Source organism: Gordonia crocea (assembly GCF_009932435.1).
GTDB lineage: Bacteria > Actinomycetota > Actinomycetes > Mycobacteriales > Mycobacteriaceae > Gordonia > Gordonia crocea.
This window is the reverse complement of the sequence record NZ_BJOU01000019.1, coordinates 1-55,947: the sequence shown is the minus strand read 5'-3', so window position 1 is coordinate 55,947 and position 55,947 is coordinate 1. Positions and strand designations below refer to the sequence as shown.

Sequence of the window (55,947 nt, the reverse complement as noted above, 5' to 3'; positions counted from 1 at the left end):
ATCCTGTCCCTGATCCTGCTCGTGCCCGGGGTCTTACACTTCCTGACGCCCAAGCCGTTCGACTCGATCGTGCCCGAGGAACTGCCCGGCGAACCGCGCCACTACACCTATGCGTCGGGCATCGCCGAGGTCGGACTCGGCGCCGCACTGCTGGTGCCGTCACTGCGACGACGGGCCGCCGGCCTTGCCGCCCTGCTCTTCGCCGCGGTCTTCCCGGCGAACGTGAACATGGTGCGGCTCTGGCAGGACAAGGGCCCGGTGTTGAAGACCATCGCGCTGGCCCGCCCGCCGCTGCAGATCCCGCTGATCGCACTGGCGCTCAGGGTCTGGCGCAACGCCTGATCCCACTCGATCAGTTGGCGGTTGTGATCGGAAAGCGAGGACAATCGCTAACGGATCCCCGCCGAACTGAACTCAGCTGCGCTGATCGCGCCAGCGGCACAGCGCCTCGACGCGGTCCAGGTTGTATCGCGGCCCACCGGCGTCGGCGGTGATCAGTCCGACGCCCAGTTCGGCCATCTCGTCGGCTTGGCGCAGCACGTCGTCGACCGTCTTGCCCTTCCCGCCGACGGCCACCGACCGCTCGATCTGCGCCGGGTCCCGCCCGACGTCGGCGCAGTGCCGGGCCAGCACCTCCGACTTGTGGCGGTAGGCCTCGGCGTCGGCGAACGAATGCCAGATGTCGCCGTACTCGGCGACGATGCGCAGCGTCTTGCGCTCGCCTCCGCCGCCGATCAGCACCGGGATCTTGCGCGTCGGCGGCGGATTGAGCTTGCCCCACCGGTCGACGATCCGCGGCATGGCCGCACCCAGGTCGTCGAGGCGCGATCCGGCGGTGCCGAACTCGTAGCCGTACTCGTCATAGTCGCGCTCGAACCATCCCGACCCGATCCCGAGGATCACCCGGCCGCCGCTGATGTGGTCGACGGTGCGCGCCATATCGGCCAGCAGCTCCGGGTTCCGGTAGGAGTTGCAGGTGACCAGCGCGCCGAACTCCACCCGCGAGGTCTGTTCGGCCCACGCGCCCAACATGGTCCAGCACTCGAAGTGCGGCCCGTCGGCGTCGCCGTAGAGCGGGAAGAAGTGGTCCCAGTTGAAGACCACGTCGACGCCGAGATCCTCGGCGCGCAGCACCGCGTCGCGGATCAGCTGGTAGTCGGGTGCCTGTTGCGGCTGGATCTGGACGCCGATGCGAATGGCCATGGCGCTGATCGTACGGGCCCAACCGACGGGATTGAGGGCCCACTCGATGAAATCTTGGGCCCAGTCGGCGGAAATGAGGGCCCAGTCGGCGATTAGCGCAGGGAGCGGTAATGCGCACGCTGCTCGGGCGGCAGGTGCTCGACGGCGTAACTCAGGGCGGTCCGCCCCAACTCGGGTGCGCGCTCGTCAAGATAGGCGGTCAGCGACTCCCGCGACACCCGCTTGCCCATCTCGCGCAGCATCCAGCCCAGGGCCTTCTGGATCAGGTCGCGGCGGTCGTCGATGACGAGCGGGGCGACCGCCAGCGTCGCCGACGCCTCCCCCACCCACAGATACGCGTGCGTGCCGATGATCCCGACCCGCCTGTCCCACAACGATTCCCGGCGCGCGTAGTCGAGCAGCTCCGCGTCGTCGCCGCGTGCCAGGCACCATGCGCCGAGGATCTGCCGGGCCGAGGAATCCACCAGGTCCCAGTTGTTCACGCGCCCGGCGGCGATGCCGTCCCGGTAGCACTGCACCCACTCGGCGCGCCCGTCGGCCGACGCGCGGTCGAATTCGCCGACCATCAGGATCAACGCGATGAGCCGGACCTCGTGCACCTCGTCGGCGAGCAGTTCGGTCACCACCGAGGGCGACACCCCCCGAAACCCGCGCGCCAGGCGGCGCAACGCCGGCACCGTCACCCCGGCGAAGACGTCGCTCTCGCCGTATTCACCGGGCCCGGTCTTGAAGAACCAGGCCGACGACTCGGCGCGCTCGGAATCGCCAGCGGCCAGGACCGTCCCGCGGATCTGCGGTGCCGCGAGCGCCGGCGCCATCAGTCCGGCAGGACGTCGGCGATCGGCGTCGGGGTGAGCAGCTTGGGCCGGGTCTTCATGACCGCGCCGACCTTGCCCGCCCCGGCAACGGCGGTGAGCATTCCGTCGCGGCTGAAGTAGGCGAGCCACTTGTTGCCGTCGTCGGAGACGACGTGGACCTCGTCGTCGGCCTTCGGCCAGCCCAGCACCTGAATCTTCAGGTCGTACTGGTCGCTCCAGAAGTACGGCACGGCGGGCACGACGGCGTGGTCGGTGCCCAGCAGCGCCGCGGCGACGATCGCCGCCTGCTCCACGGTGTGGTTCCAGTGCTCGGCGCGCACCTGCGTGCCGCCGTGGTCGCGCCAATTCGCCACGTCGCCGACGGCGAACACGCCCTCGGCGCTGGCGCGGCCGACCTCGTTGCAGGCGATACCGCCGCCGACTTCGCGGCTGGCCAACTCGATGCCCGAGCCGTCGAGGAAGCCGACCACCGGCGTGGACCCGATCCCGACGACCACGAGGTCGGCGGGCACGGTCTGCCCGTCGGAGAGCCGGACCCCGGTGACCGAGGCGCCGTCGGTGACGATCTCGTCCACGCCGATCCCCGACCGCACCGTCACCCCCTTGTCGGTGTGCTGGCGCGTGACCAACCCGCCGATCTCGGTGCCGACGGCCTGGGCCAGCGGCGTCGGGGCGGGTTCGACGAGGGTGACGCTCATTCCCAGGGTGTGCAGGCTCGCGGCGGTCTCACAGCCGATGAACCCGGCGCCGATCACCACGGCCGCGCCGTCGGGGTGCTCCCCGATCGCGCCGCGCAGCTTCTCCGCGTCGTCGATGGTCCGCAGGGTGTACACGCCGTCGACGCCCTCGGCGCCGGGAAACTCCCGCGGCAACAGCCCGGTCGCGAGGACGAGCGCGTCGTAGGGCTGCTCATACGTCGAGCCGTCGGCCCGCGACACGGTGACCGTTTTGGCCGCCGCGTCGACGGCGTCGACATGCTCGCCGGTGCGCAGCTCGATCGACGAATCCGTGTAGAACTCATCGGGTTTCAGGTCGGGGCGGCCGGCCGGTTCGGTGAGGACCTTCTTCGACAGCGGCGGCCGGTCGTAGGGCGGGTGCGTCTCGGCACCGATCATCACGACGGGCCCCTGGTGCCCTCCGGTGCGCAGGTTCTCGGCCACGCGGACTCCGCCGAGACCGGCCCCCACGATCACCACCGTCGCTCCGGCGTCAAGCTTCTCCGACATGCCACCCCTCTCCTCAGGACACCGCTCCGCCCACCGGGGTGAGCCCCGCGAGCAGCCACGTCCCGTCGACATTACGCATCGCCGCCCAGCGGACCAAGGCTACCCTCTCCGGTTGACCCGCAGCGGCCTTCGGCGCCGCCCACAGATCGACGAAAAGCAGCACCCGGGCGCGGGATCCGTGCAGGTCGGCGACCCCGGTTCCGACCACCCGCGCGGTCAGGCTCATCTGCTGGCCGAGGGCCCCCGGGAGCACCACGTCGGCCCCCTGGCTGGCGTATTCGTCGGCCAGGCGACCGGTCAGCACGGCCGCGACGTCGCCGCGCACCGCGGGGTCGCCGGGGCGCTGCGTCATCAGTGTGGTGGTGGCCTGCGCGGCGGCGGCCATGACCGCGGATCGGGCCGCTGCCTTCCCGTCGGGCCGGTCGATCGCGTGCCACCACGCGAGCGCGGCGACCACCGCCAGCACCGCGGCGAATGCGGTCGTCACGACCGCCCGCCGGGTCACGCCTGCCTCGCCTTCGCCACGAGCCAATGCCCGTCGACCCGGCTCATCGTCACCACGACCGGAATCCGCTTGGCGGTGGTGTCGGCCCCGATGAGTTGCGGGTTGGTGGCTTCGGCGACGACGAGGACGGTGACGTCCCCGTCGGTGCGCGGCTCGTCGACGAGGGTCACCGAGAGCACCTGCCCGGTCGACGGCCCGGTCTGCCGGGCGATCTCGCCGACGAGTTCGGCGCGGCCCGCCTCGATCCGCCGGCGTTGCTCGCCGGTGGTCACCGCCAGCACCGCGTCGGCGTAGGCCTGGGCCTTGGCCGGGTCGGCGGTGAGCATGGTGGTCAGCGCGGAGCGGGCGGCGGCCTGCGCTTGTTCCCCGCGCTCGGTCGCGGCGGTGTCGCGGTGGGAGACGAAGGCCATGACGATGACGGCGACCACGGCCAGGGTCGCCACGACGACCGCGGCGCGCAGCCCGACGAGCAACCGCGCGCGGCGCTGCTGCGCCCGTCGCCGCAGCGCGGGGCCGGCCGCGATGCGCGCCGACCGCCAGCGGCGCAGCGCGGCGTCGCGTTCCCTGGTGCGGACCGGTCCGCCCGGCGCGGTCACCGGATGCGCTCCACCGAGTCGAGCAGCCAACGCCCGTCGCGAGACACGAACCGCACCGCGACGATCCGGTCGTCGGTGAAGGCCGGGTTCCGCGGATCGGTGACCGTGACGACGGCGACGGCGTCGACCCAGTCCCGGCCGGACTCGCCGACCCCGACCGACCGCGTGCGCCACCGGGCCGCACCGATCCGGTCGCCGCTCAGGGCAGCCGCGTTGGCCGCGGCGAACTCGTCACTGACCAGTGTGCGGGCGCGTCGGCTGTCCGCGGCAACGGTGGTCGGGGTGTGGTCGAAGACGCCGGCGATGATCGACGGCGCGGCCGCGCGCACGGCGTTGCGCTGGGCCCGCTCGTCGGCGGCGGCGCGCACCCCGGCCACCTGCCCGACGAGGACGGCCAGGGCGGCGAGGGCGACCACGGCTGCCGCCGCCACGAAGACCAGCCGGCGGCGGTCCACGACGGCCGCGGCGGCATCGGCGGCGGCGCCGGCCCGGGTCACGGGAGGTACTGCACTTTCGCGAGTTTGAACGCCCCGCCCTCGTCGACGACCACCACGCGCAACCGGAAGTCGGTGCTGCGCGCCGGAGCGGTCCTGGAGGCGGCGAGGTCCACCGATGCCGCGACGAGCACCTCGGCGCTGTTGTCGCGACGGGCGGTGAGCCCGGTACCGGTGACGCGTCCGTCCGACACGGTGCCGGCCGACCGGACGAACCGCGTATAGGCGTCGGCGGACTGCGCGAACTCGTCGTGGAACTCGCCGGTCGCCCCGGCGAGGATGCGCTTGGCTCGGTCGGGGTGGCCGGGGTCGACGGTGAGCAGCGCACCGACCCGCTGGGCCGCGGCGCGCTGGAAGTCGTCGTCGCTGGGGCCGCGACCGGCGATCACCGCCGCGACCAGCCCGGTGACGGCGGCGAGCGCCGCGAGTACGAGGAGTAGGCGGGGCCACCGGCTTTCCGTCCCGCCCGCCAGGGCGAGATAACTCTGCCGCTCCCGCCGCTCGGCGGCCACCAACTCGCGGTCGCGCGACGCGGGCGTCTGCACCCCCTCCGTCACTGGCCGATGCGCTTGTTGTACTCGGCCCGCGACGAGCTGTCGTAGTTGAGGAAGATGTGGTCCAGGCCGGTCATCTTGCGCGTCCGGCGCTTGAGCGCCTGCGGCATGATCGTGTTGGCGTGCACCCAGCCCATCGACCGGGGTGCGGCCGTGCGCACCTGCGGCTTGATCACCGTCGCGACGACCTGCGCGGCCACCACCTCGGGTTCGACGATGCGGATGTAGCGGTTGGTCTCCAACCCGCTGATCAGTCCGGTGTTGGTGAACGACGGCAGGATCGACGACACCGCGACGCCCGAGTCGGCGAGCTCGGCGGCCAGCGCCTCGGAGAACTCGATGACCCCGGCCTTGGCCGCGTTGTACACGGTGAGCCCGGGCATCGGCAGCCGCCCGGCGACCGACGCGACGTTGACGATATGTCCGTGCCCGCGGGCGACCATCCGTTTCGCGGCCGCCTGCGACCCCCAGATGACCCCCAGCAGATCGATCTCGATGGTGCGCCGGATCAGCGCCGCGTCGTAGTTGAGGAACGGGCCCACCGGCATGATCCCCGCGTTGTTGATGAGCACGTCGACCGGGCCGACGCGCTTCTCCGCCTCGTCGAGGAATGCCTCGATCGACTCCGGCGAGGTGACGTCGAGTTCGATCCCCTCGATCCCGAGGTCGGCGGCGGCCTTGCCGACGGCGTCGCCGTCGATGTCGCCGATCACCACGCGGGCCTTCGCGGCGAAGAGCTGCGTCGCGGTCTCGAAACCGATGCCGCGGGCACCGCCGGTCACCGCGACGACCTTGTCACGCAGGGCGTCCGCGGTCGGGGCGGGTTTGGATCCAAACTTCACTGAAGGTTCTCCTGGGTCTGTGGTCGCTCAGTAGATCATCGGGGCGAGGAACTCCGCGGCCATGCCGCGCGCGTACTCGGTCGTGCTCCTCGTCGGGTCCGATACCGGGTTCTCCAGGTAGGAGATGACCAGGCGCACATGCAGTTCGACGGCTTGGAGGAGTTTGTCTTCAGGCATGGTCGCTCCGGTGGCGCGCAGGGTCTGCGCGACGCGATCGGTGACCATCTGGATGAAGATGGTGTTCATCGACGAGGTCACGTTGCGGACCTCGTAGTCCTCGAGCACCATACGGCTGAGCAGCGGATCGGTGCTCACCATCTCCGCACCGGTGGCGAAGGCCTCGACGACCGCCTCGCGCGGGCCCAGCCCGATCACCGCCGCCTCGAGTCGGACCATGCCCTTCTCATAGGTGTCGGCGGCGACGGCCAGCAGCAGGCTGTCCTTGTTCGGGAAGCGTCGATACAGGGTGGACCGGCTGACCCCGGCGGCGACCGCGACCTCGTCCATGTTGGCGCGGCGGATCCCGACCGCGGCGAACTCGCTGGCCGCCGCGGCGATGATCGCCGACTCCTGGTCCTCGACGGTGGCCGTGGAGCGCGCCTTGCGCCCGGTCATGCGCGTCGCGACAACGTGACGGGCAGGTGGTCCTTGGGCACCGGCAGCGCGCTCCAGTCCATCGGAATCACGTAGTCGGACGGGACCGACCACTCGAAATCGCGCAGCAGGTTGTGCATGATCGTTTTGATCTCCATCTGGCCAAAATACAGGCCGATGCACTTGTGCACACCGCCTCCGAACGGGGTCCACGCGAATCGGTGCGCCTTGTCCTCCGCACGCTCCGCGGTGTAGCGATCTGGGTCGAAGACCTCGGGGTGCGGGAAGAACTGCTCGTCGCGGTGGTTGGTCATCTGCGGAACCACCACCAGCGTCCCCTCCGGGATGAAGTAGCCCTGCACCTGGGTGTCCTTGACCGCCGTCCGGGGCTGGGCCGGCACCGGCGGGCACAGCCGCAGCGATTCGCGCATGATGCGGTCGACGATGTCGAACTCGCCCAGGTCGTCGTATTCCAAGACGGCGGGCAGTGCCAGGGACTGCTCGCGCGCCCGCTCCTGCCACGCCGGGTTCTTGGCCATGTTGTAGGCCATCTGGGTCATGGTGATGGTCGAGGTGTCGTGGGCCGCCATGAGCACGAAGATCATGTGGTTGACGATGTCCTCGTCGGTGAAGGTGTGCCCCTCGTCGCTCTCCGCGTGGCACAGCACCGAGAACAGGTCGGGGGTTTGCTTCGCCCGCTTGGCCGGGATGTGCTCGTAGAAGAACTCCTCGAGGATCTTGCGGGAGCGCACGCCCTTCCACCACCGCCCCGGCGGGATCGGCTTGCGCACCAGGGCGACGCCGGCACGGACCGTCTCGATGAAGGCCTTGTTGAGCTTGTCGGCCTCGGCCTTGGGCAGTTCGACGCCGAGGAAGACCTCCAACGCGACATCGAGGGTCAGCTCCTTGAACTGGTCGAGCATCGTGACCCGGCCGGTCGGGAGGTTGGCGACGCGGTCGATGATGACCGGCTGCATCTCATCGAAGTAGCCCTTGAGCACCTTCGGGGTGAAGGCCTGCTGCAGGATGTGGCGGTGGTGGCGGTGCTCGTCGAAGTCGAGCAGCATCACGCCGCGGTTGAAGAAGGGGCCGATGAAGTAGCTCCACGCCGGGCCGTTGGCGAAGGCCTTGTCCTTGTTCATCAGGATTTCCTGGGCGGCGTCCGCGCCGGCGCAGGTCACCATCTTGATCCCGAAGGCGCTCATCGCCGAGACGTCGCCGAACTCCTCGCGCCGGGTCTCGGCGAAGGTGAACGGGTCGTGGCGCATCCGCAGGATCTCCAGCACACCGTTGCGCGGGTTGCCGGGGATGTCTCGCAGGTCGCTCCCCGCGGGGGCCTGGGCGAATACCGTAGTCATGAGCGGATCTCCGTTCGATTGACGCACCCGGAGTCCGGGCGCGCGACAGACCGGCTGTGGCCTATCTCTCACTGTACCCGCTATTGGAACAAATGGAACGCTTTGTTTCAAACTGGGGTGTTGCCCGCGTCTGCGACCAGCGCATAACACCGGCGCAGGCGGTCGAGCCACCACCGTTGCCGTGCCGGATCGGCCCGCGGGGGGTCCGACACCTCCACCCGCCGCGGGGACAGCATCGCGTCCGTCGGGACAAACGGATCGGCCGTCACATCGTCGACGAAGAGCGCGCCGGTCCCCAGCCCGCATGCATGGTCGAGCCGCGGCAGGGCGGCCGCGGTCGCCACGCCGGCACCGATCCCGACGGCGGTGTCTAGCGCGCTGGACACGACGATCGGTAGCGGGATCTGTTCGGCCAGCGCCAGCACGCGCCGCATCCCGCCCAGGGGCGCGACCTTGACCACCGCGATGTCGGCGGCGTCGGCGGCGACGACGCGCAGCGGGTCGTCGGCCTTGCGGATCGATTCGTCGGCGGCGATGGGCGTCGCGACCGCGCGGCGCACCCGGGCGAGCTCGTCGATGGTCCGACACGGCTGTTCGACGTATTCCAGGTCGCCGAGCGCCCCGATGGCGGTGACCGCCTCGTCGACGGTCCACCCACCGTTGGCGTCGACGCGCACCTTCTCGACCAACTCTCGCACGGCGGCCACGCGCGCCACGTCGTCCTCGAGGCGTTGCCCCTTCTCGGCCACCTTGACCTTGGCCGTGCGCGCGCCGGGGAAGCGGGCCAGGATCTGCGCGACCTCCTCGGCCGGCACCGCGGGGACCGTCGCATTGACCTCGACCGCCGCGCGCACCGGGGTCGGCGGGCCCAACCAAGCCGCCTCGATCCCGGCGGCCAGCCACGCCGACGCCTCCTCGTCGTCGTATTCGACGAACGGCGAGAACTCACCCCACCCGGCCGGACCGCGGAAGAGGACGGCCTCCCGCACGGTGATGCCGCGGAACCGGACCCGCATGGGCAGGGACACGACGACCGCGGTGGCGAGGAGGTTCTCGAGGGGCGCGATCACAACGGTGGCGGCCCGGCCGGGGCGCGACGGTCGAGGGCGACGCCCAGCCACGCGAATCCGACGACCAGCGCAACCACCACGATGACGTTCGCCACGGTTAAGGAGGCGGACCGGACCGCCAGTTCGGTCCGGAACTCCATGTCGGAGTTACCGGCGTAGTTGATATGCCAGTGTCCGAGCAGTCGGCCGGTCCCCCACGTTGCGAGCGCCACCATCAATCCGGCAACGGGGGCGAGAACCACGGGCACGGGGCTGCGGCGGCGCCCCAGGTACCAGGCGGCCATCACCAGGGCGATCGCCACCCCGAAATCGACCGTGAGGCCCCACGTGTACACCCAGGTCATGTCGTACCCGCCGAAGAGCCCGTAGTCGAACAGTGACTTCGCCAGGAACAACCACACGGGAATCCGCACCACCACGGCGACGGCGAGGATGATCGCCACCGCCGCCCGCCGGCGTAGGGCCGCGACGAGCACCAGCCCGATCACGGCGACCTCGGCAAGGACCATCACCGCGGTATCGGCGGAGAAGAGGATATCGTTGCCGCCGCCGCTGAGGAAGCCGATGACCGTCGTGAGGGCGTGGGCGAGGGCGCCGAGGACGTACACACCGATGACCGCCGCCCCGAGGAGCCCCGACTCCCGGCCGCTCGGCTTCGGTGTTGGCCCGCCCGCCACCGGCACCGACGGCCGCGGCGGGGGTGGGGCTGGATATCCCAGCTGGGCAGAGGGTCGGATGTTGGGCACGGGACTCGACATGGGAGAAACCCTAGCCGCGCGAACGACCATTACCCCGCCGCATCGCCGATTGCCGCATCGGTCGTCTGCGGGTCGACCCGGGCACCCAAATGCGCGAATCCGCCGATCGTCCCCAGCCACGTCAGCGGGAGACCGAGAACGACGGCGATGGAGACGAAGTACCAATGGGACTGCCACTGCTGACCGATGAGCCAGTAGAAGACCTGCGCTTCCACCAACAGAACGCATCCGGCCACCGGCGCCAGGGCGAGGACCGGCAGACGGCGCCGCCCGACGAACCACGCCGCCAGACCTCCGCCCAACGCAAGGCCGGATACGCCCACCGGCGAGGAATCGGCGAGTACCACCACGAGCGCCGCCACCACGAGCGTCACCGCCGTCCATCCCCGGGGTCGTACGGCCGGGTCGGCGGCGAGCATGATCGCCCCGCAGGCCGCGACGCCGGCACCGGCCACCATCACGACCATCGCGGTCGGCAGGGCAGAGCCCACAAGCCAGAACAACACCACGGCACCCACCGCGATGCCGCCAAGAGACATGGCCGTCGCCCCGAGGATGAAGACCCGCGTCTCGTCACTGTCTCGGCCCGAGTGGACGTCGGACTTGTCGCCGATGCGGCGATCGATCCACACGCCGAACCACACCGCCGCCACGGCGAGCGCCAAGACCACCGCGTACAGGCCGAAAGTGAACCAGAAGACCGCTGCCCCCGGGCTCAGGGCACCGGCTCCGGCGACCGCCGGCCCGGGGTCCGCGGGCCCGGTGAACGAGTATTGGAGGTACCCGACCATCCCCACCGCCGACCCGCCGACGAGCGCGGCGAGCAATGCCGCGCGGTGCCGCCGATGTCCCAATGACCACCCGGCGATGGCCAGCCCAGACGCCAAGGCGGCGATCACCGAATCCCCGGGCGCTTCGACGAAGAGGTACAGCAGATCCAACCCGGCAGCGGGAACCACCGCCATCGCCACCGTCGGGCGCCGCGACGATGGCGCGCTGACGATGATCATGGCCGCGACGAGCACCGTCGCAGCGGCGGCGGCGGTCGCAGCGTTGACCAACGACAGCGTCGAGTCCGTCGCCGTCACCGAATCGACGGCAATCCACACCGAAACCGCCCACAGCCCCAAGGCTGCGGCCACAATCAATGTCCCCCATCTCAAACCGTACATTCGAGATAGTGTAGCCAGTCGCAGCACTCTTGCCGGGCGCACCTTTGGAACAAATATTGTCACTTGTTCCAAACTCGGGGTATCGTGCGTCACATGACAGTCCAAAATTTCGACACCGGGGTCCGCGAGGCCGAGCCCAGCATTCTCGGCGCCCCGACGTTCGACGACGACATCGACTCGCTGGAGCTGCGGCTCGGCGCGGACTCGCTGGTCTGGAAGTTCTACGGCGACGTCCGTGGCGTCTTGGGCTTCCAACGACTCGCCGGCACCGAGAACTGCATCGAGCAGTTGGCGAAGGGCGTTGAGGACCACTCGATCATCTTCAACGACTTCCTCGGCCGCGCCCAACGATCCGGCCCGCCGATCATGCGCACCGTCTACTCCGACGACCCCTACCTCTGGGGTCACCGGGTGCGCGACTTCCACCGCGACATCAAGGGAACGATCAGCGACGGTTCGCGCTACCACGCCCTGAACCCGGAGCTGTTCTACTGGGCGCACGCGACCTTCGTCGACCAGGTCCTCTTCATCACCGACACCTTCATCCGACGGCTCAGCGAGGCGGAGAAGGAGCAGATCTTCGAGGAGTCGAAGGTCTGGTACCAGCTCTACGGCGTGAGTGCGCGCAGCCAGCCGCAGACCTACGCGGAGTTCTGCGAGTACTGGGACTCGATGCTGGAGCGCTTCGTCCCCACCAAGACGATCGTCTACGCCACCGGCTACCTGCGCCAGGGGATCCCCGGGCCGTCGTTCATCCCCAAGCCGGTGTGGCGCGTCGTGTCGGTACCGTTGAACGCCTTCATGCGCACCGTCATCGTCGGGACCCTGCCCCAGCAGATGCGCGACGTCTGCGAACTGGAATGGAACCCGCGCATGCAGAAGCGGTTCGACCGCTTCGCCGCCTTCATGCGGGCCATGAACCCGGTGTTCAACCGCCTGCCGATGAAGATGCTTTACCTCCAGTGGGCCAACGAGGGCTGGGAGCGCACCGGCGTCGACCCGCGCAAGATCCACAACGGCTGACCCGAGCCCGCTGCAGCCGTCACTCAAACGGGCAATGGACGTCGGCCTTGATGTCGGTCGCGGCGCGAATGTGGGTCACCTTGCCGTCGTTGATCACGAATAACGCGATCCGTCCGGTGGCCTTCTCGGTGAAGAACAGGCCATAGATCTTCGGGGGATATAGCGAGCACTGAGCCGACGGGGTGTCCTTGTAGGCGGATCGGACCTGCGCTTCGGTCTGGCCGATCTTGACGCCTCGATCAGTCTCGTCCCACTCGAACTGCTGGATCTCGCCGCGGGGACCGACGCGGATGACGCGGTCGCTCTGATAGGCGTTCTCCGGCTTGGCGAAGTGGTAGAACTCAGTTCCGGCCTCGAACACGCCCATCCCCGCCGCCTGCTTCGACACGTAAGTCCTGGGGATCTTCGACGCGTTGTCCCCAACGTACACACCACCGGCACCACCGAAGGTGAGCTTGCTCTTCGGACTGAGCGTTATCGGCGTTGACTTCGACGGTTCGCTGCGGTCACCGTTGCAGATGTCACGCTTGTCCTCGCCCGAGAATCGATCTCGCGACGACGAACGCTCCAACTCGCGGTAGGCCCACACGCCATCACACCACCCCAGGTCCGATGCCCGAACCCAGAGGACGGTCTTCGGGTTGCCCGCTCCGTTTTGCTGACTGGTCCCCCGACCCAGGGCCTCGCTCCCGCCCCAGGACTCCCAGACGATCTCGCCCACCGAACTCGCCGCCGTCGATGCGATGGAGAAGCCGTCCGGGCGGGCGGTACCGAAGCCATAGGCCGAGTTCTCCCACTTGTCCCGGCCGAGGACCGGTGTGGGTTTGGCCGCGGTTGCCTCGGGAAGACAGCGGCACAACACGACGGATGTCACCGTGCCCGACTCGACACGCGCCCCGCGGTAGCCGATCCGATAGCCGGTTCCCGCCTTCTTGTCGGCCTCGAAAACCGCTGACCCCGCCGATTCGGCGACAGGTTTGCCGTACAGCTCGACGGCCCGCGCGCCAGGCGTCCCGGCAGCCACCCCGTCAATCGTGACCCCCGCCGAGCCGGGTGGGTCGCCTGGCGCGATCTCAATCAGCTTGCCCTTGTCGTCGAAGACGTAGGAGCAGTCCTGCCACACGATGATGAGGTGGTCGCCGTCGCGGCGACCCCGGCGCGGGAAGCCCTGGATCGAGCCGGCGACCTCGTCGAGGGAGTCACCGATCTTCGCGTTACCCAGCTTGACCGGGTTCAGCCTTGTCCGCGCCGCCGGCGCGTTCTGCGCAGCCCGCAACCGTGCGCTCAACTGGGCCGCATTGTCGGCGGTCAGGAAGATGCCGCCCCCTTTGCCCGCCACACATTGCAGCGACTGGGCGTCAGTGCGCAGGCCGACGGCGCTGATCGTCACTTTCGGATTCTTCGCACGGATCTCCGCGGTGGCCGCACAGGGATCGGGCTCGCAGGTCGACTCTCCGTCGGACACCAGGACCACCGATGCCGGGGAGTCGGGCAGCATCGCCGCCGCCGCTTGCAGCGCCGTCCCGATCGGGGTGAACCCCTGCGGCGCCAATCCGGTCAGGGCCGCGGTCACCCCTGCCGGATCGTGCTTGCCCAGGGGTAGGACGGTCTTGACGTCCGCGCAGGCCCGGTGGGGTGGCGTGCGTTTGGCCGGCATCTGCGCACCGAACACGACCACGCCGGTCTTCGTACCTGCGGGCAGGCCGTGGACCAGGGTGTCGACTGCCTTCGTCGCCGCATCCCACCTGCGCCCCGGCGCATCGGCAGTCTGCATGGACTCCGAGGCGTCGAGCACGATGATCGTCGGGACGGCGGCCGCTTCGACGCTGTGGTCGGCTTCCGACGCCCCGGCCGTCGTCGGTGACGCGTCGCCGCCGACCGAGCACCCGGCCAGGGCCAGCGTGGCGGCCAGCGGAACAACCATCCATCGAATCGGGTGCGCAATCACCACCGCAGTATGGAACGACGACACCCATCACCTCGGCATCTGCGGGCAGATACGCCAGAATTGGACCAAACAGGTGAATCGCCTCGTCAGCGGTCGCGGAACCAGCCGTCGCGCTGGGCCCGCCAGACTGCCTCTTGCCAGTAGCCCCAGGCGTGGGTGCCCACCGGCTGGTAGTCGGTGCTCAGGCGCAGCCCGTTGGCCATCGCCTGCGCCTCGAACGCCTTGGTCTGCGCCACCGAGGCGGTCTCCAGCGGCGCCCCCTTGACCATGTTCACCGCGTTGACGTCATACCGTCCGGGTATCCCGGTGGCCGCCGCGATCCGGACCTTCATCCCCCGCATTTTGGGCGCCAGGTTGAACGGATCGTTGTCCATCCAGCGTTTGCTCCATGGCGGGCCCCACATGTCGTCGGCGTTGTAGGGACCCCGGCCAGCCTCGTTGCCGGCGTCGATCAGCGCGACCTTGACGCTCTCGCGCATGCTCGGCGCCGACAGGTTCAGGTACCCCGACATCGAGAAGGCGTGCGAGATGCGGTTGCGGTGGTAGGCGGCATAGGTGAGGGCGGAGTTGCCGCCCATCGAGATGCCCATGATCGCGTATTTGCCCCAGCGGCCCGCGGCCATCCCGCGGGCGTCGAGCTCGCGGACGATCTGGTTGAGGCGACACGTCCAGCGGTAGCGGAACTGTTGCTTGTTTCCCGGCTTGCGATCCCAGTCGGTGTAGAAGCTGGCCAGCCCACCGATCGGCTCGACGACGTTGACGCCGCGCTCGGCGAGGCGGCCGATGTTCGTCTCGTGGCGCCAGCCGCTCATGTCGTTGGTGGCGCGCAGGCCGTCGAGGGCGATCACCGTCTTGTAGTTGCTGGAGCGCTTCCACACGTCCACCGGCGAGGTCGGCATCCCGCACCCCGAGGTGTAGAACCGCGACCGCCCGACGGCATCGGCCGGCGCGGCCACCGCTCCCGTGGCGACCACGGCGCCGACGACGACGGCGGCGACGAGGGCCCGACGGGCAGACGGAATCGACGACGTAAATATGTGCACGTCAGAACCGTATTTTCGGCGACCCCACGCCCACAAGGGATGTGTCCCAATGCGAACTGCATCGAGACCTGGCGTTAATACTGTGAAAATTGAGGTTTGTGATGTTTACCCGGGCAGATCCACGTCCAAGTGCGCCAACACCGCGTCGAGGAATTCGCGCGGCCGATCGCGATGAACGCTGTGGCCAGCGCTGATCGTCGTAAAACCACCGTCGGGCAGGGTCTCGGCGACGGTCTGCAAATGGTGCGGCGGCAGGAAGCTGCGGTCGCCGCCGGAGATCACCAGGGTGGGCGCCGCCAGCCCGGCCAGGCCGTCCCACCACGACGGCTCGGCCTGCTTGAACTCGGCTCCGACCTCGGCGGGGATCCGCCGGTCGAAGCGGAGGAACGGCCGCGGGTCCGCGGCCAGGGCCAGCAGTCCCCGGACCCGGTCGACGGCGCTGGCGGTGGGCTCGATGTCTTCGGCCAAGTCGGCATCGTCGCGGGGCATCGGCGGCAGCTCTTCGAGCACCATCCGTCCCACACGGTCGGGTTCGGCCATCGCCCAGCGCACGGCCGCCTGCGCACCGAGGGAGTGTGCGATGACGTCGACGCGGCCGCTGCCGAGATCGTCGACGACGAACCGCAGGTCGTCGCGGAAGTCGTCGAGCCGGTAACTGGCCGCACGCCCGCTGCGGCCGTGCCCGCGCAGGTCGACGGCTGCCACCCGCCGACCGGCCGTCCGCAGCGCCCGCGCAACGGCCCGCCAGGTCGTGTGGTCGCCGCCCATACCGTGGACCAGCAACACCGGGACCGCCGTCGGCGGGCCCGACGTCCGGACCGCCAGCTCCAATGATCCCCTCGTCACAACCTGCACGTCGACCAGCCTAGGCCGACTTGGTCGCGGCCCAACCCGGAGGCCCGCGCGGCCTCATCCGAGCACTCGACCGACCGGCCCGACCGACGCCGTCGCGGTCTATCCTGGCGCTACGACGTCGACCTGCCGTCGCACCGCATCGCTTTCACCGGCAACGGCCGCGAGCCGATCACCGGGCACTGCGACGTCATCGCATCGGTGGCCGCCCGGCCGGCGACGCTGCTGTGGGGGTGGTCGCCGCAGGTTGCCGAGTTCGTCGGCCCCGATCCGCTGGCCGCGCAACTGCGGGCCTTCGGCGAGCAGAACGGCCTCCAGCAGTTCGTCGCCGAGGAGGTGCCGTACGTGCTGCGGGTCGCCGGCCTCTCGGTGCCGCTGCCGCCGGTCACAGTCACCGAGGTGGGGATCCGACTCCCCCGTTTCGTCGGCTTGCTCGACGACCTCGCCTGGAGCCTGGACGGGCTGACCCGCCTCAACCCGGCCTGGACGCTCACCGTCACCGACGACCGGCGGACCTTCACCCTCGCCGACCCGGCCGCGCAGCAGCACTTCACCGCCACCGCCGACTACGACGACCTCAACCGGCTGTCCGGCCTGAAGATGCGCCTCGGCGGCTGACGGACCCGACAAGGGAAACGGCGCCCACCCCCGAAGGGATGGGCGCCGTTTCAGCGCAGTGGCTACCGAAGATCGGTCACTTGACGATCTTGGTGACGCGGCCGGCACCAACGGTGCGGCCACCCTCGCGGATCGCGAAGCGCAGGCCCTCGTCCATGGCGACCGGCTGGATGAGCTTGACGCTCATCTCGGTGTTGTCGCCCGGCATGACCATCTCGGTGCCCTCGGGGAGGGTCACGACGCCGGTCACGTCCGTGGTGCGGAAGTAGAACTGCGGACGGTAGTTGTTGAAGAACGGCGTGTGACGGCCGCCCTCGTCCTTGCTCAGGATGTAAGCCTGGCCCTCGAACTCCGTGTGCGGAGTGGTGGTGCCGGGCTTCACGATGACCTGACCGCGCTCGACGTCCTCACGCTTGAGGCCACGCAGGAGCAGACCGGCGTTGTCGCCAGCCTGAGCCTCGTCGAGCAGCTTGTGGAACATCTCGATACCGGTGACGGTGGTCTTCTGCGACTCCTCGCGGATGCCGACGATCTCGACCTCCTCGTTGACCGTGATCTGACCGCGCTCCACACGACCGGTGACGACGGTGCCACGACCGGTGATGGTGAAGACGTCCTCGACGGGCATCAGGAACGGCTTGTCGGTCTCGCGGACCGGGTCCGGGATCGAGTCGTCGACGGCCTGCATGAGGTCCTCGATGGACTTGACCCACTTCTCGTCGCCCTCGAGCGCCTTCAGCGCCGAGATCGGGATGACCGGGGCGTCCTCGTCGAACTCCTGGGCGCCCAGCAGCTCGCGGACCTCCATCTCGACGAGCTCCATGATCTCCTCGTCGTCGACCATGTCGGCCTTGTTCAGTGCGACGAGGATGTAAGGAACACCCACCTGACGCGCGAGCAGCACGTGCTCACGGGTCTGCGGCATCGGGCCGTCGGTGGCGGCCACGACCAGGATCGCACCGTCCATCTGGGCGGCACCGGTGATCATGTTCTTGATGTAGTCGGCGTGACCCGGGGCGTCGACGTGCGCGTAGTGGCGCTTGTCGGTCTGGTACTCGACGTGGGAGATGTTGATCGTGATACCACGAGCCTTCTCCTCAGGAGCCTTGTCGATCTGGTCGAACGCGAAGCTCTCGTTGAGATCCGGGTACTTGTCGGCCAGCACCTTGGTGATGGCGGCCGTGGTGGTGGTCTTGCCGTGGTCGACGTGACCGATGGTGCCGATGTTCACGTGCGGCTTGGTCCGCTCGAACTTCGCCTTGCCCACTTGTGTCCTCCTGGACTGTTGTCGCTGTCGGGTGGTTCCCGACAGTGGTTGGTTTTACTTTCGTTGTTTCGCGCCGAGGCGCGGCCCGCAGGCTAGGGCAGTTATTCGCCCGTCGCCTTTGCGATGATCTCCTTCGACACGTTCGCCGGAACCTCGGCGTACGAGTCGAAGACCATGGAGTAGTTAGCCCGGCCCTGGGTCTTCGACCGAAGGTCTCCGATGTAGCCGAACATCTCCGACAGCGGAACCTGTGCCTTGACGACACGGGCACCACTGCGCTCCTCCATGGCCTGGATCTGGCCACGGCGGGAGTTCAGGTCGCCGATCACGTCACCCATGTACTCCTCGGGCGTCGTGACCTCAACGGCCATGATCGGTTCGAGGATGACTGGGCCCGCCATCTTCGCAGCCTCCTTGAGAGCCTGCGAACCGGCGATCTTGAAGGCCATTTCCGACGAGTCGACGTCGTGGTACTGACCGTCGAGCAGGGTGACCTTCAAGTTGACCAGCGGGTAGCCGGCGAGAACGCCGTACTGCATCGCGTCCTGCGCACCGGCATCCACCGAAGGGATGTACTCGCGCGGGACACGACCACCGGTGACGGCATTGGCGAATTCGTAGGTCGCACCATCCTCGGCGTCCACGAGGGGCTCGAGCTTGATGATGACCTTGGCGAACTGGCCGGAGCCACCGGTCTGCTTCTTGTGGGTGTACTCGTGCTTCTCCACCGTCTTGCGAATGGTCTCGCGGTAGGCGACCTGGGGCTTGCCCACGTTCGCCTCAACCTTGAATTCGCGCTTCATGCGGTCGACGAGGATGTCGAGGTGCAGCTCGCCCATACCGCCGATGACGGTCTGGCCGGCTTCCTCGTCGAGCTCGACCGAGAAGGTCGGGTCCTCTTCGGCCAGCTTCTGGATGGCGGTGCCGAGCTTCTCCTGGTCGGACTTGGTCTTGGGCTCGATCGAGACCTTGATGACCGGGTCCGGGAAGCTCATCGACTCGAGGACGATCGGCTTCTGCTGGTCGCACAGGGTGTCGCCGGTCGTGGTGTCCTTGAGGCCGATCATCGCGTAGATGTGGCCGGCCACCGCGTCGTCAACCGGGTTCTCCTTGTTGGCGTGCATCTGGAACAGCTTGCCGATGCGCTCTTTCTTGCCCTTGGCCGAGTTGAGCACCTGCGCGCCCGGCTCGACCTTGCCCGAGTAGACGCGAACGAAGGTCAGCTTGCCGAAGAACGGGTGAGCGGCGATCTTGAACGCCAGCGCCGAGAACGGCTCGTCCATGCTCGGCTTGCGGGTGATGACCTCGTCCTCGTCACCGGGGACGTGACCCTCGATCTCGCCGATGTCCAGCGGGTTCGGGAGGTAGTCGATGACCGCGTCGAGCATGGGCTGCACGCCCTTGTTCTTGAACGCCGAGCCACACAGCACCGGGTAGAGCTCCGAGTTGACCGTGAGCTTGCGGATCGCGCCCTTGATCTCCTCGACGGAGAGCTCCTCGCCGGCGAAGTACTTCTCCATGAGGGCTTCGTCGGACTCGGCAACCGTCTCGAGCAGCTTCTCGCGGTACTCGGCGGCCTTGTCGGCCAGATCCGCGGGGATCTCCTCGATCTGCGGCTCGGCACCGATCTCGACGGTGCCGCGCCAGGTGATGGCCTTCATCTCGACCAGGTCGACGACGCCGTCGAAGGCATCCTCGGCACCGATCGGGAGCTGCAGGACCAGCGGCTTGGCGCCGAGGCGGTCGATGATCGTCTGCACGGTGAAGTAGAAGTCCGCGCCCATCTTGTCCATCTTGTTGACGAAACAGATGCGCGGGACGTCGTACTTGGTGGCCTGGCGCCAGACCTGCTCGGACTGGGGCTCCACACCCTCCTTGCCGTCGAAGACGGCAACGGCGCCGTCGAGCACGCGCAGCGCGCGCTCGACCTCGACGGTGAAGTCGACGTGGCCCGGGGTGTCGATGACGTTGATCTGGTTGTTGTTCCAGAAACAGGTCACGGCCGCGGAGGTGATGGTGATCCCCCGCTCCTTCTCCTGCTCCATCCAGTCCGTCGTCGATGCACCGTCGTGGGTCTCACCGATCTTGTAGTTGACGCCCGTGTAGAACAGGATCCGCTCGGTCGTCGTCGTCTTGCCGGCATCGATGTGGGCCATGATGCCGATGTTGCGGACCTTGGTGAGGTCGTTGAGCACTTCCTGTGCCATTACATTCCCTTCGGGAATCGATTGGTGGACTGTTGAGGAGCCGCGGTCACCAGCGGTAGTGCGCGAACGCCCGGTTGGCCTCGGCCATCTTGTGGGTGTCCTCGCGACGCTTGACCGACGCACCGAGGCCGTTGGAGGCGTCGAGCAGTTCGTTGGCCAGGCGCTCCACCATGGTCTTCTCGCGACGCTGACGGCTGAACGTCACCAGCCAGCGCAGGGCGAGGGTGTTGGCGCGGTTCGGCTTGACCTCGATGGGGACCTGGTAGGTCGCACCGCCGACGCGGCGGCTCTTGACCTCGAGGGTCGGCTTGACGTTGTCGAGGGCGCGCTTGAGGGTGATGACCGGGTCGGTGCCGGTCTTCTCGCGGGCCTGCTCGAGGGCGCCGTAGACGATCCGCTCGGCGGTCGACTTCTTGCCGTCGAGGAGGATCTTGTTCACCAGCTGGGTGACCAGCGGCGAACCGTAGACGGGGTCGTTGATGAGGGGGCGCTTGGGCGCGGGTCCTTTACGTGGCATGACTAGCCGCCCTTCTTCGCGCCGTAACGGCTGCGAGCCTGCTTGCGGTCCTTGACACCCTGGGTGTCGAGCGAGCCGCGGATGATCCGGTAACGCACACCCGGGAGGTCCTTCACACGACCACCGCGGACGAGCACCATCGAGTGCTCCTGGAGGTTGTGGCCCTCACCGGGGATGTAGGCGGTGACCTCGACGCCGCTGGTCAGGCGCACACGCGCGACCTTACGGAGAGCCGAGTTCGGCTTCTTGGGGGTGGTGGTGTACACACGCGTGCACACGCCGCGCCGCTGCGGGCTGCCCTTCAAGGCCGCGGTCTTCTTGATAGAAGCCTTGTCCTTGCGGCCCTTGCGGACCAGCTGGTTAATAGTTGGCACTGAATTCCTTCATTCGATTGGTTCCACGGTGAACCGACTCGTCGTCGTTCCGCCGTGAGTTGCGGTTGGTGCTCCGGGCAGGTTGATCACTGTCGCCATCGGCGACCGTGATTCACCTCCACAACTCGCCCCACCAGCACTTTTGTGCTGGTCAGTACATTGATCGCTACCCCGCGGTCGGGCGTGTCAAACACCCGATCGCGGACTCGCTCAGTCAGTCTGGTCCGGACCCGGGCGAGACCCGGGTTGAACCCGGTCCGACTCGATCCCTTGACAGGCATGCAGACTGGCCCAGCTCTCGCCGGGCACCGCCCAAGTACTTTACCGACCGCACATGGCCGGGTCAAAATCAATCCCCCGCCCCGGCCTGGCCCAACCGCCGAGTGGGCCCTATTTCCCGCCGACTGGGCCCTCATCCCCGCCGACTGGGCCCTACTTCTCGCCGACTGGGCCCTCATCCCCGCCGACTGGGCCCCGCCGAACCGACTCGGCGTCACTCGACGGCGAACACCGGGATCAGGTGGGCCACCCCGGCAAGCTCCTCGACGCTGGAATCCGGCGTCACCCCGGCGGGCAGGAAGCGTCCGACCTCCCACCCCCACTTGTCGAGATACGTGGCGATGATCCGCGCGCGGTCGTCCACGGCGACTTCGGTCAGCCCGACATCACGACGGCGCCGGCCCCGGCGGAGTTCGACGCGTCGCGCCGCCCGCGCGTTGCGGACCCAGTCGGTCTCGCCGCGGACGGCGACGAGGTACTGCGAACCGTCGAGCGTCAGCAGGTTGACCGGGATCGTCTGCGGCCGGCCGCTGACCCGGCCGGCGACGGTGAGCGCTTGCGAACCGGCGAGGTTGACGCCCCGCTCGGTAAGCCAGCGGACGACACCGTTGAAGGCGCGGTCGACGGCGCCGGGGGCGATGTAGTGGGTGTGCTGCGACATGGTTTCCACCTTTCACATGTAACGAGATCAGTGCTCTCGGTTTGAGCGTGCACCACGCCACGGAAGAAATCAAGAGCACCGCTCTCACTTTGTGTCATGATCGATGGATGGCAGGAACCAAACGGGCCGAGAACCGCGCCGCGATGACCGCCGACATCAAGCGGCTGGGCCGCGAGCACCTCTCCACCCACGGGGCGGCCGGACTGTCGTTGCGGGCCATCGCCCGGGACATGGGCGTCGTCTCCTCGGCCGTGTACCGCTACGTCCCCAGCCGCGACGACCTGCTCACCCTGCTGCTGGTCGACGCCTATAACGATCTCGCCGACACCGTCGACGACGCGATGTCGGCGGCCGACTCCCCACGCCGCCGAATCGAGATCGCCGCGACGACGACCCGCACCTGGGCGGTCGCCGACCCGGCACGGTGGGCACTGCTCTACGGCAGCCCGGTCCCCGGCTACGCCGCGCCGGCCGAGCAAACCGGCGGACCGGGAACCCGCGTCGTCGCCGCATTGTTACGCGCGATGAGCGACGCGGAGCGCGACGGCTCCGTGCGCGACGACCTGCCCGAACCGACCGGCCCCCTGCGCGAGGACCTGACGGCGATCACCGCCGAGTTCGGCCTGGCGTTGTCACCCGCCGCCACCCAGGCCGGCACGGTGTTGTGGGCGACGATCATCGGCGCGATCAACCTCGAGGTGTTCGGCCAGTACGGGCCGGACTCGATCAGCACCCCAGAGTCGTTGTTCGCCAACCAGATCGCCCTCACCCTCTCGGCAATACTTGGCTGACGCGGCGATCTCGACGAGACGACGAGACCACGAGACGACAACATTCGGGTCGGATCGCCCTCCGGGGGGGATCCGACCCGATCAACCTTATGCCTTACGGACAGAATGTCGTCGAAAGCGTCAGTCACAGCGAACCGGGCCGGGTCCAGTTGGACCCGGCCCGGAGCGGCAGAATAGCTATCCAGTTGTGGATCTGCCGGTGCTATTTACCCCACCAGATCTGGAATGCACGCAGAGTCTCTCCGGCATACCGCCCGTTGAAGTAACCGCTACCACACTGCGCAACACCGACCGCAGCGCCGATGGCCGCGCCAATGATCCAGCCGACGATGAAGAAAAACCCAATGAGGGCACCAACCAGTGCTGCACCACCGATGCACGCGGCGTTACGTTGGAAGACGTAGTTCATCTGTGCGTTGGCTTGGTCCTTGTTGATCTTGGTCTTCAGCGGCTGGTACTTCAGCCCCTTCTTCTTGGCCACAGCCTGCGGCTTGAGCACCACGGACTTGCCGTTGGCCGCCACTTTGGCTTCGAGCGGAACGCTGGTGCCGTTCTGCGGGTTCTTCACCGCCAACGGGACGCGGTTCTTGACCTTGCCCTGGGCGTTCGAGAACAGCAGCTGGTCGCCGACCTGCTGCACCTTACCGGAGGTCATGTCGACCTTCACACCGTCGTCGGTGTAAGCAAAGGTCATCGGCCCGACGTTAACACCTTGACGGGCGGCACCAGCGGTGGCTGGCTGGACCACCAGCAGGGCCGCGACAACCGCAGCGATCATTCCCAGGATGGACGTAAAGCGCTTCATGACTTACCCCTCTCAATTTGTACCCACAGACGGTTCTGCAGTATCACTATCGAATCACAGGGTGTTCACAGATTCGCGTCGAACGAGCCGTTCACTCGAGGATTACCCCAAAGTGAGCAAGGCACAGCGGTCGGGGAGGGACCAAAGCCCCTCGTCGACAACCGAGTTCAATTCCGCTCCCCCTGCGGAAGCCGTGCCGATGAATTGCGTTTCGCCGGGTTCGACGGGGGTGGGACGACGGGGCCGATGTCGCCGTCGGGGGCGTCGTCCAGGTCGACGATCACCGGGGCGTGATCACTGGGTTTGGTCCCCTTGCGCGCCTGCCGGTCGACGAAGGCGGCCTGCACCCGCGGCGCCACGTCGGCACCGGCGAGGACCAGGTCGATGCGCATCCCCAGATCCTTGTGGAACATCCCGGCGCGGTAATCCCAGTAGCTGAACACCCGCTCCTGCGGCCAGCGCGCGCGGATCACATCGGTCAGCCCGGTGTCGACGACGGCGGCCAGCGCCGCGCGCTCGGATTCGGTGACGTGGGTGTGTCCGGCGAAGGCGGCCGGGTCGAAGACGTCTTCGTCGGCGGGGGCGATGTTGATGTCGCCGCACACCATCGCCGACGACGGGCCGGCCGCGGCGACCGCCGCGCGCAGCGCGTCGAGCCACACCAGTTTGTAGCGGTAGTGGTCGGAGTCGACCTCACGCCCGTTGGGGACGTAGAGCGAGTACACCCGGACCCCGCCGCACACCGCCGACACCGCCCGCGCCTCGACCGCGCCGTCGGGTTCGGGATAGCCCGGGGTGGCGGGAAAGGCCTTCTCCACCTCGTCGAGCCCGACCCGCGACAACAGCGCCACGCCGTTCCACTGCCCCTGCCCGTGATGGGCCCACGCATAGCCCAGCCCGGTCAGCTCGGCGCCGAGCAGCGATTCGAATCCCTCGTCGTCGAGCTTGGTCTCCTGCAGGCAGACCACGTCGGGTTGGCGCTGTTGCAGCCACGGCAACAGCCGGGGGACCCGGGCGCCGACGGAGTTGACGTTCCACGTCGCGACACGCATGCCACCAAGCTAGCCGTCGCCCGCGCGCACGCAGTCGAGGACCTCCTGCGCCGCCCGGGCGGCCCGGTCGGCGTCGCCGGCGACCACCGCCCGGACGAGGTCGGTGTGCTGCCGCTCGTAGGAGGCATCGACGCCGACGGTCCCCTCGGCGATCGTCTGGCGCAGGACGGGCAGCAGCAGGTCGTAGAACTCCAGGTACAGCTCGTTGTGGCTGGCGGCGACGACGGCCCGGTGCAGTTCGGTGTCGGCGTCGACGGCCGCGTCGCGCTCGCTCTCGCTCCCCGCCTCGGTACGGCCCCACAGTGCGTTGCGCCGGGCCAGTGTCTCGTTCAGCACGGCGATGTCGGCGTCGTCGCGGCGCCGCGCCGCGAGCATTGCCGCCGTCACGTCCAGCGCCTCGCGCAACTCGAGGAGGTCGCGGCGGCGCGCCGATGAGAAGTAGCCGCCGATCGCCACCTCCCGCTCGTCGACGGCGAGCACGTAGGTACCCGACCCCTGGCGGCGCTCCACCACCCCGGCGTGCACGAGCGCCCCCACCGCTTCGCGCAGCGTGTTGCGGGAGGTGTCGAGCAGGTCGGCGAGTTCGGGCTCGGTGGGGATCCGCTCGCCCACCGCCCACTCGCCGGCCGCGATCCGACCGCGCAGGTCCTCGGTGACTTGCTCGATGCGGGTGGCCCGTCTGTCGGGTTGACCACCATCGAAGGTATTTCGGTTGAGCACTGCCATGCATTCATCCTATGATTTAGCGGTCCGTAATTCATCCTATGAATTGGTTGCCGCCGATGCTCGTCAACGACCCCGACCTGGCCCTGCCCCACAGCGGCCCCGCCCGGCGCACGCCGCGATTCATGCTGTCGGGCCGGCTCGTCGTGGTCGTGGCGATCCTCGTCTTCGCCGCCTCGCTGCGCACAGCGGTCACCTCGATCGCCCCGCTGCTCACCCGGATCGGCGACGAGATGGGCTTCGGCGCGACGACGATCGGCCTCATCGGGATGATGCCCACCGCGATGTTCGGCATCGCCGGTTTCCTGGCCCCGGCACTGAGCCGCCGCATCGGCCTGGAGAACCTGACGCTGGCCGCGGTGGTCGCGACCGGCGCGGGTATCGCGTTGCGCGCGACCTCGTCGTCGGCGGGCGTTCTCCTGCTATGGTCGGGCCTGGCGCTGCTCGGCATGGGAATCGGCAACATCGTCATCCCGCCACTGGTCAAGCGCTACTTCAGCGACCGCATCGCCCTGATGTCGACGGCCTACATCACCTTCGTCCAACTCGGCACCGCCGTGCCCGCCGCGCTGGCCGTGCCGGTCGCCGATGCGCACGGCTGGCGCATCTCACTGGCGATGTGGGCGCTCGTCCCGGCCATGGCCCTCCTGCCGTGGATCGGGATCGCCGCCGCCCGGCGCCGCCGCCGCGACGACGACGCCGCCACCGAACGCGTCACCGGCCTGTGGCGGACCCCGCTCGCCTGGGGGATGACCTTCATGTTCGGCATGACCTCGCTGGTCACGTACTCCCTGTTCACCTGGCTGCCGACGATGATCTCCGACGCCGGGGGCAGCGACCAGCTCGGGGGCGCCGTCGTCGCAGTCTTCTCCGCACTCGGATTCATCGGCACCCTCGTCGCACCCGCCGTGTGCGCCCGGTTCCGCAACCCGTTCGGCTTCGCCGCCTTCTTCACGATCTGCCTAGCCGTCGGCCTCGCCGGCATCACCTGGGCACCGATGAGCGGCACATGGGTCTGGGTCGCCTTGCTCGGCGTCGGTCCGACGACCTTCCCCATGGCGCTGACGCTGATCAACCTGCGCACCCGCAGCGACGCGGAGTCGGCGGCGCTGTCCGGGTTCGCTCAGGGCGTCGGCTACCTGCTCGCCTGCACCGGCCCACTGTTCGTCGGCGTGCTGCACGAGGCCACCCGCGGGTGGACGCTGCCGACGGCGTTCCTCTTCATCGCGGTCGCCGCCATCGCCGCCGGCGCCGCGGTGGCCTGCCGTCCGCTACCGATAGTCGTCGAGGACGTGCCATTGCCTCAGAACGGGCCCGACGACCTAGCCGGCCAGCCCTAACATTCCGTCGATCTGCGCAGCGAACGCCCGCCGCACGTCGAAGCCGTCGACGATGCGCCGCCACTTCGGCAGAATCGCCGAGACGTGCGGGTAACCTGCGACGATGGCGGGATCGATGGTGTCGAACCAGCCTTGCTTACCGCTTTCGCGGTGGCGGGCCAGCTCGGCCCACCGGATATCGCTGACGGTCAACGACCAGATCATGCGCCAGAGGTCCAATGCCGTTTGATCGTCGGCGCCCAGTTCGTAGGCGGCATCGAGGAACCGGTCGGCAATGGCCAACGCCGGAGTACCCACGATTGTGCCTTCCTCGAGAATCGACACGATCCATGGAATGGCGCCGAGTCGGTCGCGCATGTCGACCGCGATCGCGATCAGCCGCTCCCGCGGTGGACCGGTCGGCTCGACCCAATCGATACGGGCCGCCACCTCCGATAGGGCTAGTGCGAGTAACGCCGTCTTGTTCGGCACGTAGTGGTAAAGAGTCATCGGCTTCGATCCGAGGTCATCGGCAAGACGGCGCATAGTCAGCCCTTCGGCCCCTTCGCGCTCGAGAATGGCTAGCGCGGCATCGACGATCGTCGATCTGTCCAGCGAAGCGGAGGGCGGCATCCTCCTATTCTGCCCCACCCCTTTTCCTTCGGCAGCCGAGCGGGTACATTCTCGTACAGGTACGAATCCGTACATGTACGACTCCGAAAGGCTGCCATGTCCGCCGAGGCCACCATCGACGACCACTCACCCGCACCATCCGCGCCGCGGCGCCTTGGGCTCCTGATCGCCACGGTGTTCGGGCTGCAGTTCCTCGTCGGCCTGGACACCTCGCTGGTGAACATCGCCCTGTCCGATATCAAGGTCGACCTGGCCTTCAGCGACGCCGGACTGCAGTGGATTGTCACCGCCTACCTGCTCTGCTTCGCCGGTTTCCTACTGGTCGGCGGCCGACTCGGCGACATCTGGGGCCGTCGTCGGACCGTGGTCTCGGGTCTGGCCGTCTTTGCCCTCGCGAGTGCGGTTGGCGGCCTCGCGCAGTCGCCCGGAGTTCTCGTCGGCGCGCGGGCGGTTCAGGGCATCGCCGGCGCACTGCTCGCCCCAGCCGCCCTCGCCCTGGTGGCGACCATCACCGACGCGCGGGCGCGCCGCACCGCGATGGCCGTCTGGGGTGGCGCGAGTGCGGCGGGTGGCGCCGTGGGGGTCGTCGCCAGCGGCCTGCTCACCGAAGCCTTCGGCTGGCAGGCCGTCATGTTCGCCAACCTTCCAATAGTGGGACTGGTACTAGCCGGAGCGCTGGCATGCGTGCCACGCGGCGAACAGGCCGCAGCCCAAATGGATCTACTCGGCGGCGTTTTAGTCACAGCCGGCCTCGGCGCGCTGGTTTACGCCGTCACGGCAACCGGCGAGCACGGCTGGTCATCGAGTCGGGCGGTAGTCGGATTCCTGATTGCGATTGTCCTCCTGGTCGGCTTCGTGACTGTCGAGCGGGCCAGCGACCATCCCATGATGCCGATCCGGGTCCTGGCCACGCGGAGCATCGTCGGGGCCAACGTGTTCGGTTTCATGCTCGCTGCCGGCCAACTCGCCGCGTTCTACTTCTGCTCGCTTTACCTACAGCAAGTGTGGGATCTGACTCCCCGTGCGGCCGGGGTGTTGTTCCTGCCGTTCTGTCTCTTTGTCGTCGTCGGTATCGCGTTGGCCACAAAGCTGGCCACGCGGTTCGGAGCGCGGCCGGTCATCGTCGGATTTGGGCTGATCGGCGCTGCGGGGTTGGCGATGTTCGCCCGCCTTCCGGGCACCTACGACTTCTGGCTCGGCATGTTCGCACCGTCGGTAGTCACCGCCATCGGCATCGGCGGATCGATGATGCTCATCGGCGTGGCCGGCACAGCCGGGGTCCCCGCTGCCGATGCCGGGATTGCGTCCGGGGTGTTGAACAGTTCCCGCCAACTCGGCGGCACCATCGGACTGGCCGCCCTCGTCACCCTCGCGGCGCAGTATCCCGTCGCGGCCGACGGTTTTCGCGCGGGCCTCGCCATCGCCGCCGGATTACTCGTCGTCGCCAGCCTCGCCGCGGGCGCGATCTTGCCCCGAAGCCGCGGCTGACGCTCTCGTCAGACTCCGATGCACCCCGCTGAACTGGGAGTTAGAGAGAATTTCGCAATATCTGGACTCTGTCCAGAAAATTGGGCCATACTGGTGGTGTGCCAACGACCGATGAACTCACCGCAGTACTCCGCGCTGCGGACCTGCGCGTCACGCAACCCCGCGTGGCGGTCCTCAATGCGGTCTATCACAATCCGCACGCCGATACCGACCATCTGCTCAACCAGGTCCGCGACGAGCTTCCGTCGGTATCCCGCCAGGCCGTCTACGACGTCCTCGCCGCCCTCACCCACGCCGGTCTGATCCGGCGCATCCAGCCCGCCGGAACCTATGCCCGCTACGAGGCGCGCGTCGGCGACAACCACCACCACGCCGTGTGCCGGGTATGCGGCTCCATCACCGATATCGACTGCGTGATCGGCGAGGCGCCCTGCCTCTCCGGTTCCCTCCCGGACGCATTCACCGTCGACGAGGCCGAGGTCATCTACTGGGGCGTCTGCGCCCAGTGCTCGGTCCGCATCGACGCCGGACTTCCCGATGAAGACCCCGTTTTTCAGCCCCATCGAAAGGAATGAGCTAATGACTGACGCCGCCGAAATCGACGATGTCAACGACTCGTCAGCAGGGTGCCCGGTGGCACACCTGGTCCGCCCCACGGAGGGTTCGGCCAACCAGGAATGGTGGCCCAAGCGCCTGAACCTCCGCATCCTCGCGTCCCACCAGCCCGTCTCCAACCCGATGGCTACCGAGGATGACTTCGACTACGCCAAGGAGTTCGAGTCCCTCGACCTCGACGCGGTCAAGGAAGACCTCAAGAAGGTCATGACCGACTCCAAGGAGTGGTGGCCGGCCGACTACGGCAACTACGTCGGCTCCATGGTTCGCATGGCCTGGCACGCCGCCGGCACCTACCGCGTCGGCGACGGCCGCGGCGGCGCCGGACACGGGCAGCAGCGGTTCGCCCCGCTCAACAGCTGGCCCGACAACGTCGGCCTGGACAAGCCGCGCCGCCTGCTGTGGCCGGTCAAGAAGAAGTACGGCCGCAAGCTCAGCTGGGCCGACCTGATCGTCCTCGCCGGCAACGTCGCGATGGAGAACTGCGGGTTCGAGACCCTCGGCTTCGCCGGCGGCCGCCCCGACCAGTACGAGGGCGACGACGAGACCTACTGGGGCCCGGAGACCACCTGGCTCGGCGACGAGCGCTACACCGGTGAGCGCAACCTCGACAACCCGCTCGCCGCGGTCCAGATGGGTCTGATCTACGTGAACCCCGAAGGCCCCAACGGCAAGCCGGACCCGCTCGCCGCGGCCCAGGACGTCCGCGAGACCTTCAAGCGGATGGCGATGAACGACGTGGAGACCGTCGCCCTGATCGCCGGCGGCCACACCTTCGGCAAGACCCACGGCGCGGCCCCGGCCGACCACGTGGGCCCCGAGCCGGAAGCCGCCCCGATCGAGCAGATGGGCCTGGGTTGGAAGAACAGCTTCGGCACCGGCAAGGGCGCCGACGCCATTCAGTCGGGTCTGGAGGGCGCATGGAACTCCACCCCGACCACGTGGGACAACAACTTCTTCTGGACGTTGTTCGGGTATGAGTGGGAGCTCACCGAGAGCCCGGCCGGCGCCAAGCAGTGGCGGCCGAAGGACGGCGCCGGATCGACCAGCGTCCCGGACCCCGAGCACCCGGAGAAGCGCCACGCGCCGATGATGCTCACCACCGACATCGCGCTGCGCACCGACCCGGCGTACGAGAAGATCTCCCGGCACTTCCTGGACAACCCGCAGGAGTTCGCCAAGGAGTACGCCAAGGCGTGGTTCAAGCTGACCCACCGCGACATGGGCCCGCGCACCCGCTACAAAGGCACCCACGTCCCCGACGAGGTGTTCATCTGGCAGGACCCGATCCCGGCGATCGACTACGACGTGGTGGGACCCAAGGAGATCGCCGACCTGCGTCAGCGCATCGCCAAGTCGGGCCTGACCGTCGCCCAGCTGGTGTCCACCGCCTGGGCGTCGGCGGCGACCTTCCGCAACAGCGACAAGCGCGGCGGCGCCAACGGTGCGCGCATCCGGCTCGAGCCGCAGCGCGACTGGGAGGTCAACAACCCCAAGCAGCTCACAACCGTGCTGGCCGCGCTGGAGAAGATCCAGTCGGAGTTCAACGAGGCGCAGTCGGGCAACGTGAAGATCTCGCTGGCCGACCTCATCGTGCTGGCCGGCGGTGTCGGCATCGAGCAGGCCGCCAACGCGGCGGGCTACCCGACCAGCGTTCCGTTCCACGCGGGGCGCAACGACGCCACCGCCGAGCAGACCGACGTCGAGATGTTCGAGGTGCTCGAGCCCAAGGCCGACGGTTTCCGCAACTACCGGGGCAAGGACGCGAGCCAGCCGGGCGAGTACCTGCTGGTCGATAAGGCCAACCTGTTGGGTCTGTCGGCCCCGCAGATGGCCGTCCTCGTCGGCGGTCTGCGTGTGCTCGGCGCGAACTACGACGGCTCGGACAAGGGCGTCTTCACCGACCGTCCGGGGGTGCTGACGAACGACTTCTTCACCACCATCACCGACATGGACATCGCGTGGGCGTCAAAGGCCGACGAGGAAGAGATCTTCGTCGGGACCGTCGACGGCCAGCCCAAGTGGACCGGCAGCCGGGTTGACCTGGTGTTCGGCTCCAACGCGGAGCTGCGCGCCCTGTCCGAGGTGTACGGCGCCGACGACGCGGCCGGCAAGTTCGTCGACGACTTCGTCGACGCGTGGGTCAAGGTCATGGACAACGATCGGTTCGATCTGCACAGCTGATCCCACCGTTCCGACCGCGGGCCGGGCTATCCTCGCTGAGGTGAGCATGCATCAGCACGACGGCCCGGCCCGCCCCGTTGACCCACGGGAACATTGGGAGGAGTTCTACGGCGACGGGAAGCGGCCGTGGACCCGCCGGCCCAACGCGATCCTGGTCGAGGAGGTCGGCGCCCTGCCCGGCGCCGGCCGCACCGCGTTGGACCTCGGCTGCGGTTCGGGTGCCGATGCCATCTGGCTGGCCCAGCAGGGGTATGCGGTGACGGCGGTCGACATCGCCGACGCTGCACTGGAGACCGGCCGCGCCCACGCCCGCGAGGCGGGTGTGCCCGACGAGGCGATCGACTGGCGCCGCGTCGACCTGGGCGCCGACTTCCCCGTGGGCAGTTGGGATCTGGTCACCGCGTTCTACCTGCACTCGAATGTCGAACTCGCCCGCGCCGACATCCTGCGCAAGGCGGCCGGCGCCGTGGCCCCCGGTGGCACGCTGCTCGTCGTCGGGCACTGGGGGATGCCCGAGTGGCGTTTCGACGGCGATCCACCCAGTTTCCCCAGTGTCGACGACGTCCTGGCCGATCTCGACCTCTCCCCCGGGTGGGCCGTCGTGACCACCGGCCTGCGCGAGGTGGCGATGACCGATCCCGAGGGCAATCCGGCGGCCCGCACCGACAACCTGGTCCGCGTCACCCGCCCCGCCTGATCGCCGACTGGGCCCTCATTCCCGCCGACTGGGCCCTCATTCCCGCCGACTGGGCCCTCGATCTCGCCGACTGGGCCCTCGATCTCGCCGACTGGGCCCAATCCGGCCTTACGTCCCCGCTACGATCGTTCTCTTTTGTTTCTCCTGCAACAGGAGGACACTGGAAAGCGGGTTGGGAGTCACGTCGGAAAGGAGTCCGGTCATGATCACCAAACCGTTTCAGGCACTCGCCGCCGGCGGGGTTATCGGCCTCGCCGCGCTCGCCGCCCCCGCTCCGGTGGCCCACGCGTACGAGGTCCGCCACGCGGCCAAGGTCGTGTGCCGGGGCATCAGCCCGAACGTCGTCGACAACCCGTACGCCGGGCGCATCACCACCACGCAGTGGCTGCCCACGGAGCACGGCCGGATCACCATCTACGTCTCGCAGTCGGCGTCGCTGTTCGGCTACCAGTCCCGGCCCCGCCTGGCCTGGCACAACCTCACGACGGGGCAGCGCGGTCACGCCAGCACCATCGCCTACAGCAATCGCGAAGGCGAGGGGGCCTCGGTGATCAGCCTGCGAACCGGCGCCGGGCGGGTGAAGCTCACGATGTATGCCAAGAACAGCAACCGATTCGTCTCCGCGCGCTCGACCGCCTGCGCGACGACGGTTCGCGTGCGCTGACGCACCAACGCCGCGCTTAGCGGAGCGCGGCCACCAACTGCTCGACCCACGTCGCCACGACCTGACTGCGCCGACGAGAGTCGTCGGACAACGTGTCGGCCAACCCCAACCCGCGCGCCAGGTCGAGGGTGACCTGCGCCAACCGGTGCGCTTCGGGATTCTCGCCGGTCGGGTCCAGCCCGGTGACGGTGAACTTGTGGGCGGCCCGGGCGAGCTTCGCCTCCAACGGCAGGATCACCTCGCGCAGCGCGGGATCCGATGCCGCGGCGGCCCACACCTGCAGCGCCGCTTTGAATTCGGTGCCGGTGTAGATCGACACCGCCTTGTCCACGACGATGCGCACGCGTGCGTCGAGATCGTCGGGCAACGCGCCCACGACCCGTGACGCATCACCGGTCATCGACTCGAACATCTCCTCCATGACCGCGGTGATCAGCGCCTCGCGGGTCGGAAAGTGGTGCTGCGCCGCGCCGCGCGACACCCCGGCGGCCTCGGCCACCGCGGCGACGGTCGTCGCCGACCATCCTTGTCCGGCAAGCATTTCCACCGTGGCATCGAGAAGCCGCTCGCGGGTGGCCCGCGAGCGTTCCTGCTGCGGCTGGCGCGCGGTGGTCACTGCCCCGCGTCCCAGCTCGGCTTGCGCTTGGACAGGAACGCCGTCATCCCCTCGCGCGCCTCGTCGGAGGCGAACAACGCCGCGGACTCCGCCGCGCGGGCGCCCGCCGCCTCGTCGAAGTCGGCCAGAATCGCGGCGGTGGTCAACGCCTTCGACGCCGCCAATCCCTGCGGCGACGCCTTGCGGACCCCGCCCAGCACCGCGTCGAGCTCGGCCGACAACTCCTCCACACCCGACAACGCCCTGGTCACCAAACCGATCCGCTCGGCGGTTGACGGATCGAATGCCTCACCGGTCAGGAAGTACCGGCCGACGGCGCGCGCAGTCATCTTGGGTAGGAGCACCACGGAGATCATCGACGGCGCCAACCCGAGTCGGGCCTCGGTGAGCGCAAAGGTCGCCGACGGCCCGACGAGCGCAATGTCTGCCGCGCCGACCAACCCGAACCCGCCGGCCCGCACATGCCCGTCGGCGACGACGATGACGGGCTTGGGCATCGCCACCATCGCGCGCATGAGGGTCGTCATCGCGCGGGTGCCCTCGGCGGTGGCCTCCTCCGGGCTCAGCCCGCGTCGCAGCGCCTCACCCAAATCGGCTCCGGCGCAGAAGGTTCCACCGGTGTGCGTCAGCACGACGGCGCGTATCGCCGAATCGGCGGCCGCCGCCTCGAGTGCCTCGGTCAGCTGCCCGACCAGTTGCGCCGACAAGGCGTTCCGGTTCGACGGCGAGTTCAGCGTCACGGTGGCAACCGCTGCCGACACCTCGACGTCGACGACCCGGGTCAGTTCGTCAGCCATGGCAGGACCTCTCAGTACGACTTCGGCAGGCCGAGGCTGGTCTGCGCGACGAAGTTCAGCACCATCTCGCGGCTGACCGGTGCAACCTTGGCGATCCGGACCAGCGCCAGCATCGGCGCCAAGCCGTACTCTGTGGTCAGCCCGTTGCCGCCCAGCGTGTGCACGGCCTGGTCGACAAGCTTCGTCGACGCTTCCGCTGCAGCATATTTCGCCATGTTCGCCGGTTCGGCGGCGCCCCAGTCGTCACCCGCGTCGTACAGCGTTGCGGCCTTCTGCATCATCAGCTTGGCCATCTCCAGATCGACCTTGCCGGCGGCCAAGGGGTGCGCGATTCCCTGGTGGGCGCCGATCGGCGTCTTCCACACGGTGCGGTCCTTGGCGTAGGCGACCGCCTTGTCCAGCGCGAACCGGCCCATGCCGATCGCCGACGCAGCGCCCATGATCCGCTCCGGGTTGAGACCCGCGAACAGCTGGCTCAGCGCGGCCTCGGGCTCGCCGACGAGGGCGTCGCCGGGCAACCGCACGTCGTCGAAGAACAGTTGGAACTGCTTTTCCGGATTCTGCAGTTCCATCGGGATCTGGGTCCACGAAAAGCCTTCGGTGTCGGTGGGCACGATGAACAGCGCGGGCGCGAGCTTGCCGGTCTTGGCCTCCTCGGTGCGCCCGACGACCAGGACGGCGTCGGCCTGGTCGACGCCGGAGATGAACACCTTCTGCCCCGACAGCACCCACTCGTCGCCATCGCGGCGCGCGGTCGTGGTGATCTGGTGCGAGTTCGACCCCGCGTCGGGCTCGGTGATGCCGAACGCCATCGTGATCTCACCGCTGGCCAGGCCGGGAAGCCACCGCTGCTTCTGCTCGTCGGTACCGAAGCGGGCGATGATGTTGCCGCAGATGGCCGGTGACACGACGAGCATCAGCAGCCCGGTGCCCGATGCCGCCAACTCCTCCATGACGATGGCCAGCTCGTACATCCCGGCGCCACCGCCGCCGTATTCTTCGGGCAGGTTGACGCCGATGAAGCCGAGGTCGCCGGCCTCTTTCCACAGTTCGGTGGTCTTGAGGTCTTCCTTGGCGCACTTCTGGAAGTACTCGGCGCCGTACTTCTTGCCCAGTGCGGCCACGGCGGCGCGCAGCTCTTTGCGTTCGTCGGTCTCGATGAAACTCATTGGTTGCCTTTCGAATTGGAATCGCAGATCAGGCGTCGTCGTCAGACGGCAACGCTTCGATGATGGCGAGTACGTCGCCGACGGCGAGCTGGCGGCCGACCTCGACCGCCAGCGTGGCCACCACCCCGTCGCTGGGGGCGGCGATGGTGTGCTCCATCTTCATCGCCTCGAGCCACAGCAGCGGCTGTCCGGCGGTGACGGTGTCGCCCTCGGCCACCGCGACGCGGATGACCGATCCGGGCATCGGTGCGAGCAGCGAACCGGGTCGCTGCACGGCCGACGGGTCGACGTAGCGCGGCAGCACCCGCAGGGTGACCGATGTGTCCGGCCCGTCGACGAAGACCGCATCTCCGTATCGGGCCACGCGCAGCGTGCGCGCCACCCCGTCGACGGCAAGGACGACGGAATCCCCTGCCGCAGAGACGACCTCGACTCCCTCGTCGTCGGGAAGGGCGACGCCGAATCCGGGCGCCGCCGCGCTCACCGAGGAACCGGCCCGGCGCTCGAAGCGGTACCGGACCGCGATCTCCTCGTCGCCCCGGCCGAACGACTTGGTCTGGTAACCCGAGGCGATGTTGCGGAACCCGGAGGGGACCGACGACAACGACTGCGCCGCAGCGCGATTGCCCTCCGCGTCGGCCAGCGCGGCGGCAATGGCCGCCAACCGGATATCCTGCTCCGACGCGAGCGGGGCCGACAGCACGTCGAGTCCCACCTCGTCGATGAAGGCGGTGTCGGTGTCGCCGGAGAGGAACTCCTCCGAGCGCAGCGTGTTGACCAGCATGTCGCGGTTGGTGACCGGTCCGTGCAGCGTCGCGTGCGCCAATGCCGAGGCGAGTACCGCGGCACTGCGGCGTCGGGTCGGGGCCCAGCTGATCACCTTGGCGATCATCGGGTCGTAGAAGGTGGAAATCGTACTGCCGTCGGCGATTCCGGTGTCGACGCGCAGCCGCGACAACCCCGACTGTTCGGCGATCGCGAACCGGTGCACCGTGCCCGACTGGGGCGCCCACTCGGCGGCAGGGTTCTCTGCGTAGAGCCGGACCTCGATGGAGTGGCCGTTCGCGGTCGGCTCGTCGCCGACGAGGGGTTCGCCCATCGCGACGCGCAACTGCCACTCGACCAGGTCGAGCCCGGTGGTCTCCTCGGTGACCGGGTGTTCCACCTGAAGCCGGGTATTCGTCTCGAGGAAGTAGAACCGTCCCCGGCCGTCGGCGAGGAACTCGACGGTCCCGGCACCGGCATAGCCGATCGCGGCGACGGCCTTGCGGGCGGCGTCGTACAGCTTCTCGCGCAGCGCGGCATCGCCCTCAGCGGCCAGTCGCTCCACGAGTGGGGCCGGCGCCTCCTCGATCACCTTCTGGTGGCGGCGCTGGATGGAGCACTCCCGCTCCCCGACCGCCCAGACCGCGCCGTGATTGTCGGCCATCACTTGGACTTCGATGTGGTGGCCGCGCTCGACGTAGGGCTCGCAGAACACGGTGGGGTCGCCGAAAGCCGACTCCGCCTCGCGCTTGGCGGCGGCCACGTTCTCCTCGAGCTCGGACAGGTCGCGCACGATCCGCATGCCGCGCCCGCCGCCGCCGGCGGAGGCCTTGATGAGCAGCGGCAGATCGTCGGCGGTGACCGTCGTCGGATCGAGGTCGCCGAGGATCGGGACTCCCGCCTCGGCCATCAGCGACTTGGCGTTGACCTTCGAACCCATCGCGGTGATCGCCGAAGGCGGCGGACCGATCCACACCAGTCCGGCGTCGATCACCGCTTGGGCGAATTCCGCGTTCTCCGAGAGGAATCCGTACCCGGGGTGGATGGCATCGGCGCCGGCCGCACGGGCCGCCTCGATGACCAGGTCGCCGCGCAGATAGGTTTCCGCCGACGTGGCGCCGGGCAACCGCACCGCGGTGTCTGCTTGACGGACGTGCGGGGCGTCGGCGTCGGGATCGGAATGCACCGCGACGGTGGCGATGCCCAGGGCCCGGCACGTCTCGAACACGCGGCACGCGATCTCGCCGCGATTGGCGACGAGGACCGAGGTGATCTCGCGGGCAACGGGTTTGGTGGCTGTTGTCGTCATCATTGCCTCACATCCGGAAGACGCCGAAGCCATCGGCACCTTCGACCTCGCCGTTGTGGATCGCCGACAGGCACATGCCCAGCACCGAGCGGGTGTCGCGCGGGTCGATCACCCCGTCGTCGTAGAGCATCCCGGACAGGAAGGCCGGTACCGACTCCTTTTCGATCTGCGCCTCGATCATGGCGCGCATCCCGGCGTCGGCCTCCTCGTCAACCGTTCCGCCGCGGGCCTCGGTGGCCGCCCGGGAGACGATGGAGATGACGCCGGCCAGCTGTGCCCCGCCCATGACCGCCGATTTCGCGCTCGGCCAGGCGAACAGGAAGCGCGGGTCGTAGGCCCGGCCGCACATGCCGTAGTGGCCGGCGCCGTAGCTCGACCCCACCAGCAGCGAGATGTGCGGGACCCGGGAGTTGGATACCGCGTTGATCATCATCGAGCCGTGCTTGATGATGCCGCCGCGCTCGTATTCGGCGCCCACCATATAGCCGGTCGTGTTGTGCAGGAACAACAACGGGGTGTCGTACCGGTTCGCCAGCTGGATGAACTGGGTGGCTTTCTGCGCCTCGGCGGAGAAGAGCACGCCCTGCGCGTTGGCCAGGATGCCCACCGGATAGCCGTGTATCCGCGCCCACCCGGTGCACAGCGAGTTGCCGTACTCGGGCTTGAACTCGTCGAAGTCGCTGTCGTCGACGACGCGGGCGATGACGTCGCGCGGATTGAACGGGATCTTGAGATCCGACGGCACGATGCCGAGCAGTTCCTCCGCGTCGTAACGGGGTTCAATGGGCGCGGCCACCGGCCCGGGGCCCTTCTTGCGCCAGTTGAGCCGGGCCACGATGCGACGGCCGATGCGCAGGGCGTCCTGCTCGTCGGCGGCGAGATAGTCCGCGAGGCCCGACTCGCGGGCGTGCATGGTCGCTCCGCCGAGGGTCTCGTCGTCGCTCTCCTCGCCGGTGGCCATCTTCACCAGCGGCGGACCACCGAGGAAGACCTTGGAGCGTTCGGCGATCATCACCGTGTGGTCGCTCATGCCCGGGATGTAGGCGCCGCCGGCGGTGGAGTTGCCGAACACGAGGGCGATCGTCGGGATGCCGGCCGCGGACAGCCGCGTGAGGTCGCGGAAGAGTTGTCCGCCGGGGACGAAGACTTCCTTCTGGGTCGGCAGGTCGGCGCCGCCCGACTCCACCAGCGAGATGCAGGGCAGCCGGTTCTCCATAGCAATCGCATTGGCGCGCAGACTCTTCCGCAGGGTCCACGGGTTCGATGTCCCGCCGCGCACCGTCGGGTCGTTGGCGACGATCATGCATTCGACGCCTTCGACGACGCCGATCCCCGTCACCACCGACGCGCCGACCTGGAAGTCCGACCCCCAGGCGGCGAGCGGACACAGTTCGAGGAAGGGGCTGTCCGGGTCGATCAGCATCTCGATGCGTTCGCGCGCGGTCATCTTGCCGCGCTTGCGGTGCCGTTCGACGTACTTCTCGCCACCGCCGGCCAACGCCTTGTCGAACTCGCCGGAGAGCTCGACGAGCTTCTCGTTCATCGCCGCGGCCGCTTCGGCGAACGCCTCGCCGGCCGGGTCGAGTTTGGACTGTAGGACGGTCATGCCTGGTACCCCAATCGTTTCGCTGCCAGACCGGTCAAGATCTCGGTGGTCCCGCCGCCGATGCCGAGGATGCGCATGTCGCGGTACTGGCGCTCCACCTCGGTGCCGTTCATGTACCCCATGCCGCCGAACAGCTGAACCGCCTTGTCGGCTACCCACTCCCCGGTTTCCACGGCGGTGTTCTTCGCGAAGCAGACCTCGGCGATGAGGTCGGCGTTGCCGCCCGCGGCCTTGGTCTCGACGAGTGTTCGGGTGTAGGTGCGGGCGATGTCGATGCGCCGCGCCATCTCGGTGACGGTGTCCTGCACCGACTGTCGCGCGATCAGCGGGCGTCCGAAGGTCTCGCGGGCACGCACCCATTCCAGGGTCAGGTCGAGGCAGCGCTGTGCGTGGGCATAGGCCTGGACGGCGAGGCCGACCCGTTCGGAGACAAAGGCATTGGCGATCTGGGCGAACCCGGAGTTCTCAGCTCCGACCAGGTTGGCGACCGGGACCCGCACGTCGTCGTAGGAGAGCTCGGCGGTGTCGGAGGCGAGCCAGCCCATCTTGTCGAGTTTGCGCGTCACGGTGAACCCGGGCGTGTCCTTGTCGACGACGAGCAGCGAGACGCCGCCCGCGCCGTCACCGCCGGTGCGGACCGCGGTGACCACGAAGTCGGCGCGGACCCCGGAGGTGATGAAGGTCTTGGATCCGTTGACGATGTATTCGTCGCCGTCGCGGACCGCCTTGGTGCGCAGGTGTCCGACGTCGCTGCCGCCACTGGGCTCGGTGATGGCCAGCGAACCGATCTTCTCCCCGGCCAGCGTCGGGCGCACCCATCGGTCGATCTGCGCCGGGTCGCCCGCGGCGATCAAGTGCGGCAACGCGATGCCGCTGGTGAACAACGAGGCCCAGACGCCGCCGGAGGCCCCCCGGTAGAGGAACTCTTCGCCGAGGACGACCGAGTCGATGAAGTCGCCGCCGGATCCGCCGACCTCTTCGGGGATTGCGAGTCCGAAGAGCCCCAGCTTGGCGGCCTCGGCATGCAGCGACCGGGGGAGTTCGCCGGTGCGTTCCCACTCGTCCTGGTACGGCAGGACGTGGCGCTCGACGAAGTCGGCGACCGTCGCGCGCAGTTGGGTGCGCTCCGGGTTGTCCCAGAGCAGCGACGTGAACGGCATCAGTTCTCCTTGGTCACGTTGTTCGCGGGCAGGGTGTTCGCGGGCAGGAAGGCGGTGGGAATCGGGACCGGCCGCGAGCGGAGCCACTCGCCCATGCCCTTGGCCTGCGGGTCGAAGCGCACGTTGTCGGCGACACCGCGGCCCAGGACGCCCTCAATGACGAAGTTCACCGCGCGCAGGTTGGGCAGCGCATAGCGGCGGATCGTCAGGTCGGCGACCTCGGGCAGGAGCTCGCGGACCCGATCGGCGGTGAGTGCCTGGTCGAGCCAGGCGAACTCCTCGTCGCTGCGCACCCACACGCCGATGTTGGCGCTGCCGCCCTTGTCGCCCGACCGCGCACCGGCGATGGTGCCCAACGGCACGGTCGTCGTCGGGCCGAAGTCCGTCGCCGGCGGAACGGCGGTGTCCTCGTCGGCGGGCACCGCGGCCCGCAGCGGAGAGGGTTCGATCGAGACGGTGACGCCGTCGGGCTGGGTGACGCGGTGCGGCACCAGCGCGGCGTCGACGTAGCCCGGCTCGAAAACGCCGTAGGGCGAGCCGTTTCCGGGCGGCGCGGTCAGTGTGAAGCCGGGGAAGCTGGCCAGTGCGAGTTCGACGGCGACGGCCGAGAACGGGCGGCCCACCTTGGCCGGATCGGGGTCGCGGGCGACGACGCGCAGCAGGGCGCTGGCCTGTTCCTCGGTCGTCCCGTCGGGACGGTCGGTGCGGGCGAGCTCGAAGCCGAGCTCGGCCGGCTCGTCGGGCAACGCGGCGCGGAACTGTTCCTCGAAGAGCTTCGCCTTCGCCTCGATGTCGAGACCGGTGAGGACGACGTCGATTTCGTTGCGGATGCCGGCGAGGAAGTTCAGCGACACCTTGAGGTCGGTCGGCGGGTTCTCGCCTCGGATGTTCCGTACGGCGACCCGGTCCGGCGAGAGCTGTTCCAGTTCCACCGAATCCAGCCGCGTCGTGACGTCGGGGTTGAGGTAGCGGGGGCCGCCGACCTCGTAGAGGAGCTGGGCGGTGACGGTCCCGACGGTGACCGCGCCCCCGGTGCCCTCGTGCTTGGTGATGACCGACGACCCGTCGGCTGCCATTTCGGCGATGGGGAATCCCAAGTGGCCCATCGGGATTTCGGTGAAGAAAGAGTAGTTGCCGCCGGTCGCCTGGGTACCGCACTCGATGATGTGCCCGGCGACGACGGCGCCGGCCAGGGCGTCGAGGTCCTTGTAGCCCCAGTCGAAGGCGTGGGCGGCGGCGCCGACGGTGAGCGAGGCGTCGGTGACGCGGCCGGTGACCACGACGTCGGCACCGCGGCCCAGCGCCGTCTTGATACCGAAGGCGCCGAGGTAGGCATTGGCGGTGAGCGGTTCGCCCAAGCCCAACTTCTTCGCGTCCTTGAGAAGGTCGTCGCCGCTGACGAAGGCGACCTGGGCGTCGAGTCCGAGGCGGTCGGCGAGTTCGCGGATCGCGACGGCCAGCCCGTGCGGGTTGAGGCCGCCGGCGTTGCTGATGATCCGGACACCCTTCTCCAGGGCCAGGCCGAGGCAGTCTTCGAGTTGGCGCAGGAAGGTTTTGGCGTAGCCGAGCGAGGAATCCTTGAGGCGGTCGCGGCCGAGGATGAGCATGGTGAGCTCGGCCAGGTAGTCGCCGGTCAGGTAGTCCAGCTCCCCGCCTTCGAGCATCTCGCGCATCGCGGTGAAGCGGTCGCCGTAGAAGCCCGACATGTTGCCGATGCGGACTGCGTCAGTCATGGAAGGTCCTTCTGGTCGTCGAAATCAGTGATGGTGGAGCGGGAATCGGGCGATCACGCCGACGGTGCCCGCCCGCCGCCGGGTGGACCGGCGAAGCATTGCGCGATGGTCACCCATTCCGCGGCGTCGTCGCCGACGGTCGTGAGGGCGAGGTCGTCGATGTGGCGGCGCTGGGTCGCCAGTTCGCAAAAGTCGAGGGCCGGGCCGCGGACCACATTCGACGCGTCGTCGGGGCCCCAAGTCCAGATCTGGCCCGTCGGGCCGGTGAGTTCGTAGCGGAATGGCTCGGTCGGCGGCGTCTTGCCGTTGACCATGTAGGCGAAGTCGCGGGTGCGGACGCCGATGTGCGCGACGTGGCGCAGCCGCTCGGTGGGTTCGCGGGTGATCCCGAGCGCGTCGGCGATGTCGAGCCCGTGCGCCCAGGTCTCCATGATCCGCGCGGTGGCCATCGACGACGCCGACATCGGCGGGCCGAACCACGGCAACTTGGTGCCGTCGGGTACGGCGCACAGCGCACCGGCAAGCGTCGCGCGGGTCGTGCGCCAGTCGGCGAGGAGTTCGGCCGGCGGTCGTGCCGCTTCCACCTCGGCGGCCTCGTCGACGAAGACGGCCGCCTTCGGCGCCGCCTCCGCCAGCATCTCGGCGAATCGGTCCGGGTCGGTGCAGGCGATCAACGAGACCCGATCGGTCCACAGCAGGTGCCCGATCTGGTGCGCGATCGTCCAGCCGGCCGCCGGGGTGTCGGTCGCCCACGCCTCGGCGGGCAACTCCGCGACGAGGTCGTCGAGGGAGTCGCTCTCGGCCGTCAGGTCGGCCACAATCCCAGCGGTTGCTGACATGCGAACAGCGTCACACGCCAGGGCGAAAAAAGCAAGCACGCATGATTGTTTCTGTTCCCCGGCATTCGCCGAGTGGGCCCTAGATTCCGCCGACTGGGCCCCCATTTCCGCCGACTGGGCCCTCATCTCCGTCGACTGGGCCCTCATTTCCGTCGGCTGGGCCCTCATCTCCGTCGACTGGGCCCTCATTTCCGTCGACTGGGCCCTCGATTACATCGAATGGGCACCCGACATCCACCGCCCACCCATCGGGCTTCTTGTGCGGTGGATCGTGACCAGTATGCGGTCACGATCCACCGCATAAGGCGCTACAACAGGACCGCAGGGCCCAGTCGACGAGATCGAGGGCCCAGTCGGCAGGATTCAGGGCCCAGTCGGCGAGAAACAGGGCCCAGTCGGCGAAAGGCGACGGCTACTACGCGTCGCACCTCGCGTCCGCGGTACCGCGCGCGAGGAGCGTCCCGTCGGCGTCGTGGAGGACCACGTCGACGGTGGACAGGCGCCGGCCGATCTTGACCGGTGTCACCGTCGCCGTGACGGGTCGGCCGTCGACGGCGGGCGACCGCAAGAACGCGACGGTGAACTCGACGAGTTGGTAACCCACCCCTGCCCGCAGATTCGCCGCCACCCCCAACGACGCGGCCTGCGCGGTGATCGCCCCGATCATCCCGCCGTGCATGGTGCCGAAGAAGTTGCCCATCCACTGGGCCGCCGGAACGGCGAACCGCAGCGCCGCGGGATCCGGATCGACGACCTCCCCACCCAGCAGCTCCGCGAGCGGACCGATCCGACGCGAACCATCCGCGATCGAGGCGATGATCTGCGCGCCCGTCAACGACGGGTCGATCGGCGCCGGGGCGGGCACCTCGTCGGGCGCCGGCAACGGCTCGCCGACGACCACCTCGGACTCCCCCACCACCGCACGTCCGACCCGGACGTTGCGCGCCGTCCCGGTGAGCACCGGCTCGCCGCCGCGGGTGATGCGCACCGTCGTCGAACCGAGCGCCTCGTCGGACATCTCCACCCGACTGTCGCCGCGCAACACGTCGTCGACGCCGGGGCGCGCCCCCATCGACAGACTCAGCCGAGCCTGCAACGACGACGAGGAGCGGTCGGCAATCGCGAACGGGATACCGCCGAGATCGTCGAAAAGCACCATCAGCGCGGGCATGTCGACCAGTCCGCGGTGGTCGAGCACGCGCGTGCCCAACGACTGCGTCATGGCGATGGGATCGCTGTCGGCGATCACCCGGATCGCAAACGCCTCGAAGGCGTTCTTCGGGGTCACCGGCCCTCCAGGATCGCGGCGACCTCCGACGAGGAGAAGAACGGCGAAAGTTGTTCGCGCACAACGCGGTCCAGCTCACCCGACTCCTGCGCCGCGGCAAAGACCCGGGGTGCCCCGGCCACCGCGTACTCGACGAGGATGTCGCGGGTGATGTCGAGTTCGTCGAGCAGTTCGGCGGCCGGCGACTCCCCGTACACGGTGAAGAACCCGTCAATCAGCGCGTCGACCAGCTTCAGCACCGGCTCGGATGCCGCTGCGGTGATCACGACGTCCTGCCCCAGTCCGCCGATCCGCTTGGCGTCGTCGAGGGAGAGGACCTTGTCCAGCCGCCCGATCGGCTTGTCGGCGTAGAGGTCGAACACCTCCAGCACCGCGTCGCGCGTCGCCGGGTCCTTGAGCGTGGCGATGATGATTTTGTTCAGCCGGCCCATGGCGAACTCGGCGCCCTTGGCCGCCGTGTCGCCGAAGAAGGCCTCGAACTGTTCCCCGGTCTTGCCGATCGCCTTGCCCGCGGCCTTGGTGCCGAAGGACACCAACGACCCGACGCCGGGGATCTTCTCGGCCATCGCACGGTTGCCCGCGACGACGTCGTTGACGATCCGACCGACGAAGCGCGACGCGATCGCGGCGGTCATCGGGCTGTGGGTCAGGTCGTCGAGGACCTTCTCCACCAGCGGCGTCAGCCCCAGCGCCTCGTCGGTGATGCGCTCGACGTGGTCGCGGTCGACGACCTCGCGCAGGGTGTAGGTGCCCGCCGGATTCGACAGCACCACCTCGGCGCTGTGCTCCACCAGCGTGGAGGCGGCGGTACTCGGCGGCACCGTCGCCGCGATGGTGCGCGCGATGGACTTGATCAGTTCGGGATCGGCCAACGACGACATGGTCGTGCTCTCGGCAATGGCGAGCACGTCGTCGACGGCCTTGGCGGCCAGTTCGGGCAGTTCGTCGCCGGTGAGGCGGTTGATCGCCCACGCGACTTGGGCGTCCAGGAGTGCCTGGGCGACGGTTTCGGTTGTCATGGTCTGAGGGTATTCCGGACCACCGCGACTCAGGCGAGCAGCGCGGCCAACTCGTCGAGACTGTAGGGCGCCGAATCCTTGTGGTCGCGATAGGCGATGAAGGTCGGCTGGGCCTCGTCGTAACGCCCGATGAATCCACCAGAGGCGCTGAAGATCTGGCCGCTGACCCCACTCGCGCGGTCACCGGCCAGGAAGACGTACAGCGGGGCGACGTATTCGGCCGGCGCCGGGTCGAGCGCCACCTCGCGCAGCCCGTCGTCGAGGATGCCTCGCTCGTGCAAGCTCTCGATGTGCCGCACATAGTCGTCGCCGGTGGACAGCCGCGACCGCGCCCCCGGCAGCACCGCGTTCACGCGGACCCCGACACTGCGCAGGTCGGCCGCCGCGGCCAGCGTCAACGACGTCACACCGCCCTTGGCCGCCGGGTAGCCGCTGCCGCCGAACATCCCGTAGGCCGCGGCGGAGCCGGTGAGCACGATCGACCCCGACTCCTGCTCGGCCATCACCCGACCCGCCGCCTGGGTCAGCTCGAAGGCGCTGACCAGGTGGGCATCGAGCTGGGCGCGGAATTCCTCGCGCGTGATGGTCAGCACCGTCGAACCGGGCGGCTCGGCGATTCCGGCACAGTTCACCGCGATGTCGAGCGCGCCGAACCGCTCGACGGCGGTACGGACCATAGATTCGGCGACGCCCGGATCGGCGGCCGACCCGACGACGCCGACGGCCGCTCCCCCGCCCCCGACGATTTCGTCGACGGCGGCGTCCACGGCCACCGGGTCGCGCCCGTTGACGACCACCGATGCGCCCGCCCCCGACAGCGCATAGGCGACCGATAGCCCGATCCCCCGCGTCGCCCCCGCGACGACGGCCACCCGCCCGACGAGCCCGGACACCTCAGCCGCCCACCGGGGTGATCGGGATGATCGGCATGGACCGGCCGCGGTCGGCGAACTGGAAGGTCGATCCGCTGGAGAACCGCACGATCGCGACCTCCCCGGCCTCCTTGCGCGCCTCCCCGCGGACGACGTCGACGACGAGTTCGTCACCGACGAGCGACGCCGACCCCACCCCCCACCGGGAGTCGACGCCGCGCACCATCGCATCAATCGGCTCGGTGAAGTCGGGGCGCAGCAGGTCCATCCAGCCCTCGTCGCCGATCGCCGGCGAATCCTGCGGAATCCGGATCCGCACCCCCGCACCGTCGACCTCCTCGACGACGACGCCGGTGTACTGGCGCGGACCCAGGATGGGATGGGCGCGCAGCACGGTCGCGAGATCGGACGCACTGTCCCCCATCGACAGCGCGTCGCGCAACCGCTCCGAGGTCATCCCGGAAATGCCGATCAACTGCTTGCCGGTGATCTCGCGCGCCGTCTCGTCCCCGGCCCGGCGCAGCACCGACAGCCGGAACCCGATGGCCAGCAGGTGGTGCTGCAGCGCCACCTCCTCGGCGATGCGCAGCAGCGCGCCCCGGGAGAACTCACCGAAGACCAGGTCTTCGACGAGGTCGCCCCGGTAGTCGACCTTGCCGTCGGTCGCCGTCGGATCGATCGGACTGAGTTCGACGGTGGCCGCGGCGGTTTCGAGTACCGGGATGGTGAACTCGGGCAGCGGCAGTTCCTCGCGGTCCGGCTCGATCGTCACCGTCCACTCGCAGTGCGGATGCCGGTCGGTGGGCACCCGCGGCGGTCGGTGCACCGGTCGGATCCGGGCCCGACGGTTGGTGGCGATCGCCGTCGCATCGAACGTCGGGTCCTCGATGTCGTGGCACATCGACGTCACGTAGTCGTCGCCCATCGGCTCGACGTCCATCAACGCGCCGCAGTGGTTGAGGATGAATCCCCCGTGGTACTCGTCGTGCACCACGTAGCGGAAGTCCATGAACTGCGGCGGCGCGCCGATGTCGAGTTGCAAGCACTTGAACATGTCGACGACGCCGTCGCCGTCGATCCCCAGCGCCGCACGCATCCGCCCGGTGTAGACCGGGCTGGCCGCCATCCACTCCTCGATGGCGACCTGGGTCATGCCCTCGCGGCCGAAGGCGGTGATCAGATGTGCCATGCCGCTGCGGTCGATCAACTGCCCGGAGAGGAGCAGTTCGGGCACCAGCGTCGCCAGCTGCGGCGCGGTGAAGTCGGCGTATCCAGAACGACCGAGAGGGGCTGTGTCGGTCATCGTCGTCACCAGAACTTGACCGGCGCCTTGCCGAAGTCGTACCACCCCGGCAGGTTCCCCGGTGCCGACTTTTCCACGCGCGCAAGCATTTCGTCGCTCATCGCCTTATCGGTCATCAGCTCGATGAACAGGGCGCTGACGTTGCCGTAGTCGAAGAAGTCGCGCTGCCAGGCGAATTCGAAGTTGCCGCCGTACTTGAACCAGCTGCCCTGGATGCCCTCGAGCGCGTAGTTCGAGCCGTCTTCGCGGGTCCGCTCGTAGACCTGCTTCCACAGGCCGATCATGTCTCCGGTCTTCTCGTCGATGACCCAGGTCTGGTACGGGTAGGTCCACCCGTTCAGGCCTTCCATCTCCTGGCCCAAGGCCAGGTCGCGGATCTCGTCGCGCCCGACGGCCATGAAGTCCTTGTTCGGCCCGTAGTTCCAGCCGTAGGTGGCGTCTTCGGCGTAGTAGGAGGCGAGCGGCTTCCAGTCGCCGGCCTTCTCCGCTTCGATGTTGGCGGCCAGCCAACGCGATTTCATCTCCTCCAGTTCGGCGCGGTCGAACGGGCCAAGGCTGGTGGAGGCGCTGATCTCGGTCATGGTCGGTCGTTTCCTTTTGTTGGTGGGGGTTTGCGGTCGCCGGTGCATCAGTCTTCGACGATCCGCAGGGCTTGGGTCGGGCAATAGCGCACGGCCGCTTCGATGGCCGGGCGCTCACTGTCGTCGGGCGTCGGATTGAGGATCAGGACGTGGTCGCGCTGGGCTTCGAAGACATCGGGAGCCTCCATCTCGCACATCCCGTGCCCCTGGCACAGGTCCAGGTCGACTTCGATTCTCATCGTCGAACCGCCTAGTCGCGCTGCCGGCGGCGGTAGCGGACCCGGCACGGTTGGGCCAGCTGCACAACCATTTTCGAGTGATCGTTGTGGTAGGACTCCGGGTCCTGCGACAGCTCGAACTCGTAGTTCTGCAGCAACACCGAGAAGATCGCCTTGATCTGCATCATCGCGAACTGGGCGCCCACGCAGCGGTGCCGGCCGGCGCCGAACGGGATCCACGTCCAGCGGTTGATGATGTCGTCCTGGCGCGGGTCGATGTAGCGGTAGGGGTCGAACGAGTCGGGCGTCGGGAAGTCCTCGGGCAGCCGGTTGTTCACCGCCGGCGAGACCGCGATCAGCTGCCCGGCCTTCACCAGGGTGTCCTCGATCTCGAAGTCCTCGCGGACCAGTCGCATCAGGATGATCAGCGGCGGGTGCAGGCGCAGCGCCTCCTTGATCCCCGCCTCCAGCAACGGGATCTGGCGCATCGCGGCGAACGAGTACTCGGGCTTGCCCTCCCCCTTGTCCTCGTAGATGTCGTCGAGCTCGGCGACCACCTCGGCCATGAAGTCGGGGTGGCGCAGCAACTCCAGCAGGGTCCACGCCGAGGTGCCCTGGGTGGTGTGGTGCCCGGCGAACATCATCGAGATGAACATGCCGGTGACGGTGTCGGCGCTGAACATCGGCGAGCCGTCCTCATTCTTCAGCGAGACGAGCACGTCGAGCAGGTCACGATTCTCCTTGTCGGTCTCCGGGTTCGCCTGCCGCTCGTCGAGCACGCCGGCCATGAACTTGACCAGCTCGGCCCGCGCCGCGTCACGACGGCGGAAGCTCTCGATGTCGGCGTGGTAGTCGACGTAGGCGTACGGGTCGGTGCCGCGCTCGAGGTCGTGGTAGATCTCCGAGATCCGCTTGTTCAGGCTCTCGCGGAACTTCTTGCCGATCAGGCACGACGACGAGGTGTACAGGGTCAGTTCGCCGAACCACTCGAGCAGGTCGATCTCGCCCTCGTCGCCCCAGTCGGCGATCATGCGCTCGACCTCGTTCGGGATGGTCACCGCGTGCTGCTTCATGTGGGCGCCCTTGAGCGCCTGGTTGTGCAGCGCCTTGGACCGCTCCTCCGGGCTGGTGTCGAAGACGACGCCCTCGCCGAACACCGGGGTCATGAACGGGTAGGCGGCGGCCTGGTCGAGCAGTTCGTCGGGGGCGCGGAAGAACTCCTCGTTCGCGCTCGCCCCCGACACCAGCACGACCTCGCGACCGGCCAGTTGGAACAGCCCGACGTCGCCGCACTCGTTGCGGACGCGCCAGAACAGGCCGATCGGGTCGTTGGTCAGGTCGTCGAGGTGGCCGTGTTCGCCATCGCCGCCGGAGACCCGCCTGGGGATTGTCGTGGTAGTCATCGGTTCACACCTTTCACTGCTGTTGCGGCTGGGGAAGTTTGGTCAATTTGCCCTCGGCTTCGACCTCGACGACGCGCATGTGCGCGCCGGGCGGCATGGCCACGATCGCGCCGATGGCCTGCGCCAGGTTGTCGGGGGCGAGGAAGTTGCCGTGCCGGGCCAGGCCGAAGGCGATCCAGTCGTTGAGCATCGCCTCGGTCTCGCCCTGGTCGAGGTTCATGCCCATCCCGGTCATGGTCTGGCCGGGGCGGATGATGCTGGCGCGCACGCCGGTGCCCTCAAGTTCCATCTGGACGGTCGCGACCAGGCCGTCGACGCCGGTTTTGGCCGCCACGTAGGCCGACGACCAGGGCCGCGGATGGACCGCGACGTCGGAGCCGATGAACACGAAGTCGCCGCGGCGCCGCTCGATCATGCCCGGCACGATCGCCCGGTAGAGGCGGAAGGCGCCGACGAGGTGGATGTCGATCTGCTCGGCCCACTTCTCGACGGGGATCTCGTGGGCGCGGCCGATACCGAGGTCACCGGCCCCGGAGATCGCGATCTCGATTGGCCCCCAGGCACTTTCGGCTTCTCGCACTGCCTCGACGACGGAGTCGTTGTCGGTGACGTCGAGCGCGACCGCCATGGCCTCACCGCCGTCGGCGATGATCGACTCGCCGATCTCCTTGCACTTCTCGACGCGGCGCGCACCGAGGATGACGGGGTATCCCGCGGCGCCGAGCCAGCGCGCGGTCGCCTCGCCGATGCCTGACGAGGCGCCGGCGACGAACACCGGCCGCCGCTCCGGGTGCGGTTGGAACTTCGGCATCAGCGGGCCTGCACTTTCATCGGGAGGTTGGCGAACCCGCGGACGTTGACCGAGTGCACGCGCACCGCCTTGTCCAGGTCGAGTTCGTAGTCGCGGACGCTGCGGGCCACCCCGTCGAGGCCGATGTTGCTCTCGAGCCGGGCCAGGTGGGCACCGAGGCAGAAGTGGGTGCCCAGGCCGAAGCTCATCAGGTTCTGCGCGACGTCGCGCCCGAGGATGTATTGGTCGGCGTCGTCGCCGAACACATCGGTGTCGCGGTTGGCCGACCCGACGAGGAGCAGTACGCGGTGCTCGGCCGGGATGACGGTGCCGCCGAAGTCGACGTCTTCCACGACGCGGCGCAGCACCATCTGCGTCGAGTTGTCGAAGCGCAGGGTCTCCTCGGTCCACAGCGGGACGATGTCGGGGTCAGCGAGCACGCGGTCGAGCTGACTGCGGTTGCGGAAGCCCCAGTAGACGGCGTTGGCCAACAGCTTCGTCGTCGTCTCGTTGCCCGCGACGACCATCAGGAACATGAACCCGACGATCTCCTCGTCGGTGAGCTTGACGTTCTCGCCGGAAGTTTCGTCGACGACCTCCGCGTCGAGCAGCGCCGACAGCAGGTCCTCGCCGGGGCTCTTGCGACGGTCGGCGAGCAGATTCGTGTAGTAGGTGTAGAGGCCCAGGAAGGCGTGGACGGCGGCCTCCGGGATGTCGAGGACACCCTCTTCGCGGTGGATCAGCAGGTCGGACTGCTCGCGCAGGTAAGCGCGGTCGGCGAGGGGGACGTCGAGCAGTTCGCTGACCACGTCCATCGGCAGCTTGGCGGCGAAGTCTGTGACGTAGTCGAATTCGCCTGCCTCCAGGCACTTGTCCCAGTGCTGCTTGGTCAGCGCACGGATGTTGTCGGCGAGTTCGTTGACGCGCCGCGGGGTGAAGCCCTTGGACACCAGTTTGCGGATGCGCATGTGCTTGGGGTCGTCCATGGCCAGGAAGGACATCGACTTCGATGCATCCGGTCCATAGGCACTCGGGTCCATCGAGACGCCCCACGCGTTGGACAGCGCGATGTTGTTGCGGAAGGCGTTGCGCACGTCTTCGTGCCGCGACAGGGCCCAGAAATCGAGGTCCGAGTTGTAGTAGACCGGCGCCTCGGCGCGCAGCCGGGCATAGGTCGGGTACGGATCCTCGTGGAAGTCATAGGCGTACGGGTCGAATGGCAGCTGGTGCTGCATCCCCGCGATGGTCGTGCTCACGGATTCTCCTTGGGCTGGGAATGGGTGGGTCGGGTTATCGCTTGTCGCGCATGATGAGTAGCGCTGCCTCGGTGAGGCGGTCGGCGGTGTCCTCGTAGGACATGTGGCCCATACCGGCATGGACCAGGCCGCCGGCATAAAGCATTTCGAGCGCTTCGACGACGGGGCCGGGGTTCTCGGGGTCGACCTCGAGCGCCGCGGCGAGCTGGCGGCGGATGAATCCGCCGATGCGCAGGCGCAGGTGCTCGACGTCGGGGTCGGTGCCCAGCAGGGCGACGGTGACCGCGCCGCCGAGGTCGCCGTCGCCGGTGACGATGAGCGCGACCGAGCGCAGCAGCGCGACGACGCGGTCGGTGGTCGACAGCTCCGGATCGGGTTCGGGGACTCCCTCGGCCAGGCGGCGCCAGAACACCTCGGCCACGAGGTGGCTCTTGGAGCTGAAGTACGTGTACGCGGTGGCCGGGGCGACGCCGGCGAGCTTGGCGACCGCGCGGACCGTGAGGCCGTCGAAGCCCTCGGTGCGCAGTACCTCGACGGCCGCGTCGGTCAGCTTGGCGACCGTCTCGGCCTGCTGGGCCGAGAGCCGGCGACGAGTGGATTCCTGAGAAACCGAGGTGGGTGCAGGAGTGGACATGTGAGCCACGCTACACTACATTCGTACTCACGTCTAGACAGGTGTCCAGACGATGGACCAGACAGTGTTATCCAGACCTCCGACAAGGGAGAAACCCATGGCCTTGCGCCCGGAAACCAGCTCCGAACTGCTCATTGATGGAAAACTCGTCCCCGGATCGGCTGGCGCCTTCGACATCGTCAATCCTGCGACGGAGGCGGTGATCGGCCAGGCCGCCGACGCCGGCGCCGACGATCTCGACGCCGCCATCGACGCCGCCCGCCGCGCCTTCGACACCACCGACTGGTCGCGCGACCACGCCTTCCGCGCCACCTGTCTGCGCCAGCTGCGCGACGCCTTGCTCGCCCACTCCGAGGAGTTCCGCGCGCTGGCCACCGAAGAGATCGGCTGCCCGAGCTTCCTCACCGGCGGGCCGCAGTTCGAGGGCCCGGTCAACGACCTCGGCTACTTCGCCGATCTCGCCGACAACTACCAGTGGACCCAAGACCTCGGTGAGGCCAAGCCGATGGGGATCCCCAACGTGCGCGAGATCCGCTACGAGGCGGCCGGCGTCGTCGGGGCGATCACGCCGTGGAACTTCCCGCACCAGATCAACTTCGCCAAGATCGGCCCGGCCCTCGCGGCCGGCTGCACCGTCGTCCTCAAGCCCGCCCCGGACACCCCGTGGGCCGCGGCGTTGGTCGGCAAGGTGATCGCCGAGGAGACCGACTTCCCGCCAGGCGTCGTGAACATCGTGACCTCGTCGGATCACGCGCTGGGCGAGCAGCTGGTGCGCGACCCCCGCGTCGACATCGTGTCGTTCACCGGGTCCACCGCCACCGGCCGCAAGGTCATGGTGGCCGCGTCGGAAACCCTGACCAAGGTGTTCCTCGAGCTCGGCGGCAAGTCCGCGTTCATCGTCCTCGACGACGCCGACCTGCGAGGCGCCTGCTCGATGGCGGCGTTCAACGTCGTCACCCACGCCGGCCAGGGCTGCGCGATCACCACCCGCCTGCTGGTTCCGCGCGAGAAGCTCGACGAGGCCATCACCGCCACGCGCGACGCGATGGCCGGCCTGCCCGCCGACGACCCGGCCAAGCCGGGCACCATCTGCGGTCCGCTCATCTCGGCCAAGCAGCGCGAGCGCGTCGAGAGCTACATCAAGCTCGCCGTCGACGAGGGTGGCACCGTCGAGATCGGCGGCGGTCGGCCCGCGAGCAAGGAAAAGGGCTACTTCGTCGAACCGACGCTGATCTCCGGCCTGGACAACTCCGCCCGGGTGGCCCAGGAGGAGATCTTCGGCCCGGTCCTCGTGATCATCCCCCACGACGGCGACGACGACGCGATCCGCATCGCCAACGACTCCCCGTACGGGTTGTCGGGCATGGTCTACGGCACCGACGAGACGCGGATCAACCACGTCGTCAACGGGGTTCGCACCGGGACGATGGGAGTCAACGGCGGCATCTGGTACGCCGCCGACGTCCCGTTCGGCGGATACAAGCAGTCGGGCATCGGCCGCGAGATGGGCGTCGCCGGCTTCGAGGAATACCTCGAGTCCAAGGCCGTCGCGAGGCCGGCATGACGCCGACTGGGCCCTCATTCCCGCCGAGTGGGCCCTCATTCCCGCCGACTGGGCCCTCAATCTCGTCGACTGGGCCCTCGATCTCGTCGAGTGGGCCCTCAATCCCATCCACACCAACCCAACCAACCCAATAGATAGGACAACCCAATGAGTTCAGGACGCTTCGACAACAAGACCATCATCGTGACCGGCGCCGCCGGCGGCATCGGCGAGGGTTACGCCCGAGGCCTGGCCGAAGAGGGCGCCAACGTCGTCGTCGCCGACCTCAACGACGAGGCCGGCGAGAAGGTCGCCGCCGACATCGGCGGTCTGTACGTGCACACCGACGTCTCCGACCCGGAATCCGCCGAGGCACTCGCCGCAGCCGCCGTCGAGCGCTACGGCAACATCAACGGCCTGGTCAACAACGCCGCCATCTACGGCGGGATGAAGCTGGACTTCCTGATCACCGTGCCGTGGGACTACTACAAGAAGTTCATGAGCGTGAACCTCGACGGGGCGCTGGCGGTGACCCGCGCGGTCTACCCGCACATGAAGGACGGCGGCTCGATCGTCAACCAGTCCTCCACCGCCGCTTACCTTTACAGCGGCTTCTACGGCCTCGCCAAGGCGGGCATCAACAACCTCACCTTCCAGCTCGCCACCGAACTGGGCGGCAACAACATCCGCGTGAACGCGATTGCCCCCGGGCCCACCGACACCGAGGCGACCCGCACCACCACCCCGATCGAAATGGTCGAGGACATGGTCAAGCAGTTGCCGCTCAAGCGATTCGGCAAGCCGGAGGACCACGTCGGCATGTGCAAGTTCCTCCTCTCCGACGAGGCCAACTGGATCACCGGCCAGATCTTCAACGTCGACGGCGGGCAGGTCTACCGACCATGAGCGACGTTCGTCTGGGATATGTCGGCCTGGGCAACATCGGCGGCCCGATGGCCGGGCGGCTCGCCGCCTGGCCGGGCGGCCTGACCGTCTTCGACCTGTCCGACGAGGCCGTCGCCAAGCTGGTCGAGAAGGGTGCAGCCAAGGCCGACTCGCTGGCCGCGCTCGGCGAACAGGCCGACGTCATCGGGATCTGCGTCGTCAACGACGCGCAGGTGCGCTCGGTGGTCGGCGACCTGCTCACGACGGCCAAGTCGGGCACGGTGATCACCGTCCATTCGACGATCAGCCCGGAGACAGCGATTGAGCTGTCGGCAACCTGCGCGGAGCAGGGTGTCCACCTGATGGATGCTCCCATCTCCGGCGGCGCACCCGGCGCCGAGCAGGGTCGGCTGGCCATCATGGTCGGCGGACCGCGGGAGGCCTATGAGCAGATCAAGCCGCCGTTCAAGTTGGCCGGCGACATGCTCGTCCACGCGGGCGACGAGGTCGGCGCGGGCACCAGGATGAAGCTGGCGCGCAATCTCCTGCATTTCATCTCATTCAATGCGGCGTCGGAGGCACAGCGCCTGGCCGAGGCCGCCGGGATCGACATCGAGAAACTCGGCAAAGTGGTGCGCCACACCGACGCCATCACCGGCGGTGCCGGGGCAATCATGCTGCGCAACACCACCGCACCGATCGATCCCGACGACTTCTGGTACGGCGTATTCACCCACGTGGTGAACTTGGGCAGCAAGGATCTCGATCTGGCCTTGGCCTTGGGCCGCCAGCTCGACGTCGACCTTCCCCTGGGCACCATCGCCCGCGCCAACCTCGCGTCGGGATTCGGTGTTCCCGATGCCGAAGACAAAGGAGTCAACGCATGAGTTCAGGAACCGCCGTAGGCGGCGAGGGCACCGAGCACCGCAAGCGCGGTGTGGCGAAGATGTCGGAGGTGTACGGCTGGGACATGTCCGACGGTCCCGGACTGCATTTCGCGCACACCGCCGATCAGCTGTTCGCCGAGGTGTGGACGCGTGACGCACTCACCGACCGTGATCGTCGGCTGCTGCTCCTGGGCCTGTTGGCCGGAAACGGCCACGTCGACGTCGCGGAGATCCAAGCCGGGGCGGCACTGGGCAAAGAGGAGCTGACCCCCGAGCAGCTCGAGGAGATCGCCCTGTTCCTCTGTTACTACGCCGGTTGGCCGT

57 protein-coding genes (1 of these 57 only partly in view) are annotated in these 55,947 nt (G+C 68.4%); 14 read left to right on the top strand and 43 right to left on the bottom strand.

What is annotated here, in order from left to right; genetic code table 11:
• A protein-coding gene (locus nbrcactino_RS17065) for a DoxX family protein (RefSeq protein WP_161928652.1) crosses the window boundary here: on the top strand, positions 1-342 show its 3' portion. 24 nt of this gene lie to the left of the window's left edge; the window shows 342 of its 366 coding nt (coding positions 25-366); its start codon lies beyond the left edge, outside the window; it ends in the stop codon at positions 340-342.
• A 72-nt stretch (positions 343-414) separates the two neighbouring features.
• On the opposite strand, the gene nbrcactino_RS17060 is transcribed toward nbrcactino_RS17065, so the two are convergent.
• The 13 genes from nbrcactino_RS17060 to nbrcactino_RS17000 form a co-directional block, all read right to left on the bottom strand.
• On the bottom strand, positions 415-1,203 hold the full coding sequence (locus nbrcactino_RS17060) for an LLM class F420-dependent oxidoreductase (RefSeq protein WP_161928651.1): 789 nt from the start codon (positions 1,201-1,203) through the stop codon (positions 415-417).
• Between the two features lie 92 nt (positions 1,204-1,295).
• Positions 1,296-2,021 (bottom strand): DNA alkylation repair protein, encoded by a 726-nt coding sequence (locus nbrcactino_RS17055; RefSeq protein WP_161928650.1) that lies wholly within the window; start codon positions 2,019-2,021, stop codon positions 1,296-1,298.
• On the bottom strand, positions 2,021-3,247 hold the full coding sequence (locus nbrcactino_RS17050) for an NAD(P)/FAD-dependent oxidoreductase (RefSeq protein ID WP_161928649.1): 1,227 nt from the start codon (positions 3,245-3,247) through the stop codon (positions 2,021-2,023). The genes nbrcactino_RS17055 and nbrcactino_RS17050 overlap by 1 nt, the downstream gene beginning before the upstream one ends.
• Positions 3,248-3,260: 13 nt before the next feature.
• Positions 3,261-3,752 carry a hypothetical protein gene (locus nbrcactino_RS17045; RefSeq protein ID WP_161928648.1) on the bottom strand — a complete coding sequence of 164 codons (492 nt, stop codon included), beginning with the start codon at positions 3,750-3,752 and terminating at the stop codon, positions 3,261-3,263.
• Complete coding sequence (locus nbrcactino_RS17040; protein ID WP_161928647.1) at positions 3,749-4,348, bottom strand: hypothetical protein; 600 nt, start codon at positions 4,346-4,348, stop codon at positions 3,749-3,751. Before nbrcactino_RS17040 ends, nbrcactino_RS17045 begins: the two co-directional genes overlap by 4 nt.
• Positions 4,345-4,845, bottom strand: a complete 501-nt coding sequence (locus nbrcactino_RS17035) for a hypothetical protein (RefSeq protein WP_161928646.1) — start codon at positions 4,843-4,845, stop codon at positions 4,345-4,347. Before nbrcactino_RS17035 ends, nbrcactino_RS17040 begins: the two co-directional genes overlap by 4 nt.
• Positions 4,842-5,399: an Rv1363c family protein gene (locus tag nbrcactino_RS17030; RefSeq protein WP_161928645.1), complete on the bottom strand. Its 558-nt coding sequence runs from the start codon at positions 5,397-5,399 to the stop codon at positions 4,842-4,844. The genes nbrcactino_RS17035 and nbrcactino_RS17030 overlap by 4 nt, the downstream gene beginning before the upstream one ends.
• Positions 5,396-6,238 carry an SDR family oxidoreductase gene (locus tag nbrcactino_RS17025; RefSeq protein ID WP_161928644.1) on the bottom strand — a complete coding sequence of 281 codons (843 nt, stop codon included), beginning with the start codon at positions 6,236-6,238 and terminating at the stop codon, positions 5,396-5,398. The genes nbrcactino_RS17030 and nbrcactino_RS17025 overlap by 4 nt, the downstream gene beginning before the upstream one ends.
• Before the next feature lie 27 nt (positions 6,239-6,265).
• Positions 6,266-6,853 (bottom strand): TetR/AcrR family transcriptional regulator, encoded by a 588-nt coding sequence (locus tag nbrcactino_RS17020; RefSeq protein ID WP_161928643.1) that lies wholly within the window; start codon positions 6,851-6,853, stop codon positions 6,266-6,268.
• On the bottom strand, positions 6,850-8,190 hold the full coding sequence (locus tag nbrcactino_RS17015) for a cytochrome P450 (RefSeq protein WP_161928642.1): 1,341 nt from the start codon (positions 8,188-8,190) through the stop codon (positions 6,850-6,852). Before nbrcactino_RS17015 ends, nbrcactino_RS17020 begins: the two co-directional genes overlap by 4 nt.
• Before the next feature lie 107 nt (positions 8,191-8,297).
• Complete coding sequence (locus nbrcactino_RS17010; RefSeq protein ID WP_371864593.1) at positions 8,298-9,206, bottom strand: o-succinylbenzoate synthase; 909 nt, start codon at positions 9,204-9,206, stop codon at positions 8,298-8,300.
• Between the two features lie 50 nt (positions 9,207-9,256).
• Complete coding sequence (locus tag nbrcactino_RS17005; protein ID WP_161928326.1) at positions 9,257-10,018, bottom strand: hypothetical protein; 762 nt, start codon at positions 10,016-10,018, stop codon at positions 9,257-9,259.
• Between the two features lie 29 nt (positions 10,019-10,047).
• Positions 10,048-11,160, bottom strand: coding sequence for a carbohydrate kinase family protein (locus nbrcactino_RS17000; protein WP_228460951.1), 1,113 nt, complete (start codon positions 11,158-11,160; stop codon positions 10,048-10,050).
• A 123-nt stretch (positions 11,161-11,283) separates the two neighbouring features.
• Here nbrcactino_RS17000 and nbrcactino_RS16995 point away from each other — a divergent pair, with 123 nt between their 5' ends.
• Positions 11,284-12,213 carry an oxygenase MpaB family protein gene (locus nbrcactino_RS16995; RefSeq protein WP_161928324.1) on the top strand — a complete coding sequence of 310 codons (930 nt, stop codon included), beginning with the start codon at positions 11,284-11,286 and terminating at the stop codon, positions 12,211-12,213.
• A 19-nt stretch (positions 12,214-12,232) separates the two neighbouring features.
• Here the strand turns inward: nbrcactino_RS16995 and nbrcactino_RS16990 are convergent, their stop codons facing one another.
• The 3 genes from nbrcactino_RS16990 to nbrcactino_RS16980 all read right to left on the bottom strand — a co-directional run bounded on the left by nbrcactino_RS16990 (position 12,233) and on the right by nbrcactino_RS16980 (position 16,059).
• A complete protein-coding gene (locus nbrcactino_RS16990; protein WP_161928323.1) occupies positions 12,233-14,137 on the bottom strand; it encodes a vWA domain-containing protein in 1,905 nt (634 codons plus the stop codon).
• A gap of 110 nt (positions 14,138-14,247) precedes the next feature.
• Positions 14,248-15,204, bottom strand: a complete 957-nt coding sequence (locus nbrcactino_RS16985) for an alpha/beta hydrolase (RefSeq protein WP_161928641.1) — start codon at positions 15,202-15,204, stop codon at positions 14,248-14,250.
• A gap of 105 nt (positions 15,205-15,309) precedes the next feature.
• Positions 15,310-16,059, bottom strand: a complete 750-nt coding sequence (locus tag nbrcactino_RS16980) for an alpha/beta fold hydrolase (protein ID WP_161928640.1) — start codon at positions 16,057-16,059, stop codon at positions 15,310-15,312.
• Between nbrcactino_RS16980 and nbrcactino_RS16975 the strand changes: the two genes are divergently transcribed.
• Positions 16,054-16,674 (top strand): DUF6882 domain-containing protein, encoded by a 621-nt coding sequence (locus nbrcactino_RS16975; protein ID WP_371864615.1) that lies wholly within the window; start codon positions 16,054-16,056, stop codon positions 16,672-16,674. The genes nbrcactino_RS16980 and nbrcactino_RS16975 overlap by 6 nt on opposite strands.
• 76 nt (positions 16,675-16,750) lie before the next feature.
• On the opposite strand, the gene tuf is transcribed toward nbrcactino_RS16975, so the two are convergent.
• From tuf to nbrcactino_RS16950, 5 genes are all read right to left on the bottom strand, one after another.
• Positions 16,751-17,941: an elongation factor Tu gene (gene tuf, locus nbrcactino_RS16970; protein ID WP_161928638.1), complete on the bottom strand. Its 1,191-nt coding sequence runs from the start codon at positions 17,939-17,941 to the stop codon at positions 16,751-16,753.
• 101 nt (positions 17,942-18,042) lie between these two features.
• Positions 18,043-20,148: an elongation factor G gene (gene fusA / locus nbrcactino_RS16965; RefSeq protein WP_161928637.1), complete on the bottom strand. Its 2,106-nt coding sequence runs from the start codon at positions 20,146-20,148 to the stop codon at positions 18,043-18,045.
• A 46-nt stretch (positions 20,149-20,194) separates the two neighbouring features.
• Positions 20,195-20,665, bottom strand: a complete 471-nt coding sequence (gene rpsG, locus nbrcactino_RS16960) for a 30S ribosomal protein S7 (RefSeq protein ID WP_161928636.1) — start codon at positions 20,663-20,665, stop codon at positions 20,195-20,197.
• 2 nt (positions 20,666-20,667) lie between these two features.
• A complete protein-coding gene (rpsL, locus tag nbrcactino_RS16955; RefSeq protein ID WP_007321021.1) occupies positions 20,668-21,039 on the bottom strand; it encodes a 30S ribosomal protein S12 in 372 nt (123 codons plus the stop codon).
• Between the two features lie 493 nt (positions 21,040-21,532).
• A complete protein-coding gene (locus tag nbrcactino_RS16950; RefSeq protein WP_161928635.1) occupies positions 21,533-21,979 on the bottom strand; it encodes a nitroreductase/quinone reductase family protein in 447 nt (148 codons plus the stop codon).
• A 107-nt stretch (positions 21,980-22,086) separates the two neighbouring features.
• On the opposite strand from nbrcactino_RS16950, the gene nbrcactino_RS16945 reads away from it, so the two are divergent.
• Positions 22,087-22,770, top strand: a complete 684-nt coding sequence (locus nbrcactino_RS16945; protein ID WP_161928634.1) for a TetR/AcrR family transcriptional regulator — start codon at positions 22,087-22,089, stop codon at positions 22,768-22,770.
• Positions 22,771-22,972: 202 nt separating this feature from the next.
• Here the strand turns inward: nbrcactino_RS16945 and nbrcactino_RS16940 are convergent, their stop codons facing one another.
• The 3 genes from nbrcactino_RS16940 to nbrcactino_RS16930 form a co-directional block, all read right to left on the bottom strand.
• The gene (locus tag nbrcactino_RS16940; RefSeq protein WP_161928633.1) at positions 22,973-23,575 is read right to left on the bottom strand and encodes a DUF8020 domain-containing protein; all 603 of its coding nucleotides are present in this window, start codon (positions 23,573-23,575) and stop codon (positions 22,973-22,975) included.
• A 167-nt stretch (positions 23,576-23,742) separates the two neighbouring features.
• On the bottom strand, positions 23,743-24,627 hold the full coding sequence (locus nbrcactino_RS16935; protein ID WP_161928632.1) for an exodeoxyribonuclease III: 885 nt from the start codon (positions 24,625-24,627) through the stop codon (positions 23,743-23,745).
• 9 nt (positions 24,628-24,636) lie between these two features.
• Positions 24,637-25,353 (bottom strand): FadR/GntR family transcriptional regulator, encoded by a 717-nt coding sequence (locus nbrcactino_RS16930; RefSeq protein ID WP_161928631.1) that lies wholly within the window; start codon positions 25,351-25,353, stop codon positions 24,637-24,639.
• A 122-nt stretch (positions 25,354-25,475) separates the two neighbouring features.
• Between nbrcactino_RS16930 and nbrcactino_RS16925 the strand changes: the two genes are divergently transcribed.
• Positions 25,476-26,690, top strand: coding sequence for an MFS transporter (locus nbrcactino_RS16925; protein ID WP_161928809.1), 1,215 nt, complete (start codon positions 25,476-25,478; stop codon positions 26,688-26,690).
• Here the strand turns inward: nbrcactino_RS16925 and nbrcactino_RS16920 are convergent.
• Positions 26,673-27,302, bottom strand: a complete 630-nt coding sequence (locus nbrcactino_RS16920) for a TetR/AcrR family transcriptional regulator (RefSeq protein WP_161928630.1) — start codon at positions 27,300-27,302, stop codon at positions 26,673-26,675. The two genes, nbrcactino_RS16925 and nbrcactino_RS16920, sit on opposite strands and share 18 nt — an antisense overlap.
• Positions 27,303-27,398: 96 nt before the next feature.
• Between nbrcactino_RS16920 and nbrcactino_RS16915 the strand changes: the two genes are divergently transcribed.
• The 5 genes from nbrcactino_RS16915 to nbrcactino_RS16895 all read left to right on the top strand — a co-directional run bounded on the left by nbrcactino_RS16915 (position 27,399) and on the right by nbrcactino_RS16895 (position 32,950).
• Positions 27,399-28,790, top strand: a complete 1,392-nt coding sequence (locus nbrcactino_RS16915) for an MFS transporter (RefSeq protein ID WP_161928629.1) — start codon at positions 27,399-27,401, stop codon at positions 28,788-28,790.
• Between the two features lie 98 nt (positions 28,791-28,888).
• Positions 28,889-29,365 (top strand): Fur family transcriptional regulator, encoded by a 477-nt coding sequence (locus nbrcactino_RS16910; protein ID WP_161928628.1) that lies wholly within the window; start codon positions 28,889-28,891, stop codon positions 29,363-29,365.
• 4 nt (positions 29,366-29,369) lie between these two features.
• Positions 29,370-31,589: a catalase/peroxidase HPI gene (gene katG, locus nbrcactino_RS16905; protein ID WP_161928627.1), complete on the top strand. Its 2,220-nt coding sequence runs from the start codon at positions 29,370-29,372 to the stop codon at positions 31,587-31,589.
• 46 nt (positions 31,590-31,635) lie between these two features.
• Positions 31,636-32,286: a class I SAM-dependent methyltransferase gene (locus nbrcactino_RS16900; protein ID WP_161928808.1), complete on the top strand. Its 651-nt coding sequence runs from the start codon at positions 31,636-31,638 to the stop codon at positions 32,284-32,286.
• Between the two features lie 202 nt (positions 32,287-32,488).
• Entirely contained in the window at positions 32,489-32,950 is a 462-nt protein-coding gene (locus nbrcactino_RS16895; RefSeq protein WP_161928626.1) for a hypothetical protein, read from the top strand.
• Positions 32,951-32,966: 16 nt separating this feature from the next.
• On the opposite strand, the gene nbrcactino_RS16890 is transcribed toward nbrcactino_RS16895, so the two are convergent.
• The 18 genes from nbrcactino_RS16890 to nbrcactino_RS16805 form a co-directional block, all read right to left on the bottom strand.
• Positions 32,967-33,566 (bottom strand): TetR/AcrR family transcriptional regulator, encoded by a 600-nt coding sequence (locus tag nbrcactino_RS16890; protein ID WP_161928625.1) that lies wholly within the window; start codon positions 33,564-33,566, stop codon positions 32,967-32,969.
• Positions 33,563-34,363 carry an enoyl-CoA hydratase family protein gene (locus nbrcactino_RS16885; protein WP_161928624.1) on the bottom strand — a complete coding sequence of 267 codons (801 nt, stop codon included), beginning with the start codon at positions 34,361-34,363 and terminating at the stop codon, positions 33,563-33,565. Before nbrcactino_RS16885 ends, nbrcactino_RS16890 begins: the two co-directional genes overlap by 4 nt.
• An 11-nt stretch (positions 34,364-34,374) precedes the next feature.
• Entirely contained in the window at positions 34,375-35,532 is a 1,158-nt protein-coding gene (locus tag nbrcactino_RS16880) for an acyl-CoA dehydrogenase family protein (RefSeq protein WP_161928623.1), read from the bottom strand.
• Positions 35,533-35,560: 28 nt separating this feature from the next.
• Complete coding sequence (locus tag nbrcactino_RS16875) at positions 35,561-37,609, bottom strand: ATP-binding protein (RefSeq protein ID WP_228460995.1); 2,049 nt, start codon at positions 37,607-37,609, stop codon at positions 35,561-35,563.
• A 4-nt stretch (positions 37,610-37,613) separates the two neighbouring features.
• Positions 37,614-39,212, bottom strand: coding sequence for an acyl-CoA carboxylase subunit beta (locus tag nbrcactino_RS16870; RefSeq protein WP_161928621.1), 1,599 nt, complete (start codon positions 39,210-39,212; stop codon positions 37,614-37,616).
• A complete protein-coding gene (locus nbrcactino_RS16865) occupies positions 39,209-40,372 on the bottom strand; it encodes an acyl-CoA dehydrogenase family protein (protein ID WP_161928620.1) in 1,164 nt (387 codons plus the stop codon). Before nbrcactino_RS16865 ends, nbrcactino_RS16870 begins: the two co-directional genes overlap by 4 nt.
• A complete protein-coding gene (locus nbrcactino_RS16860) occupies positions 40,372-42,105 on the bottom strand; it encodes an acyclic terpene utilization AtuA family protein (protein ID WP_161928619.1) in 1,734 nt (577 codons plus the stop codon). The genes nbrcactino_RS16865 and nbrcactino_RS16860 overlap by 1 nt, the downstream gene beginning before the upstream one ends.
• A gap of 53 nt (positions 42,106-42,158) precedes the next feature.
• Entirely contained in the window at positions 42,159-42,944 is a 786-nt protein-coding gene (locus tag nbrcactino_RS16855; protein WP_161928618.1) for a TIGR03084 family metal-binding protein, read from the bottom strand.
• 415 nt (positions 42,945-43,359) lie between these two features.
• Entirely contained in the window at positions 43,360-44,232 is an 873-nt protein-coding gene (locus nbrcactino_RS16850) for a PaaI family thioesterase (RefSeq protein WP_228460994.1), read from the bottom strand.
• Positions 44,229-45,251 (bottom strand): hypothetical protein, encoded by a 1,023-nt coding sequence (locus nbrcactino_RS16845; RefSeq protein WP_161928617.1) that lies wholly within the window; start codon positions 45,249-45,251, stop codon positions 44,229-44,231. The genes nbrcactino_RS16850 and nbrcactino_RS16845 overlap by 4 nt, the downstream gene beginning before the upstream one ends.
• A 29-nt stretch (positions 45,252-45,280) precedes the next feature.
• Positions 45,281-46,144 carry an SDR family NAD(P)-dependent oxidoreductase gene (locus tag nbrcactino_RS16840; protein ID WP_161928616.1) on the bottom strand — a complete coding sequence of 288 codons (864 nt, stop codon included), beginning with the start codon at positions 46,142-46,144 and terminating at the stop codon, positions 45,281-45,283.
• A 1-nt stretch (position 46,145) separates the two neighbouring features.
• Positions 46,146-47,426: a hypothetical protein gene (locus tag nbrcactino_RS16835; RefSeq protein WP_161928615.1), complete on the bottom strand. Its 1,281-nt coding sequence runs from the start codon at positions 47,424-47,426 to the stop codon at positions 46,146-46,148.
• A 5-nt stretch (positions 47,427-47,431) separates the two neighbouring features.
• Positions 47,432-48,007: a Cif family virulence factor gene (locus nbrcactino_RS16830; protein WP_161928609.1), complete on the bottom strand. Its 576-nt coding sequence runs from the start codon at positions 48,005-48,007 to the stop codon at positions 47,432-47,434.
• 47 nt (positions 48,008-48,054) lie between these two features.
• Positions 48,055-48,246, bottom strand: coding sequence for a ferredoxin (locus tag nbrcactino_RS16825; protein WP_161928608.1), 192 nt, complete (start codon positions 48,244-48,246; stop codon positions 48,055-48,057).
• Between the two features lie 11 nt (positions 48,247-48,257).
• The gene (locus nbrcactino_RS16820) at positions 48,258-49,628 is read right to left on the bottom strand and encodes a cytochrome P450 (RefSeq protein ID WP_161928607.1); all 1,371 of its coding nucleotides are present in this window, start codon (positions 49,626-49,628) and stop codon (positions 48,258-48,260) included.
• A gap of 13 nt (positions 49,629-49,641) precedes the next feature.
• Positions 49,642-50,439, bottom strand: coding sequence for an SDR family oxidoreductase (locus tag nbrcactino_RS16815; RefSeq protein WP_161928606.1), 798 nt, complete (start codon positions 50,437-50,439; stop codon positions 49,642-49,644).
• Positions 50,439-51,653 carry a cytochrome P450 gene (locus nbrcactino_RS16810; protein WP_161928613.1) on the bottom strand — a complete coding sequence of 405 codons (1,215 nt, stop codon included), beginning with the start codon at positions 51,651-51,653 and terminating at the stop codon, positions 50,439-50,441. Before nbrcactino_RS16810 ends, nbrcactino_RS16815 begins: the two co-directional genes overlap by 1 nt.
• A gap of 55 nt (positions 51,654-51,708) precedes the next feature.
• Positions 51,709-52,308: a TetR/AcrR family transcriptional regulator gene (locus nbrcactino_RS16805; RefSeq protein ID WP_161928605.1), complete on the bottom strand. Its 600-nt coding sequence runs from the start codon at positions 52,306-52,308 to the stop codon at positions 51,709-51,711.
• A gap of 97 nt (positions 52,309-52,405) precedes the next feature.
• On the opposite strand from nbrcactino_RS16805, the gene nbrcactino_RS16800 reads away from it, so the two are divergent.
• The 4 genes from nbrcactino_RS16800 to nbrcactino_RS16785 form a co-directional block, all read left to right on the top strand.
• Positions 52,406-53,872, top strand: coding sequence for an aldehyde dehydrogenase (locus nbrcactino_RS16800; RefSeq protein ID WP_161928049.1), 1,467 nt, complete (start codon positions 52,406-52,408; stop codon positions 53,870-53,872).
• A 147-nt stretch (positions 53,873-54,019) separates the two neighbouring features.
• Positions 54,020-54,757: an SDR family oxidoreductase gene (locus nbrcactino_RS16795; protein WP_161928048.1), complete on the top strand. Its 738-nt coding sequence runs from the start codon at positions 54,020-54,022 to the stop codon at positions 54,755-54,757.
• Positions 54,754-55,623: an NAD(P)-dependent oxidoreductase gene (locus nbrcactino_RS16790; RefSeq protein WP_161928047.1), complete on the top strand. Its 870-nt coding sequence runs from the start codon at positions 54,754-54,756 to the stop codon at positions 55,621-55,623. Before nbrcactino_RS16795 ends, nbrcactino_RS16790 begins: the two co-directional genes overlap by 4 nt.
• Positions 55,620-55,947 (top strand): carboxymuconolactone decarboxylase family protein (locus nbrcactino_RS16785; protein WP_161928614.1); only part of this gene is annotated, 328 nt, incomplete at its 3' end. The genes nbrcactino_RS16790 and nbrcactino_RS16785, both read left to right, overlap by 4 nt.

Excerpts from the sequence above, each read along its gene's own strand:
- nbrcactino_RS16920 (WP_161928630.1), bottom strand. The coding sequence starts at position 27,302 with ATGCCGCCCTCCGCTTCGCTGGACAGATCGACGATCGTCGATGCCGCG.
- nbrcactino_RS16990 (WP_161928323.1), bottom strand. The coding sequence starts at position 14,137 with ATGGTTGTTCCGCTGGCCGCCACGCTGGCCCTGGCCGGGTGCTCGGTC.
- nbrcactino_RS16875 (WP_228460995.1), bottom strand. The coding sequence starts at position 37,609 with ATGATGACGACAACAGCCACCAAACCCGTTGCCCGCGAGATCACCTCG.
- nbrcactino_RS16800 (WP_161928049.1), top strand. The coding sequence starts at position 52,406 with ATGGCCTTGCGCCCGGAAACCAGCTCCGAACTGCTCATTGATGGAAAA.
- nbrcactino_RS16865 (WP_161928620.1), bottom strand. The coding sequence starts at position 40,372 with ATGCCGTTCACGTCGCTGCTCTGGGACAACCCGGAGCGCACCCAACTG.
- nbrcactino_RS16855 (WP_161928618.1), bottom strand. The coding sequence starts at position 42,944 with ATGTCAGCAACCGCTGGGATTGTGGCCGACCTGACGGCCGAGAGCGAC.
- rpsG (WP_161928636.1), bottom strand. The coding sequence starts at position 20,665 with ATGCCACGTAAAGGACCCGCGCCCAAGCGCCCCCTCATCAACGACCCC.
- nbrcactino_RS16795 (WP_161928048.1), top strand. The coding sequence starts at position 54,020 with ATGAGTTCAGGACGCTTCGACAACAAGACCATCATCGTGACCGGCGCC.
- nbrcactino_RS16830 (WP_161928609.1), bottom strand. The coding sequence starts at position 48,007 with ATGACCGAGATCAGCGCCTCCACCAGCCTTGGCCCGTTCGACCGCGCC.
- nbrcactino_RS16915 (WP_161928629.1), top strand. The coding sequence starts at position 27,399 with ATGTCCGCCGAGGCCACCATCGACGACCACTCACCCGCACCATCCGCG.
- nbrcactino_RS16835 (WP_161928615.1), bottom strand. The coding sequence starts at position 47,426 with ATGACCGACACAGCCCCTCTCGGTCGTTCTGGATACGCCGACTTCACC.
- nbrcactino_RS16870 (WP_161928621.1), bottom strand. The coding sequence starts at position 39,212 with ATGACCGTCCTACAGTCCAAACTCGACCCGGCCGGCGAGGCGTTCGCC.
- nbrcactino_RS17060 (WP_161928651.1), bottom strand. The coding sequence starts at position 1,203 with ATGGCCATTCGCATCGGCGTCCAGATCCAGCCGCAACAGGCACCCGAC.
- nbrcactino_RS16885 (WP_161928624.1), bottom strand. The coding sequence starts at position 34,363 with ATGGCTGACGAACTGACCCGGGTCGTCGACGTCGAGGTGTCGGCAGCG.
- nbrcactino_RS16950 (WP_161928635.1), bottom strand. The coding sequence starts at position 21,979 with ATGTCGCAGCACACCCACTACATCGCCCCCGGCGCCGTCGACCGCGCC.
- nbrcactino_RS16900 (WP_161928808.1), top strand. The coding sequence starts at position 31,636 with ATGCATCAGCACGACGGCCCGGCCCGCCCCGTTGACCCACGGGAACAT.
- nbrcactino_RS16940 (WP_161928633.1), bottom strand. The coding sequence starts at position 23,575 with ATGAAGCGCTTTACGTCCATCCTGGGAATGATCGCTGCGGTTGTCGCG.
- nbrcactino_RS16805 (WP_161928605.1), bottom strand. The coding sequence starts at position 52,308 with ATGTCCACTCCTGCACCCACCTCGGTTTCTCAGGAATCCACTCGTCGC.
- nbrcactino_RS17010 (WP_371864593.1), bottom strand. The coding sequence starts at position 9,206 with ATGCGGGTCCGGTTCCGCGGCATCACCGTGCGGGAGGCCGTCCTCTTC.
- nbrcactino_RS16880 (WP_161928623.1), bottom strand. The coding sequence starts at position 35,532 with ATGAGTTTCATCGAGACCGACGAACGCAAAGAGCTGCGCGCCGCCGTG.
- nbrcactino_RS17015 (WP_161928642.1), bottom strand. The coding sequence starts at position 8,190 with ATGACTACGGTATTCGCCCAGGCCCCCGCGGGGAGCGACCTGCGAGAC.
- nbrcactino_RS16825 (WP_161928608.1), bottom strand. The coding sequence starts at position 48,246 with ATGAGAATCGAAGTCGACCTGGACCTGTGCCAGGGGCACGGGATGTGC.
- katG (WP_161928627.1), top strand. The coding sequence starts at position 29,370 with ATGACTGACGCCGCCGAAATCGACGATGTCAACGACTCGTCAGCAGGG.
- nbrcactino_RS17005 (WP_161928326.1), bottom strand. The coding sequence starts at position 10,018 with ATGTCGAGTCCCGTGCCCAACATCCGACCCTCTGCCCAGCTGGGATAT.
- nbrcactino_RS16860 (WP_161928619.1), bottom strand. The coding sequence starts at position 42,105 with ATGACTGACGCAGTCCGCATCGGCAACATGTCGGGCTTCTACGGCGAC.
- nbrcactino_RS16995 (WP_161928324.1), top strand. The coding sequence starts at position 11,284 with ATGACAGTCCAAAATTTCGACACCGGGGTCCGCGAGGCCGAGCCCAGC.
- nbrcactino_RS17055 (WP_161928650.1), bottom strand. The coding sequence starts at position 2,021 with ATGGCGCCGGCGCTCGCGGCACCGCAGATCCGCGGGACGGTCCTGGCC.
- nbrcactino_RS16925 (WP_161928809.1), top strand. The coding sequence starts at position 25,476 with ATGCTGTCGGGCCGGCTCGTCGTGGTCGTGGCGATCCTCGTCTTCGCC.
- nbrcactino_RS16815 (WP_161928606.1), bottom strand. The coding sequence starts at position 50,439 with ATGCCGAAGTTCCAACCGCACCCGGAGCGGCGGCCGGTGTTCGTCGCC.
- nbrcactino_RS16935 (WP_161928632.1), bottom strand. The coding sequence starts at position 24,627 with ATGCGTGTCGCGACGTGGAACGTCAACTCCGTCGGCGCCCGGGTCCCC.
- nbrcactino_RS16820 (WP_161928607.1), bottom strand. The coding sequence starts at position 49,628 with ATGACTACCACGACAATCCCCAGGCGGGTCTCCGGCGGCGATGGCGAA.
- nbrcactino_RS17020 (WP_161928643.1), bottom strand. The coding sequence starts at position 6,853 with ATGACCGGGCGCAAGGCGCGCTCCACGGCCACCGTCGAGGACCAGGAG.
- nbrcactino_RS16810 (WP_161928613.1), bottom strand. The coding sequence starts at position 51,653 with ATGCAGCACCAGCTGCCATTCGACCCGTACGCCTATGACTTCCACGAG.
- nbrcactino_RS16790 (WP_161928047.1), top strand. The coding sequence starts at position 54,754 with ATGAGCGACGTTCGTCTGGGATATGTCGGCCTGGGCAACATCGGCGGC.
- nbrcactino_RS17050 (WP_161928649.1), bottom strand. The coding sequence starts at position 3,247 with ATGTCGGAGAAGCTTGACGCCGGAGCGACGGTGGTGATCGTGGGGGCC.
- nbrcactino_RS16895 (WP_161928626.1), top strand. The coding sequence starts at position 32,489 with ATGATCACCAAACCGTTTCAGGCACTCGCCGCCGGCGGGGTTATCGGC.
- nbrcactino_RS16845 (WP_161928617.1), bottom strand. The coding sequence starts at position 45,251 with ATGACAACCGAAACCGTCGCCCAGGCACTCCTGGACGCCCAAGTCGCG.
- fusA (WP_161928637.1), bottom strand. The coding sequence starts at position 20,148 with ATGGCACAGGAAGTGCTCAACGACCTCACCAAGGTCCGCAACATCGGC.
- nbrcactino_RS16945 (WP_161928634.1), top strand. The coding sequence starts at position 22,087 with ATGGCAGGAACCAAACGGGCCGAGAACCGCGCCGCGATGACCGCCGAC.
- nbrcactino_RS16930 (WP_161928631.1), bottom strand. The coding sequence starts at position 25,353 with ATGGCAGTGCTCAACCGAAATACCTTCGATGGTGGTCAACCCGACAGA.